The sequence below is a fragment of the Kineococcus sp. AC630 genome, from assembly GCF_979255925.1.
On the sequence record NZ_CEEDMJ010000004.1, the window covers coordinates 1 to 55868 of the forward strand.

59 protein-coding genes, 1 tRNA gene and 1 pseudogene (1 of these 61 running past the window's edge) are annotated in these 55868 nt (G+C 73.0%); 29 read left to right on the forward strand and 32 right to left on the reverse strand.

The features are described 5' to 3' along the window. Positions 1-15 precede the first annotated feature (15 nt). The gene (locus AC0I8G_RS05150) at positions 16-666 is read right to left on the reverse strand and encodes a TetR/AcrR family transcriptional regulator (RefSeq protein ID WP_471728976.1); all 651 of its coding nucleotides are present in this window, start codon (positions 664-666) and stop codon (positions 16-18) included. 99 nt (positions 667-765) lie between these two features. Between AC0I8G_RS05150 and AC0I8G_RS05155 the strand changes: the two genes are divergently transcribed. Beyond that, positions 766-3033, forward strand: coding sequence for an MFS transporter (locus tag AC0I8G_RS05155; protein ID WP_471728977.1), 2268 nt, complete (start codon positions 766-768; stop codon positions 3031-3033). Positions 3034-3073: 40 nt separating this feature from the next. Here the strand turns inward: AC0I8G_RS05155 and AC0I8G_RS05160 are convergent, their stop codons facing one another. Both AC0I8G_RS05160 and AC0I8G_RS05165 read right to left on the reverse strand, forming a co-directional pair. Next, a complete protein-coding gene (locus AC0I8G_RS05160) occupies positions 3074-5827 on the reverse strand; it encodes a molybdopterin-dependent oxidoreductase (protein WP_471728978.1) in 2754 nt (917 codons plus the stop codon). After that, on the reverse strand, positions 5824-6648 hold the full coding sequence (locus tag AC0I8G_RS05165; protein ID WP_471728979.1) for an FAD binding domain-containing protein: 825 nt from the start codon (positions 6646-6648) through the stop codon (positions 5824-5826). Before AC0I8G_RS05165 ends, AC0I8G_RS05160 begins: the two co-directional genes overlap by 4 nt. 23 nt (positions 6649-6671) lie before the next feature. On the opposite strand from AC0I8G_RS05165, the gene AC0I8G_RS05170 reads away from it, so the two are divergent. Further along, positions 6672-7892: a helix-turn-helix domain-containing protein gene (locus tag AC0I8G_RS05170; RefSeq protein WP_471728980.1), complete on the forward strand. Its 1221-nt coding sequence runs from the start codon at positions 6672-6674 to the stop codon at positions 7890-7892. 1 nt (position 7893) lies between these two features. On the opposite strand, the gene AC0I8G_RS05175 is transcribed toward AC0I8G_RS05170, so the two are convergent. The 4 genes from AC0I8G_RS05175 to uraD are packed head-to-tail and all read right to left on the reverse strand — an operon-like array spanning position 7894 to position 10091. Then, positions 7894-8388, reverse strand: coding sequence for a nucleoside deaminase (locus AC0I8G_RS05175; protein WP_471729220.1), 495 nt, complete (start codon positions 8386-8388; stop codon positions 7894-7896). Continuing rightward, complete coding sequence (gene pucL / locus AC0I8G_RS05180; protein ID WP_471728981.1) at positions 8385-9287, reverse strand: factor-independent urate hydroxylase; 903 nt, start codon at positions 9285-9287, stop codon at positions 8385-8387. Before pucL ends, AC0I8G_RS05175 begins: the two co-directional genes overlap by 4 nt. A gap of 4 nt (positions 9288-9291) precedes the next feature. Further along, complete coding sequence (gene uraH / locus AC0I8G_RS05185; RefSeq protein ID WP_471728982.1) at positions 9292-9612, reverse strand: hydroxyisourate hydrolase; 321 nt, start codon at positions 9610-9612, stop codon at positions 9292-9294. Further along, the gene (gene uraD / locus AC0I8G_RS05190) at positions 9609-10091 is read right to left on the reverse strand and encodes a 2-oxo-4-hydroxy-4-carboxy-5-ureidoimidazoline decarboxylase (RefSeq protein ID WP_471728983.1); all 483 of its coding nucleotides are present in this window, start codon (positions 10089-10091) and stop codon (positions 9609-9611) included. Before uraD ends, uraH begins: the two co-directional genes overlap by 4 nt. Before the next feature lie 176 nt (positions 10092-10267). Between uraD and AC0I8G_RS05195 the strand changes: the two genes are divergently transcribed. Together AC0I8G_RS05195 and AC0I8G_RS05200 are read left to right on the forward strand one after the other, a co-directional pair. Next, a complete protein-coding gene (locus AC0I8G_RS05195) occupies positions 10268-10828 on the forward strand; it encodes a nucleotidyltransferase family protein (RefSeq protein ID WP_471728984.1) in 561 nt (186 codons plus the stop codon). A gap of 68 nt (positions 10829-10896) precedes the next feature. Then, positions 10897-12276 carry a nucleobase:cation symporter-2 family protein gene (locus tag AC0I8G_RS05200; protein WP_471728985.1) on the forward strand — a complete coding sequence of 460 codons (1380 nt, stop codon included), beginning with the start codon at positions 10897-10899 and terminating at the stop codon, positions 12274-12276. 3 nt (positions 12277-12279) lie between these two features. Here AC0I8G_RS05200 and AC0I8G_RS05205 read toward each other — a convergent pair whose 3' ends face one another. From AC0I8G_RS05205 to AC0I8G_RS05215, 3 genes are read right to left on the reverse strand one after another with little or no spacing between them, the layout of a single operon-like run. Next, positions 12280-12999 carry a hypothetical protein gene (locus tag AC0I8G_RS05205; protein WP_471728986.1) on the reverse strand — a complete coding sequence of 240 codons (720 nt, stop codon included), beginning with the start codon at positions 12997-12999 and terminating at the stop codon, positions 12280-12282. Next, complete coding sequence (locus AC0I8G_RS05210; RefSeq protein ID WP_471728987.1) at positions 12996-13523, reverse strand: RNA polymerase sigma factor; 528 nt, start codon at positions 13521-13523, stop codon at positions 12996-12998. The genes AC0I8G_RS05205 and AC0I8G_RS05210 overlap by 4 nt, the downstream gene beginning before the upstream one ends. A gap of 44 nt (positions 13524-13567) precedes the next feature. Continuing rightward, positions 13568-14152, reverse strand: a complete 585-nt coding sequence (locus AC0I8G_RS05215) for a hypothetical protein (RefSeq protein ID WP_471728988.1) — start codon at positions 14150-14152, stop codon at positions 13568-13570. A gap of 87 nt (positions 14153-14239) precedes the next feature. On the opposite strand from AC0I8G_RS05215, the gene AC0I8G_RS05220 reads away from it, so the two are divergent. Further along, entirely contained in the window at positions 14240-14536 is a 297-nt protein-coding gene (locus AC0I8G_RS05220) for a hypothetical protein (protein ID WP_471728989.1), read from the forward strand. A 40-nt stretch (positions 14537-14576) separates the two neighbouring features. Further along, positions 14577-15143, forward strand: a complete 567-nt coding sequence (locus AC0I8G_RS05225) for a cysteine hydrolase family protein (protein ID WP_471728990.1) — start codon at positions 14577-14579, stop codon at positions 15141-15143. 1 nt (position 15144) lies between these two features. On the opposite strand, the gene AC0I8G_RS05230 is transcribed toward AC0I8G_RS05225, so the two are convergent. Beyond that, entirely contained in the window at positions 15145-15363 is a 219-nt protein-coding gene (locus AC0I8G_RS05230; protein ID WP_471728991.1) for a DUF4287 domain-containing protein, read from the reverse strand. Positions 15364-15650: 287 nt separating this feature from the next. Here AC0I8G_RS05230 and AC0I8G_RS05235 point away from each other — a divergent pair, with 287 nt between their 5' ends. Next, on the forward strand, positions 15651-16166 hold the full coding sequence (locus AC0I8G_RS05235) for a GNAT family N-acetyltransferase (protein WP_471728992.1): 516 nt from the start codon (positions 15651-15653) through the stop codon (positions 16164-16166). 2 nt (positions 16167-16168) lie between these two features. Here AC0I8G_RS05235 and AC0I8G_RS05240 read toward each other — a convergent pair whose 3' ends face one another. Further along, the gene (locus AC0I8G_RS05240; protein WP_471728993.1) at positions 16169-17209 is read right to left on the reverse strand and encodes a GGDEF domain-containing protein; all 1041 of its coding nucleotides are present in this window, start codon (positions 17207-17209) and stop codon (positions 16169-16171) included. 111 nt (positions 17210-17320) lie between these two features. On the opposite strand from AC0I8G_RS05240, the gene AC0I8G_RS05245 reads away from it, so the two are divergent. Next, entirely contained in the window at positions 17321-17695 is a 375-nt protein-coding gene (locus tag AC0I8G_RS05245) for a DUF427 domain-containing protein (protein WP_471728994.1), read from the forward strand. 45 nt (positions 17696-17740) lie between these two features. Here AC0I8G_RS05245 and AC0I8G_RS05250 read toward each other — a convergent pair whose 3' ends face one another. The 3 genes from AC0I8G_RS05250 to AC0I8G_RS05260 all read right to left on the reverse strand — a co-directional run bounded on the left by AC0I8G_RS05250 (position 17741) and on the right by AC0I8G_RS05260 (position 20609). Further along, a complete protein-coding gene (locus tag AC0I8G_RS05250; RefSeq protein WP_471728995.1) occupies positions 17741-19585 on the reverse strand; it encodes a glycoside hydrolase family 15 protein in 1845 nt (614 codons plus the stop codon). A 52-nt stretch (positions 19586-19637) separates the two neighbouring features. Further along, a complete protein-coding gene (locus AC0I8G_RS05255; protein WP_471728996.1) occupies positions 19638-19883 on the reverse strand; it encodes a hypothetical protein in 246 nt (81 codons plus the stop codon). A gap of 216 nt (positions 19884-20099) precedes the next feature. Beyond that, the gene (locus AC0I8G_RS05260) at positions 20100-20609 is read right to left on the reverse strand and encodes a GNAT family N-acetyltransferase (protein WP_471728997.1); all 510 of its coding nucleotides are present in this window, start codon (positions 20607-20609) and stop codon (positions 20100-20102) included. A gap of 84 nt (positions 20610-20693) precedes the next feature. Here AC0I8G_RS05260 and AC0I8G_RS05265 point away from each other — a divergent pair, with 84 nt between their 5' ends. Together AC0I8G_RS05265 and AC0I8G_RS05270 are read left to right on the forward strand one after the other, a co-directional pair. Beyond that, complete coding sequence (locus AC0I8G_RS05265; protein WP_471728998.1) at positions 20694-21347, forward strand: DAK2 domain-containing protein; 654 nt, start codon at positions 20694-20696, stop codon at positions 21345-21347. A gap of 78 nt (positions 21348-21425) precedes the next feature. Next, positions 21426-22034: a YceI family protein gene (locus AC0I8G_RS05270; RefSeq protein ID WP_471728999.1), complete on the forward strand. Its 609-nt coding sequence runs from the start codon at positions 21426-21428 to the stop codon at positions 22032-22034. A 3-nt stretch (positions 22035-22037) separates the two neighbouring features. On the opposite strand, the gene AC0I8G_RS05275 is transcribed toward AC0I8G_RS05270, so the two are convergent. Then, positions 22038-23168 carry a lycopene cyclase family protein gene (locus AC0I8G_RS05275; RefSeq protein ID WP_471729000.1) on the reverse strand — a complete coding sequence of 377 codons (1131 nt, stop codon included), beginning with the start codon at positions 23166-23168 and terminating at the stop codon, positions 22038-22040. Between the two features lie 47 nt (positions 23169-23215). Between AC0I8G_RS05275 and mscL the strand changes: the two genes are divergently transcribed. Further along, on the forward strand, positions 23216-23656 hold the full coding sequence (mscL, locus tag AC0I8G_RS05280; RefSeq protein WP_471729001.1) for a large conductance mechanosensitive channel protein MscL: 441 nt from the start codon (positions 23216-23218) through the stop codon (positions 23654-23656). Here the strand turns inward: mscL and AC0I8G_RS05285 are convergent. Further along, positions 23653-23937, reverse strand: coding sequence for a hypothetical protein (locus tag AC0I8G_RS05285; RefSeq protein WP_328293886.1), 285 nt, complete (start codon positions 23935-23937; stop codon positions 23653-23655). The genes mscL and AC0I8G_RS05285 overlap by 4 nt on opposite strands. Positions 23938-24088: 151 nt before the next feature. On the opposite strand from AC0I8G_RS05285, the gene AC0I8G_RS05290 reads away from it, so the two are divergent. Continuing rightward, positions 24089-24382 carry a hypothetical protein gene (locus AC0I8G_RS05290; protein WP_471729002.1) on the forward strand — a complete coding sequence of 98 codons (294 nt, stop codon included), beginning with the start codon at positions 24089-24091 and terminating at the stop codon, positions 24380-24382. On the opposite strand, the gene AC0I8G_RS05295 is transcribed toward AC0I8G_RS05290, so the two are convergent. Together AC0I8G_RS05295 and AC0I8G_RS05300 are read right to left on the reverse strand one after the other, a co-directional pair. After that, positions 24346-26553 carry a putative bifunctional diguanylate cyclase/phosphodiesterase gene (locus AC0I8G_RS05295; protein ID WP_471729003.1) on the reverse strand — a complete coding sequence of 736 codons (2208 nt, stop codon included), beginning with the start codon at positions 26551-26553 and terminating at the stop codon, positions 24346-24348. The two genes, AC0I8G_RS05290 and AC0I8G_RS05295, sit on opposite strands and share 37 nt — an antisense overlap. 92 nt (positions 26554-26645) lie before the next feature. Beyond that, a complete protein-coding gene (locus tag AC0I8G_RS05300; RefSeq protein WP_471729004.1) occupies positions 26646-28307 on the reverse strand; it encodes a P-loop domain-containing protein in 1662 nt (553 codons plus the stop codon). 66 nt (positions 28308-28373) lie between these two features. Between AC0I8G_RS05300 and AC0I8G_RS05305 the strand changes: the two genes are divergently transcribed. After that, entirely contained in the window at positions 28374-30008 is a 1635-nt protein-coding gene (locus AC0I8G_RS05305) for a diguanylate cyclase (protein WP_471729005.1), read from the forward strand. A 3-nt stretch (positions 30009-30011) separates the two neighbouring features. Here AC0I8G_RS05305 and AC0I8G_RS05310 read toward each other — a convergent pair whose 3' ends face one another. Then, complete coding sequence (locus tag AC0I8G_RS05310) at positions 30012-30842, reverse strand: SDR family oxidoreductase (protein ID WP_471729006.1); 831 nt, start codon at positions 30840-30842, stop codon at positions 30012-30014. Between the two features lie 447 nt (positions 30843-31289). Between AC0I8G_RS05310 and AC0I8G_RS05315 the strand changes: the two are divergent. Then, a pseudogene (locus tag AC0I8G_RS05315) lies at positions 31290-31508 on the forward strand (PAS domain-containing protein); the annotation flags it as partial. A gap of 15 nt (positions 31509-31523) precedes the next feature. Continuing rightward, positions 31524-32018, forward strand: coding sequence for a methyl-accepting chemotaxis protein (locus AC0I8G_RS05320; protein ID WP_471729221.1), 495 nt, complete (start codon positions 31524-31526; stop codon positions 32016-32018). A 48-nt stretch (positions 32019-32066) separates the two neighbouring features. On the opposite strand, the gene AC0I8G_RS05325 is transcribed toward AC0I8G_RS05320, so the two are convergent. The 6 genes from AC0I8G_RS05325 to AC0I8G_RS05350 all read right to left on the reverse strand — a co-directional run bounded on the left by AC0I8G_RS05325 (position 32067) and on the right by AC0I8G_RS05350 (position 35877). Beyond that, positions 32067-32312, reverse strand: coding sequence for a PspC domain-containing protein (locus AC0I8G_RS05325; protein WP_471729007.1), 246 nt, complete (start codon positions 32310-32312; stop codon positions 32067-32069). Between the two features lie 122 nt (positions 32313-32434). Beyond that, entirely contained in the window at positions 32435-33079 is a 645-nt protein-coding gene (locus tag AC0I8G_RS05330; RefSeq protein ID WP_471729008.1) for a class II aldolase/adducin family protein, read from the reverse strand. Position 33080: 1 nt separating this feature from the next. Continuing rightward, the gene (locus AC0I8G_RS05335; RefSeq protein ID WP_471729009.1) at positions 33081-34019 is read right to left on the reverse strand and encodes a carbohydrate kinase family protein; all 939 of its coding nucleotides are present in this window, start codon (positions 34017-34019) and stop codon (positions 33081-33083) included. A gap of 89 nt (positions 34020-34108) precedes the next feature. Beyond that, on the reverse strand, positions 34109-34729 hold the full coding sequence (locus tag AC0I8G_RS05340) for a CG0192-related protein (protein ID WP_471729010.1): 621 nt from the start codon (positions 34727-34729) through the stop codon (positions 34109-34111). Positions 34730-34738: 9 nt separating this feature from the next. Continuing rightward, positions 34739-35170: a PPOX class F420-dependent oxidoreductase gene (locus AC0I8G_RS05345; RefSeq protein WP_471729011.1), complete on the reverse strand. Its 432-nt coding sequence runs from the start codon at positions 35168-35170 to the stop codon at positions 34739-34741. A 56-nt stretch (positions 35171-35226) separates the two neighbouring features. Continuing rightward, entirely contained in the window at positions 35227-35877 is a 651-nt protein-coding gene (locus AC0I8G_RS05350; RefSeq protein WP_471729012.1) for a TetR/AcrR family transcriptional regulator, read from the reverse strand. 80 nt (positions 35878-35957) lie between these two features. Between AC0I8G_RS05350 and AC0I8G_RS05355 the strand changes: the two genes are divergently transcribed. Continuing rightward, the gene (locus AC0I8G_RS05355) at positions 35958-36878 is read left to right on the forward strand and encodes an SDR family oxidoreductase (protein WP_471729013.1); all 921 of its coding nucleotides are present in this window, start codon (positions 35958-35960) and stop codon (positions 36876-36878) included. 26 nt (positions 36879-36904) lie between these two features. Here AC0I8G_RS05355 and AC0I8G_RS05360 read toward each other — a convergent pair whose 3' ends face one another. After that, positions 36905-38557 carry a DNA glycosylase AlkZ-like family protein gene (locus AC0I8G_RS05360; RefSeq protein ID WP_471729014.1) on the reverse strand — a complete coding sequence of 551 codons (1653 nt, stop codon included), beginning with the start codon at positions 38555-38557 and terminating at the stop codon, positions 36905-36907. A gap of 126 nt (positions 38558-38683) precedes the next feature. After that, positions 38684-38767 (reverse strand) — tRNA-Leu (locus tag AC0I8G_RS05365). A 167-nt stretch (positions 38768-38934) separates the two neighbouring features. Between AC0I8G_RS05365 and AC0I8G_RS05370 the strand changes: the two genes are divergently transcribed. The 11 genes from AC0I8G_RS05370 to AC0I8G_RS05420 all read left to right on the forward strand — a co-directional run bounded on the left by AC0I8G_RS05370 (position 38935) and on the right by AC0I8G_RS05420 (position 49522). After that, positions 38935-39639, forward strand: a complete 705-nt coding sequence (locus AC0I8G_RS05370; protein WP_471729015.1) for an FhaA domain-containing protein — start codon at positions 38935-38937, stop codon at positions 39637-39639. Between the two features lie 28 nt (positions 39640-39667). Then, positions 39668-40150 carry an FHA domain-containing protein FhaB/FipA gene (locus tag AC0I8G_RS05375; RefSeq protein WP_328293872.1) on the forward strand — a complete coding sequence of 161 codons (483 nt, stop codon included), beginning with the start codon at positions 39668-39670 and terminating at the stop codon, positions 40148-40150. Between the two features lie 3 nt (positions 40151-40153). Further along, positions 40154-41548, forward strand: a complete 1395-nt coding sequence (locus AC0I8G_RS05380; RefSeq protein WP_471729016.1) for a PP2C family protein-serine/threonine phosphatase — start codon at positions 40154-40156, stop codon at positions 41546-41548. Then, on the forward strand, positions 41548-42921 hold the full coding sequence (locus AC0I8G_RS05385) for an FtsW/RodA/SpoVE family cell cycle protein (protein WP_380257102.1): 1374 nt from the start codon (positions 41548-41550) through the stop codon (positions 42919-42921). The genes AC0I8G_RS05380 and AC0I8G_RS05385 overlap by 1 nt, the downstream gene beginning before the upstream one ends. Next, the gene (locus tag AC0I8G_RS05390; protein ID WP_471729017.1) at positions 42918-44378 is read left to right on the forward strand and encodes a peptidoglycan D,D-transpeptidase FtsI family protein; all 1461 of its coding nucleotides are present in this window, start codon (positions 42918-42920) and stop codon (positions 44376-44378) included. Before AC0I8G_RS05385 ends, AC0I8G_RS05390 begins: the two co-directional genes overlap by 4 nt. A gap of 78 nt (positions 44379-44456) precedes the next feature. Further along, the gene (gene pknB / locus AC0I8G_RS05395; RefSeq protein ID WP_471729018.1) at positions 44457-46337 is read left to right on the forward strand and encodes a Stk1 family PASTA domain-containing Ser/Thr kinase; all 1881 of its coding nucleotides are present in this window, start codon (positions 44457-44459) and stop codon (positions 46335-46337) included. Then, positions 46334-47158, forward strand: a complete 825-nt coding sequence (locus AC0I8G_RS05400) for a metallophosphoesterase family protein (protein ID WP_471729019.1) — start codon at positions 46334-46336, stop codon at positions 47156-47158. The genes pknB and AC0I8G_RS05400 overlap by 4 nt, the downstream gene beginning before the upstream one ends. 89 nt (positions 47159-47247) lie before the next feature. Continuing rightward, a complete protein-coding gene (locus tag AC0I8G_RS05405) occupies positions 47248-47838 on the forward strand; it encodes a hypothetical protein (protein ID WP_471729020.1) in 591 nt (196 codons plus the stop codon). Positions 47839-47894: 56 nt separating this feature from the next. Then, positions 47895-48320: a PH domain-containing protein gene (locus AC0I8G_RS05410; protein WP_471729021.1), complete on the forward strand. Its 426-nt coding sequence runs from the start codon at positions 47895-47897 to the stop codon at positions 48318-48320. 77 nt (positions 48321-48397) lie between these two features. After that, positions 48398-48991 carry a class I SAM-dependent methyltransferase gene (locus AC0I8G_RS05415; protein ID WP_471729022.1) on the forward strand — a complete coding sequence of 198 codons (594 nt, stop codon included), beginning with the start codon at positions 48398-48400 and terminating at the stop codon, positions 48989-48991. A gap of 111 nt (positions 48992-49102) precedes the next feature. After that, entirely contained in the window at positions 49103-49522 is a 420-nt protein-coding gene (locus AC0I8G_RS05420; RefSeq protein ID WP_471729023.1) for a hypothetical protein, read from the forward strand. Positions 49523-49524: 2 nt separating this feature from the next. Here AC0I8G_RS05420 and AC0I8G_RS05425 read toward each other — a convergent pair whose 3' ends face one another. Together AC0I8G_RS05425 and AC0I8G_RS05430 are read right to left on the reverse strand one after the other, a co-directional pair. Further along, positions 49525-49815 (reverse strand): hypothetical protein, encoded by a 291-nt coding sequence (locus tag AC0I8G_RS05425; protein ID WP_380257087.1) that lies wholly within the window; start codon positions 49813-49815, stop codon positions 49525-49527. A gap of 156 nt (positions 49816-49971) precedes the next feature. Then, positions 49972-51534 (reverse strand): AtzH-like domain-containing protein, encoded by a 1563-nt coding sequence (locus AC0I8G_RS05430; protein WP_471729024.1) that lies wholly within the window; start codon positions 51532-51534, stop codon positions 49972-49974. A 63-nt stretch (positions 51535-51597) separates the two neighbouring features. Between AC0I8G_RS05430 and AC0I8G_RS05435 the strand changes: the two genes are divergently transcribed. After that, positions 51598-52515, forward strand: coding sequence for a threonine/serine dehydratase (locus tag AC0I8G_RS05435; RefSeq protein WP_471729025.1), 918 nt, complete (start codon positions 51598-51600; stop codon positions 52513-52515). A gap of 19 nt (positions 52516-52534) precedes the next feature. On the opposite strand, the gene AC0I8G_RS05440 is transcribed toward AC0I8G_RS05435, so the two are convergent. After that, complete coding sequence (locus AC0I8G_RS05440) at positions 52535-53620, reverse strand: excalibur calcium-binding domain-containing protein (RefSeq protein ID WP_471729026.1); 1086 nt, start codon at positions 53618-53620, stop codon at positions 52535-52537. A 55-nt stretch (positions 53621-53675) separates the two neighbouring features. Further along, positions 53676-54980 carry a glycosyltransferase gene (locus tag AC0I8G_RS05445; RefSeq protein ID WP_471729027.1) on the reverse strand — a complete coding sequence of 435 codons (1305 nt, stop codon included), beginning with the start codon at positions 54978-54980 and terminating at the stop codon, positions 53676-53678. A gap of 112 nt (positions 54981-55092) precedes the next feature. Here AC0I8G_RS05445 and AC0I8G_RS05450 point away from each other — a divergent pair, with 112 nt between their 5' ends. Further along, on the forward strand, positions 55093-55868 hold the 5' portion of the coding sequence (locus AC0I8G_RS05450) for an asparaginase (RefSeq protein WP_471729028.1). The gene runs 160 nt beyond the window's last position; 776 of the gene's 936 nt are visible here — the first part of the coding sequence; its start codon is at positions 55093-55095; its stop codon lies off the right edge, out of view.

Genomic DNA, 55868 nt, shown 5'->3' on the forward strand with positions numbered 1-55868 from the left:
CCCCCCCGCGGGGGGTCAGGCGGGGTGGGTGACCGGGGCCGTCCACAATCCGACCATCGCGTCGACGACACCGTCGGCGGTCTCGGACCAGCTCGCCCGGGGGGTGGGGCTCCCCTCGGCGAGCGCGGTCTCGCGGTCGGCGAAGACGTGCACCGAGAGCAGCCGCGACATGGCCGCGCGTTCCTCCCGGACGGGTTCCGGCAGGTCGGGCAGGCAGGCCGTGAAGCCCGCGACGGTGCGGCTCAACGCGTCGGAGCGCAGCGCGTGCTGGACGTACAGCGCGTGACGGCGGGGGTCGGCGGCGAGCTGGGCGGACAGCCGGGCCCACCAGGTCGGTGAACCGAGCGACTCCAGGTGCTCGGCCATCGGCCGGAAGAGGCAGTCCACCCAGTCCCGGATGTCTGTGGACCCCGCGACACGGTCGGCCATCGCACCCCGGAGGGCGTCGATCGGCGTGGTGTGGCGCTCGACGATGGCGGCGACGAGGTCGCCCGTCGTCCCGAAGTGGTAGCCGACAGCGGCGTTGTTGCCCTGTCCCGCCGCCGAACTGATCTGCCGGTGCGAGACACCGTCCAGACCGTGCTCGGCGAAGAGCCGTTCGGCGGCCTCGATGATCGCCGTCCGCGTGGCCTCACCCCTCGAGGCGTTCCGCACCGCTGGTCCCACCGTCTCCCCCTCTGGTCCTGCTCGCCCCTTGCGACGACCATTGTCGCCGTGCTCAACTAAGTCAAGCATCTGACTTAACTCGACGACCGAAGGACCCCGATGTCCGCAGCAGCACCCGTCGCCGCCTCCCCCGGCCACGCCGAACGCCCCGTCGGCGTGATCGTCGCGATCCTCGCCCTCGGCGGCATCTCCGTCGCCCTCATGCAGACCCTGGTCATCCCGATCGTGGGTCAGCTCCCGGTCTACCTCGGGACCTCGGCGTCCAACGCCTCCTGGGCGATCACCGCCACGCTGCTCGCCGGCGCGGTCGCCACCCCGATCGCCGGCCGCCTCGGCGACATGTTCGGCAAGCGGCCGCTGCTGCTCGCGAGCATCGCCGCGATGGTGATCGGTTCGGTCGTGTGCGCCCTCTCCGACAGCCTCACGCCGATGATCGTCGGCCGGGCCCTCCAGGGTTTCGCCGCCGGCGTCATCCCGCTCGGCATCAGCCTGATGCGCGACATCCTGCCCGCCGAGAAGCTGGGGCCGGCCACCGCGCTCATGAGCGCCTCGCTCGGTGTCGGTGGCGCCCTCGGTCTGCCGGCCGCCGCGCTCATCGCCGACAACCTCGACTGGCACTGGCTGTTCTGGGTCGCCGGCGGGCTCGGCGCGATCGTGTTCGTGCTCGTCCTGACCCTCATCCCGTCCGCGTCCGGTGCCCGCGGCGGACGGATCGACCTGCTGGGCGCGGTCGGCCTGTCCGTGACCCTCGTCGCGATCCTGCTCGGCGTCTCCAAGGGCAAGGACTGGGGCTGGGCGAGCGGCGAGACGCTCGGTTGCCTCGTCGGCGGCGCCGTCCTCGCCGTGCTCTGGGGGATCTGGGAACTGCGCAGCCGCGAACCCCTCGTCGACCTGCGCACCACCGCCCGCCCGCAGGTCCTGCTGACGAACCTCGCCTCCGTCGCCCTCGGTTTCGCCATGTTCGCGATGTCGCTGGTGATCCCGCAGATCATCCAGCTGCCGACGCAGACCGGTTACGGTCTGGGGAAGTCGATGCTCACCGCCGGCCTCGCGATGCTGCCCGGTGGCCTCGTCATGATGGTGACCGCGCCGATCTCGGCGAACGTGACCCGTCGCCACGGGCCCAAGGTCAGCCTGATGATCGGCGGTCTCGTCGTCGCGATCGGCTACGCCGTCGGCGTGTTCTTCACGGACGCGGTCTGGCAGCTCTCGATCGTGACCGGGATCATCGGCGCCGGCGTCGGTTTCGCCTACGGCTCGATGCCCGCGCTCATCATGTCCGCCGTCCCGGTGCGCGAGACGGCCTCCGCGAACAGCTTCAACACCCTGGTCCGCTCCATCGGTTCCTCCGTCGCCAGTGCGGTGTCCGGCGCGGTGCTGGCCTCCTCGGCCGTCGTCGCCGGTGGCGTGGCCATCCCGGCGGAACGGGGTTTCAAGACCATCCTGATCGTCGCGTCGGGTGCTGCGCTGCTGGCCGTGGTCATCGCGGCGCTCATCCCGCGCGCCCAGCCCGCGACGGCGGCACCGGCCGCCGTGGACACCACTCCGACGGAACCCGCGCCCCGGGAACCGTCCCCGGTTCCGCAGCAGCGGCCCACCCCGGCCCTCGCGGTGCGCGGCAACGTCACGACCGGGGGTTCCCGACCGTTGGCCGGGGCCGTCCTGACCCTCACCGACTCCGCCGGCCGCCAGGTCGCCCGCGGAACCTCCACCGAGAACGGCGCCTACGAACTCCCCGTCCCCACCGGCGGCACCTACCTCCTCATCACGGCGGCCGGGCACCTGTCCCCGCACGCGACGCTGGTCGCCGTCGGGAGTTCCGCGCTGACCCACGACGTGACCCTCGCCGGACGTTCCGCGCTCACCGGACGGGTGCTGCAGGAGAGGTCCGGGGTCCCCGGCGCCCTCGTCACCCTGACCGACGTCACCGGCCGGGTCGTGGGTTCCACCACGACCGACGCGGAGGGCGGGTACACGTTCGACGGGTTGTCCGGCGGCACCTACGTGCTCACGACCCGCTCCGGTCGGAGCCGGCCGACCGCCCGTTCCACCGAGGTCGGGGACGACGAGGCGCTCGTCGTGGACCTGCTCCTCAGCAGCGGCGGCCGGGTGACCGGGACCGTGACCGCCGGCGCGGGTTCCACCGCCCACGCCGGCGCGACCGTGACCCTCGTCGACGCGACCGGCCGGGTCGCGGAGGTCACCACCACCGACGTCGACGGCCGCTACGAGTTCAGCGACGTCGCCGGCGGGAACTACACCGTGACGGCCTCGAGCTGGGAACCCGCCACCCGCGGTGTCCGGGTCGACGACGGACTGCCCGCCGACGCCGACCTGCACCTCGGCGGGACCACCGTCCGCTCCTGATCCCCACCGACCCGTGATCGTGCTGGGAGTCCCAGCACGATCACGCGTCGGGGGTGGCTCGCCAGACGCGGTCGGCGGACATCGGGAGCTCGAACAACCGGACGCCGATCGCGTCCCGGATCGCGTTCGCCAGAGCGGGGGCGACGGGGTTGTAGGGCGCCTCGCTCATCGACTTCGCCCCGAGCGGGCCGATCGTGTCGTAGGTGTCGGCGTAGCGGACCTCGGTGTCGGGCAGGTCGTCGATCCGGGGGACGTAGTACTCCCGCAACGACACCGTCGGGCTCCGGCCGTCCGGCCCGACGCGGACCTCCTCGAACAGCGACGACCCGATGGCCTGCGCGACACCGCCCTCGACCTGACCCCGCAACTGCACCGGGTTCAGGACGGTCCCCGCGTCGACGGCGTGGACGGAGCGCAGGATCCGCACCTCGCCGGAGTCGACGTCCACCGCGACGCGGAAACCCTGGACGTTGAACGCGACGGAGCGCAGCGCCGCGTCCTCATCACCGTGGGCCTCGGGCGCTGAACCGTTGCGGCGCAGACCCTCCGCGTGCAGTTCCGGCAGGGTCACCGACCGGCCTTCGCCGCTCGCCGCCGCGGGGCCGAGCTCCACCTGCCGCACTCCCACTCCGAGCAGGTCGGCGGCGAGCGTCCGCACCTGGTCCGCGACCTGCTCGCACGCCGACAGCAGCGCCTTGCCGGCGACGACGGAACCGGCCGAGCCGAACGCGCCCGTGTCGTGCCGCGTGACGTCGGTGTCGCTCTGGCGCAGGCGGAGACGGTCGGCGGTCGTCCCGAGGGCGGAGACCGCGATCTGGTGGTGGACGGTGCTCGTCCCGTTGCCGAACTCGGCCGTGCCGACGTTCAGCTCCCAGGTCCCGTCCGCCAGCAACCGCACGCTGGTGTCGGCGAAGTGCCCCCGGGGCGGGGTGGTCGCGATCATCGACAGCGCCATCCCGGAACCCGTCCGCCACTGCGGACCCTCGGGGGCGGGTTCGCCGTCCCGGCTCATGCCCTCCTCGACCAGGTCGAGGCACTGGTCGAGTCCGTAGCTGCCGTAGCGCAGACCGTCGTCGGCCTCGGACCCGTCGGAGGGGTAGGACGTCACGACGAACGGGTCACCGGGCACCACGACGTTGCGCCGCCGCAACTCGTAGGGGTCCATCCCGAGCTCACGGGCGAGGTCGTCCATGGCCGACTCGAGGCCGAACACGACCTGCCCCAGTCCGTAACCGCGGAACGCGCCGGAGGGGACGGTGTTCGTGTAGACGGCCTGCGCGTCGACCCGCTTGTTCTCGCAGCGGTAGGTCGCCACCGTCTCGTGGCAGCCGTGGAACATCACCCCGGGCGAGTGGTTGCCGTAGGCACCGGCGTTCGACAGCACCTCCAACGCCAGGGCGGTGAGGGTTCCGTCCTGCGTGGCCCCCAACCGCACGGACACCCGGAACGGGTGGCGGGTCGGCATCGCCGAGAGGGTGTCCCCGCGGGTCGTCTCGTACTGGACGGCGCGTCCCGTCCGCAGGGTCGCCAACCCGACGAGGTCCTCGACGAGGAGTTCCTGCTTGCCGCCGAAACCCCCGCCGACCCGGGCGGCGAAGACCCGGACCCGGTCGGGCTCCAACCCGAGGATGCGGGCGAGTTCGTCGCGCACCAGGAACGGCACCTGGGTGCTGGCCCGGACGACCAGCCGGCCGTCCTCGTCCAGCCACGACACTGCCGCGTGGGTCTCGAGGGCGACGTGGGAGACGCGCTGGGTCTGCCAGGTCCCCGACACCGTCACGTCGGCCCGGGCGAGGGCCAGGTCAACGTCCCCGACCCCGCCGTGCAGTTCGGCGACGACGTTGCGCTGCGGGTCGCCGATGCGGGAGGCCGTGGCGTCCTTGTCGCCGTGGACCAGGGGTGCGCCGGGTTCCCGGGCGAGGGCCGGGTCGAACACGGCGGGGAGTTCCTCGTACTCCACGACGATGCGGCGCAACGCCTCCTCGGCGATCGTCAGGTCCTCGGCGACGACGGCCGCGACGCGTTGCCCGACGTGGCGGAGCACCGGGTCGAGGATCAGCGTGTCGTCCGGGTCGTCGAGGCGGTTCTCGTGCCGGCCCGTCGAGAACAGCGTCTGCGGGACGTTCTCGTGGGTCAGCACGAGGTGGACGCCCTCGAGGGTCTCGGCGGCCGCGGGGTCGATGCGGGTGATCCGGGCGTGCGCGTGCGGACTGCGCAGGACGGCGACGTGCAGGACGTCGCCGGGCACCTCGTCCGGGCCGCCCGGGACGTGGTCGAGGGTGTAGCGCTCCGCGCCCGTGACGACGCGGCGACCCGCGGGGGCACCGACCCGCTCCCCCACCTTCCCGCTGGTGGGCAACGGTTCCAGGTCGCCGCCGGTGATCGCCTCGCGGATCGCGCGGTACCCGGTGCACCGGCAGAGGTTCCCCTTGAGGTGCTCGGCGAGGTCGGCGCGCTGGGTGTCGTCGAACGCCGAGGCCGTCACCACCATGCCCGCGGTGCAGAAACCGCACTGGAAACCCGCGGCGTCGACGAACCGCTGCTGCACGGGGCTGAGCGCCTCCGGCGTTCCCAGTCCGGCGACGGTGGTGATCTCCCGGTCGGCCGCGCGCAGCGCGGGGTAGAGGCAGGAGTGGACCGGGCTCCCCTCGACCAGGACGGTGCAGGCGCCGCAGTCGCCGGAGTCGCACCCCTTCTTCACCTCGACGTGCGAACTCTCCCGCAGGAGCGTCCGCAGGCACTGCCCCGCCCGGGGTTGGACGTCGCGGGTCTCCCCGTTGACCACGAGCTTCACGAGAGTTCCTCCACGATCTCGGCGGCGAAGCGCAACGTCGTCGCCCGGCGCCAGTCGGGGGCGCCGTGGACGTCGTCGAACCACCCCGGTCCGGCCTGGACCCGCTCCTCGACCTCGGCGACGAGGGTCCGCGGGTCCGGGACGGAGGGGTGGGAGAACACCAGCGGGTGCGGGGTGGACGCCGTCACCGTGAGGGTGAACCTCCCGTCGAGCTCGCGCCGCCCGACGACCAGCGACGCCGAGCGTCCGAGCCGGGCCAGCGCCACCCGGCGGAACGCCGTCGTCGCGCGCAACGCGCCGGCGGGCAGGTCGATCGCCCGCAGCACCTCACCGGGTTCCAGCGCGGTGCGGTTGTCGCCGGTCACGAACTCCGCGACCGGCACCCGGCGGACCCCGCCGTCGGCCGCCCAGAGTTCCGCGACCCCGTCGAGGGCGGCGGTCAGCGACGTCATCGCCCCGGCCGGGAGGGCGGCGCAGACGTTCCCGCCGACGGTCGCGACCGAACGCACCTTGTACGAGGCCAGCAGCGCCCGGGTGCACTGGCGGAACAGGACCCGCGCGGTCCAGTCGGGCGGGACGGGGATCGACTCCAGGGCCCCGACGGGGCAGGTGGCGGCCAGCCGCAGGCCCGCGTCGGTGACGGCGAAGGGTTCCCAGTCCAACGTCGTCAGGTCGACGAGGGTCCGCAGGTGCGGCTGCGGGAGGGAGAACAACCACGTCCCACCGGCCAGGACCGACGTCGCCGGGTCGCCGTCGTGGGCGCGACGCAGCGCGTCGCGGTCGCGGACGGGGATGATGGTCTCGATCGTGTTCAGGTCCATGGGCTGCTTCCGGAGGTGCTGGCGTGCGGGTGGCCGACCTCTCCCGGGGCGACCTCGGGTTGCGCTGGCTGGGCGGGTCGCAGGCGTCCCTGGACCGCCCGGTGACCGGGACGACCACCGTCGACCTGCGCGACCCGGGCCGCTACGTCGCCGTCGGCCACCTCGTGCTGACCGGGTTGGCCTGGCGCCGCGACGCCGACGACAGCCCCGCCTTCGTGGCGTCCGTCGAAGCCGCGGGCGCGTGCGCCCTGGCCGTGGGCGAGGGACTGCTCGGCGAGGTGCCCGCGGACGTCGTCGCCGCGGCGGAGGCCGTGGGGCTGCCGGTGTTCGCGGTCCCGGCCGAGACCGCCTTCCACCAGGTGAACGCGTTCGTCGACGCCGCCGTGGGCCCGCGCGACGACACCGTGCAGCGCCTGCTCGCCGCACTGGCGGCCGGCCGTGGGCTGTCGGAGGTCGTGGGCGGGCTGCCCGGGGTGCGGGTGCTGTCCGCGACCGGCCGGCTGCTCGCGGGCGGTCCGCTCTCCGAGGACGAGGTCGACCTGCTCTTCGCCCTGGCTCCGCCGGGACGGCCGGTCGGCGACGGCCCCGCACCGTGGCGGCTGGTCGCCGACGGCCTGCCGGAGGTGACCCTCACGGCGCTGGCCGGGGTGCTGGCCCTGCACCGACGGCTCCCGGAGAACCCCGCGGCACCGTCCGGAGCGGTCCTGGGCGTCGTGGCCGAGGAACTCGACCTCGTCCTGGACGCCCTCGCGGACCGGGCGCACGTCGTCGTGGACGGCGTCGTGCTCACCGAGGACGTGGACCTCCTCGAGCGACGACTGCGCCGCACGGGTCGCCCGCTGGTCGTCGGGGTCAGCCGGGCCGTCCAGGACCGGGCCGAGGCGGTCGCCGGAGCCCGGCGGGCGCTGCGCTCCGCCCAGGGCCGACCGGGCCCCCACGTGGAGCACGACCGCGACACCGGCGGCGTCGAGGACCTGCTGCGGTCGGTGCCGGTCGAGGAGCGGCGCCTGTTCGCCCAGCGCGTCCTCGCCGGGGTGCTGGACGACCCCGACCTGCTGCTGACGTTGCGGACGCTGTTGCGGGAGGGCCGCTCGCCCACCCGCACCGCTGCGCTGCTGCACGTCCACCAGAACACCGTGCGCTACCGGCTCGGCCGTGTCGAGTCGCTGCTCGACCGCGACCTGCGCGACGTCGACGACGTGGTGGACCTGCAGGTCGCGCTGGGACTGCTGGACCGGAGCTGAGTCAGTAGTCGACACGTTCGACGCTCGCGAGCCAGGCGTCGAAGGGCGCGGGCGAGTTCCCGTCGCGCTGCTGGACGACGGGGACCGACCACTGCGAACGCGGGGTGTCGAACAACTCGTAGAACGCACGGTCGTCGAACCCCCCGCGCGCCGCGTCGTCCCGGTCGGCGGCGAAGAGCACGCGGTCCACGCGCGACCACAACGCGGACGCCAGGCACATGGGGCACGGTTCGCAGCTGGAGTACAACGTGCACCCGGCGAGGCTGAACGAGCCGAGTTCGAGGCAGGCCGCGCGGATCGCCTGGACCTCCGCGTGCGCGGTCGGGTCGTTGTCGCGGGTCACGCGGTTCTGGCCCCGCGCGAGGACGACGCCGTCGCGGACGACGACGGCCCCGAAGGGACCCCCACCGTCGGCGACGTTCCGGACGGCGAGGTCGACGGCGAGGTCGAGGAACCCCTGGTCGCCCACGCGTCGTCCCGTGCGCTGCCCCGTCACTGCTGCCACGCGAGCGGAGCGGGCGGGGCGTCGTCGCGGGCCACGACGGCCTGGATCAGGCCGTAGGGGCGGTCGTCGGCGTGGAACACCTCGCCGGAGTTCTGGACCCCGAAACGGGCCAGGTCGTAGAGGAAGTGGTGCTTGTTCGGCGCCACCAGCCGGACCTCCGCGACGGCCGGGACAGTCTCGATCGCAGCTTTGCCCATGAGCCACAACGTCTGCTGGAGGGCCTTGGAGTGCACCGTCGCGAACTGGGTGACCATGGCGGCCTTGACGGCGTCGTAGGCGGCGTCGAAGTCGAACCCCTCCTGCAGGCAGGTCGCGTCGTAGCGCCAGGTCGCGACCAGCGAGGTCGCCATCACACGGTCCTCGGTGGGTTCCAGCGTCGTGTACTCGTCGACCATGAAGTCCTTGAACGTCGACCCCGTGGACTTGAGCAGCGTGAACTCCTTGAGCCCGGCGACGACGTGGGTCTCCTGCTCGGACTCCTTGCCGGACACCGTGATCGCGGCGGTGCGGACCTCGCTGCCGGAGCGCGTCCAGCTGTGGTCGTGCTCCGCGCCGTTCACCGTGGCGCGGGTCCACAGGTAGGAGTCGACATCGATGCGGGCGCCGCTGACGGGTTCCACGTCGTCCACGAAGTGCCGGGCCAGGTCGAGGGCGTACCCCTCGACGCTGGCGATGCCCTTCTCCTTGGCGTAGGAGTACATCGTGTTCTTCTGCGTGTCCGTGGGCAGGACCTTCGTCTGGTCACCCGTGAGGTAGGCGTCGGCGAAGTCGCCGCGCAGGGTGGAGGTGACGTTGAGGTCGACGATCTCGTGGCGCGGGGTGTCGCGCTGGAACCGCACGACGCGGTTCTCCGCCTTGCCGTACTGGTGACCCGCCAGGTAGACGGCCATCGTGTCAGCTCCCTCGGTAGGTGGAGTAGGCGAACGGTGAGAGGAGCAGGGGGACGTGCAGGTGGGCGCGGTCGGCACCGACGGAGAAGGCGACGACGACCTCGGGGTAGAACGTCTCACGACCGGCGGCGGTGAACCAGGGCCCGGTCCGGAAGGTGAGCCGGTAGGTTCCCGGCGCGAGTTCCTCGGCCAGGCGGGCGCGGCCGTCGTCGTCGGTGGTCCCGCTCGCGACGAGGGTTCCGTCCGCGTCGGCCAGCACCACCGACATCCCCGCGGACGGGGTTCCGGTGACGGCGTCCAGGACGTGCGTCGAGAGGCTGGTCACGACTCCACCAGCCGGGTCAGGCGGAGCCGGGTGATCGCGGCGAGCTCCTCGCGCAGGACCTTCCGCTCGGTGTCCGGGTCGTTGTCGAGGCGGGAGTCCAGGATCGCGAGGAGTTCCTCGGCGCCCTTGCCCGCCGCGCAGACCAGGTAGACGTGCCCGAACTTCTCCTCGTAGGCCCGGTTCCCCGTCGCGAGCTCGTCCAGCACGTCGGAACCGGCGGCCAGCGCACCCGCCTGTTCACGTCGGGAGTCGGCACTCTCGGAGCGTTCCCCGATCCGGGGGTGCGCGGCCAGGGCGACGTCGACGTCGGCCTCGGAGGTCGCGGCGAGTTCCTCGTCGGCGATCTCCAGCAGGCTCGCCAGCGATCCGAAGGGGCGTCGCGCGGCCGTCCGCGCCGCCCAGGCCGGCGCGTCGCAGCAGGTGCGCAGCAACTCCTCGCAGCGCGCCGTCCCGGCGTCGTCGAGCTCACCGATGCCCACGGACCCTCCCCCTCTCCACGTTCCTGCGACCAGTGTCACCTGCGCGACGCCCGGCGCGCAGCCTCCGGGGCACCAACGTTCCCAGCCCACCGGGACACGGGTTTGGACGAACCTCCAGAACCGACCCCGACCCACCCGCGCGGGGAAACCTGACGGAAACATGGTTCGATCCGCGGGTGGGTGTCGTGGGGATCGTGCTGGCCGCGGGGGCGGGCCGGCGGATGGGTGCGCCCAAGGCCCTGCTGCATCACCCCGACGGCCGGACGTTCGCGGCGGCGACCGCCGAGCTGCTGCTGGCGGCGGAGTGCGCGTCCGTCCTGGTCACCCTGCGCACCGGGCAGGAACTGCCCGTCGGGGTCGTCGCGGTCGAGGTCCCGGACTCCTCCCGCGGGCCCGGGGCCGGGTTGGCCCGGGCGTTGCGGCACCCGCTGGCCCGACAGGCCGAGGCGGTGCTGGTCACCCTGGTCGACCTGCCCGGGATCGACGTCGCGGGGGTGCGGGCCGTGCTCGCGCACGCCTCGCCGACGGTGCTGGCGCGGGGGGTCGAGCGCGGACGTCCCGGTCACCCGGTGCTGGTCGGCCGCGCGCACGTGACCCGCGCCCTGGAACTCGCGGACACCGGGTCCGGTCTGAACGCGCTCTTCGGTGAGATCCCGTGGACGGCCGTCGAGGTTCCGGGGGCGGCTGCGGACGTCGACCACCCCGAGGACCTCCCCCCCGGAACGCGGTCCGCGTAACACACTCTTCACACGCGAGTTCCGCGCAGCCTGTTCCGCCGCCGGTGTTCGCGTGCCAGCGTGCTGTGATGGTGAGCGAACTGCGGCTTCAGCACGGCGTCCACCCGGTCGACGAGGTCCCGCCCCTGCGGCGGCTCGCTCCTCTCGGGTTGCAGCACGTCCTCGCGATGTACGCCGGCGCCGTCGCGGTGCCGCTCATCGTCGGCGGGGCGATGATCTCGGCCGGGCGGATGTCGCCCGACGACCTCGCCCACCTCATCGTGGCGGACCTGTTCGTGGCCGGGATCGCGACCATCGTCCAGTCGGTGGGTTTCTGGCGGTTCGGGGTCCGGCTGCCCCTGATGCAGGGCTGCACCTTCGCCGCCGTCGGCCCGATGATCACCATCGGCACCCAGCACGGGGTCGCCGCGATCTACGGTTCGGTCATCGCCTGCGGCGTGTTCATGGTGGTGCTCGCCCCGGTGTTCTCGAAGCTCCTGCGGTTCTTCCCGCCGCTGGTCACCGGCACCGTCATCCTGCTCATCGGGTTGTCGCTCATGAGCGTCGCCGCCGGCTGGGCCGGTGGCGGAACGGGCACCGCCGACTTCGGCGCCCCGTCGAACCTGCTGCTCGCGCTGTTCACCCTGGTCGCGATCCTGCTCGTCGAACGTCTCGCACCGCCTGCCGTCGCCCGCGTCGCGATCCTGCTGGGGATCGTCGTCGGAACCGTCGTCGCCGCGGTGGCCGGCAAGGTCGACGTGACCGGGGTCGGTGACCAGGCGTGGTTCGGGATCTCGACGCCGTTCGCGTTCGGCGCCCCCTCGTTCCAGGTGGGTTCCGTCATCGCGATGTGCGTCGTCGCGCTGGTCATCATGACCGAGACGACGGGCGACGTGCTGGCCATCGGTGAGATCGTCGACCAGCGCCTCGAACCCCGCGACATCGCCGACGGACTGCGCGCCGACGGGTTGTCCACCGTCCTCGGCGGGGTCTTCAACACGTTCCCCTACACGGCGTTCGCGCAGAACGTCGGGCTGGTGAGCCTGTCCGGGGTCCGTTCCCGCTACGTCGCGACGTTCGCGGGCGGGATCCTCGTCGTCCTGGGCCTGGTGCCGAAGCTCGGCGCCGTCGTGGGTTCCGTTCCCGTCGCCGTCCTCGGCGGGGCCGGGGTGGCGTTGTTCGGGATGGTCGCGGCGAGCGGCATCCGAACGCTCGCGTCCTGCACGCTGGACAGCCGGGCCCTGCTGATGATCGCCGTGGCCCTCGGCGTCGGTTTGCTGCCGACGGTCAACTCCGGCATCTACGCCCGGACCCCCGACTGGTTCCAGACGATCTTCGACTCCGGCATCTCCTCGGGGGCCATCGTCGCGATCGTGCTGCACCGGATCCTCTGCACGAGCACGCACACCCCCGAGGAGCAGGCCCGCGCCGCGGCCGAGGTGGCCGGGGTCGCGACGCGGAGCCACTGAACCTCAGTTCGTCGCGGTTCTCGACAGACGACCCTGGTGGACGAGCCGTCCCTGCCGATCGAACGCCGCCCAGGTGCTCTCGTCGAGATCGGTCGCCTTCGCGACGGGCACCGGCGTCCACCAGTACCGGTCGATGAACGCGGCCTCGAACTCCCGGCCGTCCGGGGTCGACACCACGACGCGGGCGTCGTCGGTTCCGCGGAGTCCCAAGACCGAGGCCGTGGCGGGGTCGGACTCCCCGACACCGACCCAGCTCACGTCGGCCTGGTCGTCGGGTCGATCGTCCGAGATCAGCACGCCGACGCGGCCTCCGACGCTGCCGGCGTCCAGGGAGGCGCAGAACCACGTCCCGCCACCCGCGACCTGGTAGAGCACACCTCGACCGTCGACGCTGGTCGCGCCCGCGAGCGCAGTGACGACCGCGAGCTGAGGGCTGTTGCGCGGACACTTCTCGGCGAGGGAGGTCAGGGTCGACGGGTCCACCACCTGCGCCCGGACCGGGCCGGCCGGCTGCACGGACAGGGGGTTCGCGGCAGGGTTCCACGTCACCGCGATGACGACGGCGGCCGCGGCCGCGAGACCGGCGGCGACACCACCCCCGATCCGGCGCCGACGACGGCGAGCGCCGACGAGTTCCCGGTTGCGCGCCCACTGGTCCTCGGACGCGGACCCGTGCGGGGCGGCGACCGCGTCGAGGCGCTGCTGGAGTTCTTCTGCGTTCACGAGCGGTCCTCCAGCAGGTTCGCGAGCGCCGCCTGGGCGCGGGAGATCGTGGACTTGGCGGTGCCGACGGGCACGTCGAGCGCGTCGGCGACCTCGGCGACGGGGAGGTCGAGCCAGTAGCGCAGGACGAGGGCCTCGCGGTGGCGGGCGGACAGCTTCCCCAGCGCGGTGCGGAGTTCGTCGACCTGTTCGGCGGCGACGACGGTCTCCTCGGCGGAGGCCGCGGTGCGGGGCACCTCGCCGGGGGTGCGACGGACGACGCGCAGGTGGCGGAGCCGGGAGGTGGCGAGGTTCGCGGTCGTGCGCCGGACGTGGGCGAGGGCAGCGGCGGGGTCGCGCAGTCGCCGTCGGTGTTCGTGGAGGCGGACGAACGCCTCCTGGGCGACGTCCTCGGCGTCGTCGGCGCCCAGCAGCTGCGCGAGCCGGACGGTCGCGCGGAAGTGCCGGCGGAAGAGGTCCTGGTACCGGGCCTCGGGGTCCCGCTCGACGGTCGCCTCTGCGGGGGCGTCGCTGACTGCTCTCACACCCTCAGGACGCTTCAGGAGGACGAACGTTCCACACCAGCGCTTCAGTAGTCGGTGGAGACGCGCCCCTGGCCGACGAGGCGGCCGTAGCGGTCGTAGGCCGTCCACCGGCTGTCGTCGAGGAGGGACTGGTCCGCGACGTGCACGGGGGTCCACCAGTACCGGTCGAGGAAGATCGCCTGGTACTGCTGGCCGTCGGGGGTGGAGACGACGACCCGGGCGTAGCCGGCCTTCCGGGGTCCGAACAGCGAGGCGTCGAAGGAGCCGTCCTGGTTCTTCACCCACCCCCAGAGGACCTGCCGGCCCAGGGAGTCGACCTCGACGCGGTTGTCGACGCTGCCCGCGGCGAAGGCCACGCAGAAGTGCGTCTCGCCGTCGGCGAACCGGTAGAGGGCGGACGTCGCGAGGGAGCCTTCCCCGCCGGCGAGGACGGAGTAGGGGTCCGCCCGCTGCAGTTCCCAGACGCACTGCCCGGCCGTCGTCCGCAGGGTCGCGGGCTTGGCGACCTCGGCCTGGGGCGCTCGCGTCGCCTCGGCGGGGAACGCGTTCCCGAGCGGCGACCACACGGCGACGGCGGCGGCGATCGGGACCACGGCGGCGCTCACCACCCCACCCAGCCGTCGCTTCACCCGGCAACGGTTCCACACCGGCTCAGGTTCTGGCGCGTCGATGCCGACACCGGGGACGACTCACCCGTTCGGCCCAGAGGAGCAGCCATGAGCCAGACCACGACGCTCGCCGTGATCGGCGGCGCCGCCGCGCTCGCCTCCGCCGTCCTCGGCCTGGTCCAGCACCACGACACGGCTCCCGCGCATGCCGCTCCGCGACCGGTGGCGCCGGTCGTCCTGCACCTGGAGCACCCGCTGTACCTACCGGCGCTCCCCGAGCAGGGCATCCTCGGTCCCAGCGACACCCCCGGTTCCGGCGACGTCCTCGGGCCGTGGAACGTCGTCCCCCCGACGGGCGCTGCGCCCTTCGTCGTCGCCCCGCACGCGGTGATCCGTCCGCTCTGAGGGGTTCCGCCCGCCCCGCGGGGAGTCCTAACGTCGTGCCGTGACGACCCTGCCGGACCGCTCCGAGACCGCCCTGCTCGTCATCGACGTCCAGCAGGGGGTGATGAGCGCGAGCGTGGACACCGAGAACGTCGTCGCGAACATCTCGCGCCTGCTCGACCGCGCCCGCACCGACGGTGTGCCCGTCGTGTGGGTGCAGCACTCCAGCGAGGAACTCCCACTGGGGTCGGAACAGTGGCAGTTCGTGTCCGAGCTCGTCCCCGACCCGGCCGAACCCGTGGTGCACAAGCGCTACGGCGACGCCTTCGAGGACACCGACCTCGAGGCCGTGCTGGCGCGACGCTCCGTCGGCCGGTTGATCGTTACGGGGGCGCAGTCCGACGCCTGCATCCGCTCGACGCTGCACGGCGGTTTCACCCGCGGCTACGACGTGACCCTCGTGGGCGACGCCCACACCACCGAGGACCTCGGCGAGTGGGGCGCGCCCCCGCCGGAGCAGGTCATCGCGCACACGAACCTCTACTGGAGCTTCCAGAGCGCCCCCGGCCGCACGGCCGGCACGGTGTCGACCGCGGACGTGGAGTTCGGCGCGCCCCTCGCCGTCTGACTCAGGCGTCCTCGGCCGGGGTGGCGGCCACCAGCGCGTTCGCGTGGCCGTGGCCCATGCCGTGCTCGGTCTTCAGCCAGGCGACGAGTTCCATGTGCTTGACCCCCGGCTGCTCGGCCCTGCGCTCACGCAGCGCCTGCTGCCAGTGCGCGACGGGGTGGCCGTACTTCGCCTCGATGGCGGGGAAGTAGGACGGGGGGCCCTTGACGGGTTCGGGCACGGTCGGCTCCTGTCGGTTCGTGGTCTCTGCGCTGTGCAGACTCGTCGCCGCACCAGGACTCATCGCCGATGATGCCGTGCGCGTCACGCGGGCGTGGTTGCACCTGTGGGTGTGACGAAGGGGTCGCCCCGGCACCGGATGCATCTCACCCACACCTCACTCCACGTGGTGACACCGATGGGTGCGCCCTCCGCGGGACGGGACCGCACGCCGCGGGTCCGCCCCGCGGTCGCCCGTGGAACGGAAACTCCTCGACGGGTCAGTACCCGGTCTGCTCGAATCTCCGCGTGCTCATCAGATCCGAGGAACGCCGGGACCACGACGCCGTCCGCGACGTCCACCTCGCCGCGTTCGGCGACCACGGCGTGAAGGTCGCCGAGCTGACCGACGCGCTGCGCGCCGGGAACCCGGTCTCGCTCGTCGCGGAGGTGGACGGCGCGGTGGTGGGTCACGTGATGGTCGGTCGCAACCTGCTCGACGCGCCACCGCGCCTGGTCGACGTCGGGGTCCTCAGCCCGCTCGGCGTGCTGCCGCAGCACCAGCGCCAGGGGGTCGGGAAGGCCCTGGTGGCGGCGGCGATCGAGGCGACCACGTTCCCGTTGCTCTTCCTCGAGGGGGATCCCCGGTACTACTCGCGGCTGGGGTTCCGCGCGGGTGCGGACCTCGGTTTCCGGCGGCCGTCGCTGCGGATCCCACCGGCCGCGTTCCAGGTCGTGCTGCTGGAGGGCCACGAGGAGTGGATGACGGGGACCCTCGTCTACGACGCGGTGTTCTGGCGCCTGGACGCCGTCGGGCTGCGCTGAGCTCAGGCGGCGCGGGCGAGGCGGTCGCGGCCGGCCCGCTTCGCCTCGTACAGCGCGGAGTCGGCACGGGCGTAGAGGTCCTCGGCGCGGGTCACCCCGAGGGTCATCGACGACAGCCCGGCGCTGATGGAGAGCGGCACGACGACCCCGCCGGGCAGCTGGAGGGGCGTGCGGCGGACGACGTCGACGAACGCCTGGGCGCGACGGGCGGCGGTCTCGGCCGTGCAGTCCAGCATCAGGACGGCGAGCTCGTCCCCGCCCATCCTGGCCACGACGTCGCCGTCGCGGCAGCAGCCGGTCAGCAGGTTCGCGACGTGGGCGAGCGCCGCGTCCCCGCCGAGGTGGCCGAAGGTGTCGTTGACGGCCTTGAACCGGTCGAGGTCGATGACGACGAGGGCGGTGTTCCCGGTGGCGCGGACGGCGGCCTCGGTGGCGGAGTCCAGGACCCGGCGGGTGACGAGTCCGGTGAGGGAGTCGACGCCGGCCTGGAGCCGCAACTGCTCGACGAGCCGTTCCTGGGTGGCCCCTGCCCGGGTGAGGACACCACCGACGAGCAGCAGCAGGACGGTCAGGTAGGCGTAGTCGGTGACGGCCTGGTCGACGGGCAGGAACGTGAACACGACGACCGCCTCGCCCGTGAGGGTGGCGACCATGACGACGAGCGCGCCCGCGAACCGGAGCTGCGCGGCCGCCCAGACGACCGGGACGACGAAGAAGACCTGGCCGGTGACCCCCGCGTCGTGGCTGAGCACGTCGAGCCACACGACCGCCCCCACCCCGGCGAGGGGAGCGAGGACGACCAGCGGCGCCGTCCGTTCGACCGGCAGGCTCAGCAGCACCGCCGACAGCGCGCCCAGGCCGAGCAGGGCGATGATCTTGGCGGAGTGCAGTCCGCCCATGGTGGTGGCACCGGAGACCAGGCAGGTCACGATCGTGGTCATGAGCGCGACGGCCGCCCACAGGCGGGCCGAGCGCGGGTTCCGGGCACTCAGCGACCACAGCAGGGCACCCTTCCGACCGACGGTGCGGGGAGTTGAGTCCACGTTCCGGTATCGGGCACCGGGTCCGACGTCTCAACCCCCGGTGACGAACTTCGTCCTTCCGGAGCAGTGGCGCGGCGGAAGAGGGCGGCTCGCCCGGGAGTTGCCCTGGACATGAGCACCCGCCAGCAGAAGGTCCCCGGACCCGACCACCCCATCACCGTGACCCCGACGTCCGGGCGCGTCGTCGCGCGCGTGGGCGACACCGTGGTCGCCACCTCGACGTCGGCGCAGACGCTGCAGGAGTCGACCTACCCTGCCGTGCAGTACCTGCCGCTGTCCGACGTCGACCCGGCCCTCCTGCGCAAGACCGCCACCACGTCGTGGTGCCCCTACAAGGGTGAGGCGTCGTACTACTCGCTGATCGTGGGCGGTGCGGAGCTCACCGACGTGGTCTGGACCTACGAGGACGCCTCCCCCGCGGTGGCCCCGATCACCGGCCACGTGGCGTTCTACCCGGACCGCGTCTCGGTCACCGTCGAGGACTGATCCACGGGCCCCTCGGCTCACCCGAGCGGAGGGGCCCGCAGCTCGTCAGGACTGGGCGGGGACCTCGCCGCCGAGGGTCTCCTCGACCCCGTCGGACACGTCGTCGCTCACCTCGTCGCTGCGTCCGCCGCCGTCACCGCTGGTGAGGTGGTGGGCGGCGACGACGAGCGGGAAGTGGCTGAAGGCCTGCGGGAAGTTGCCGAGCTGACGCTTGGAGACGGGGTCGTACTCCTCGGCCAGCAGCCCGACGTCGTTGCGCAGCGACAGCAGGCGGTTGAACAGCGCCCGCGCCTCCTCGGTCCGGCCGATGCCGTGCAGGGCGTCGACGAGCCAGAACGAACAGGCCAGGAAGACCCCTTCGGTACCGGGGAGCCCGTCGCCGGACTCCTCCGTGCGGTAACGCATCACGAGCCCGTCCTGGGTGAGGTCGCGCTGGATCGCGTCGACCGTCGCCACGACGCGCGGGTCGTCGAAGGGCAGGAAACCGACGCGCGGGATGAGCAGCAGGCTCGCGTCGAGGTTGTCGGAACCGTAGGACTGGGTGAACGTCCCCGTCGTCGGGGAGACCCCGTTGGCGAGGACGTCGGCGCGGATCTCGTCCCGCACGCGACGCCAGCGCTGCACCGGTCCGGGTAGGCCGAACTCCTCGACGCTGCGCACCATCCGGTCCGCCGCGACCCAGGCCATGACCTTGGAGTGGGTGAAGTGGCGGCGGTCGCCGCGCATCTCCCACAGACCGTTGTCGGCCTCCTGCCACCGCGCCTCGAGGTGGTGCATGAGGGCCTTCTGCAGGTTCCACGAGTCGTCCTCGCGTTCCAGGCCGGCCTGGCGGGCGAGGAAGAGGCTGTCCAGCACCTCTCCCCACACGTCGAGCTGCAGCTGGCCGGCGGCCTCGTTGCCGATGCGGACCGGGGAGGAGCCCTCGTAGCCCTTGAGCCACGGCAGTTCCATCTCGGGCAGGCGCCGGGTGCCGTCGAGGCCGTACATGATCTGCAGGTCGCCGGGGTCGCCCGCGACCGTCCGCAGCAGCCAGTCGCGCCAGGCCCCGGCCTCCTCGACGTGGCCGGAGAGCAGCATGGCCTGCAGGGTGTAGGTGGCGTCGCGCAGCCAGCAGTACCGGTAGTCCCAGTTGCGGGTGCCCCCGATCTCCTCGGGCAGCGACGTCGTGACCGCGGCCACTATTCCCCCCGTGGGGGCGTAGGTCATCGCCTTGAGCACCACCAGCGACCGCGTGACGGCCTCTTCCCAGTGCCCCTCGACGGTCTCCGCCTGGTTCCAGTCCCCCCAGAAGTCGAGGGTGTCCTGCAGTGCGTGGAAGGGGTCCGGGCGGTGCGGCATCTTCTCGTGGCTCTTGCCCCACGTCAGGACGAACGGGACGCGCTCACCCTCGGTGATGACGAAGTCGGAGACGGACGTGAGGTCGCGTCCCTGGATGTCGGTGGTGCTCCAGAACCAGACCGAGTCCGGGCCGGCGACGGCCTCGAGCTCGTCGCCGCGCCGGCGGACCCACGGCACGATCGACCCGTAGTCGAAGCGGAGGGCGAGCTCGGAACTCATGCGGACCTCGCCCTCGAGGCCCTCGACGATGCGGATGACGTCGGGGTGGTTGCCGCGCGGCGGCATGAAGTCGGTGACGCGGACGGTGCCGTCCGGGGTGTCCCACTCCGTCTCCAGGATCAGCGAGCTGCCGCGGTAGCGGCGGCGGCTGCACGTGGCCCCACCGACGGGTCCCAAGCGCCAGCGTCCCGCGTCCGGGGTGTCGAGCAACGCGGCGAAGCAGGCCGGGGAGTCGAACCTCGGGAAGCAGAGCCAGTCGATCGATCCGGTGCGGTCGATCAGCGCGGCGGTGTGGAGATCACCGATGAGCGCGTAGTCCTCGATCCTGGCCATTGGTCCATCCTCCCCCGAGCGGAGCACCCGGATGGACACAGGGCCCGGCGTGTCAGCGCAGGTGACCTGCGGTGACGGAGCGGAGGTGGCCGTCGGCGACGGAGCGGAGGTGGCCGTCGGTGGTCGCGGTGACCTTCGCGGCGGTCTTGACGGTGGTGGTGACGGTGGTGACGGTGCGCAGGTGACCAGTGGTGCCGGTGGGGTTCCCGGCGGCCGACGCGGCGGGCGCCAGGGCTGCGCCACCGGCGAGGAGAGCACCGGAGACGAGGACGGCGGCGAGCGTGCGGGGCATGGTCACGTCGAGCTCCAGTCAGTCAGGGCCGGGACTGAGTGTCACCGACAACCCGAGCATCGGCGGGTTCCTGAGCACGCTTGAGCACTGAGAGGTTGTTCTTGGGACTACTCTCCGTGACCTCCTGGAGTCTGCGACGTCCTGGCCGGGACGATCAGGTCCCGGAGTGCTCCAGCACCACCTCGAGGGGAACCTCGGAACCCGGGAACGCACGCCGGGGAGTCAGCGACCGGGTTCGGCGAACTCCAGGCGCATCTCCACCTCGTCCTGCGTCGGGTCGAGGTCGTAGGGGACCCGGACACCGGTGTCGCGGAAACCCCAGCGACGGTAGAAGCCCTGCGCCCTCGGGTTGTCCTCGTGGACGTGCAACGTCATGCGGGTGGCCCCGGGGCGACTGCGCGCCCAGCGCAGGACCTCGGCGAGCAACCGGTCCGCGAGCCCTGCACCCCGGTGGGCGGGATCGACGAAGACGGAGACGAGGAACAGTCCCTCCTGCGGGTGGGTGAAGGCGCTCATGGTGCCCACCCAGCGTTCGCCGGCCTGGGCGACGACGGTGGAACTCCCCGGTTCGCGGGTGCGGCGGACGCGGAAGCGCCACTCGGCCTCGTCGTGGTGGCGGGCCGTCTCGAGGGTCTCGGTGAAGGCCAGCGGGGTGTCCTCGAGCATGCGCAGACGGAGGTCGCGCCAGCGCCGCCAGTCGGCCTCCTCGACCCCCCTCAGCACCACGTCCACGCTGCCACACTAGAGGTGGCGATCCGTCGCACCGCGTGCCACGCTCGTTCGGAGCGTGATCCTCGGCGTTGAGGAAGGTGCACCGTGAAGGAACGACAGACGACCCGCGTGGCGACGGACGTCGCCACCCCGGTGGAGAACGTCCTGGAACTGCGCGAGGACGGACGCAGGGTCGCAGCGGTCGCGGGGACGCGGGTGGCCGACCTGGACGTGCGACGCGTGCTGGCCTGGTGGCGAGGTTTCGAGGAGCAGGTGTCCTCCCGGGGGGAGGAACTGCGCGGCCTCGGCCCGGAACTCGAGGAGGCGGCCCGCGCCGCCGACGCGATCCTGGCGAAGACGCCGCCGGTCCTGGCCGCGGACGTGTTCGACGCCGTCGCGGTCGGGTTCGCCTCCGTCCCCGGCATCCCCACCCTGCTCGGGCCGTGGTTCGCGGAGTTCGCGCGGTCCTGCGGTCGCGAGGCCGGCACCCACGAACTGGCCGACGCGGCCTGGGCCGGGATGTTCGCCGTCCAGCGCGCCGGAGCACCCGCACCGGGTGCCGGGTCGCTCGTCGACGCGATGGCGCCGGCCGCCGACGCCCTCGCCGGGGCCGACGTCGCGGACGTCCCGGCGGTAGCCGCTCTGCACGCCGCCTACCGCGCCGCGGCCGACGGGACCCGGCACACCGTCGTCGACGGGGTCGTGGACCCGGGAGCCCTCGTGGTGACCTGGTTCTTCGAACGGGGCACCGTCGTCTGAAGTAGTTGACGCTTGAACGACCGCCGTGTACCGTCGGGGTTGAGCAGTTGAAGCTGCAAACACCTAGCGGAGGTCACCATGGGCTGGTTCGGCGGAAAGACCAAGGACGCGGAGTCCACCACCACGACGACGACGGGCGCACTGCCCGCCGTCCCCGGCTACCTGGCCGGGACGTGGACCATCGACGCCTCGCACTCCGAGGTGTCCTTCACGGTGCGCCACATGGCCGTCAGCAAGGTGCGCGGTCGCCTGGGCTCGGTGTCCGGCGAGATCGTCACCAGCCAGGACCCGGCCGGCTCGGCCGTCACCGCCGAGGTCGACGTCACCACCGTGACGACGTTCAACGAGCAGCGCGACGGCCACATCAAGAGCGGCGACTTCTTCGAGATCGAGAACCACCCCACCGCCTCGTTCCGCTCCACCTCGCTGACCCACGACGGCGACGACTTCGTCCTCACCGGCGACCTGACCCTCAAGGGCGTCACCCGGCCCATCACCCTCGGCCTCGAGGTCTCCGGCTTCGGCCCCGACGCCTACGGCGGCACCCGCGCCGGGTTCTCGGCCAAGGGCACCATCAACCGTCGCGACTTCGGCCTCTCCTTCGACGCGAAGCTCGACAACGGTGGCCTCGTCGTCTCCGACAAGGTCGACCTCGAGCTCGACATCGAAGCCGTCCTCAACGCCTGACCCTCACCTCCCACCCGTGATCTTGCTGGGAATCCCAGCAAGATCACGGTCGAGGAGGGTGCGGAGCATGGCGGAGCGGGGGGACGTCGCCATCAGGCGGAGGTCCTCGACGGGGTTCGTGGAACCGTCGAGGAAACCCAGCACGCGGTGGACCGGGTTGCGCCGGAACAGGTCCACGAAGAACCGGGCACCGTCCACCCGGCCGGTGGCCATCGCCTGCAGGACGAGGGAGTCCATGAGCAGGTGCCGCGGCCGGTGCGCCGGCGGCAACCGCAACTCCTTCCCCCGCACCGCCTGCCGGGCGAGATCGTCCGCCTGGTGCTGCAGGGCCGTGAACGAGTAGCCCGTCGAGGGACGGACCGAACCGGAGTTCGCCCCCCAGCGCAGCACCCGCGGGTCCCCCGACGTCGGGAACCGCGCGTCGGTCATCGGGATGACCCCGCGCTCCTCCCCCAGCACCTCGTGCGCCCCGATCGCCGCGCGCTCCAGGTACGAACCCAGCCGGTCCCGGTACTGCTCGTCGGTGAGCAGGTCGAAGGAGAACTCGGTGTACTCGACGAGCGCCTCCGTCGGCGACGTCGGCAGGACGTAGCCGAACGCGACCCCGCCCGCGGGCTGCGGCGTGCGGAAGTCCATCAACGTGACCGTGCGCGGGTCGAAGACCGGGCGGGCGGTGCGGATCCGGTGGCCCAGGAAGTGCTGCCACAGCAGCGTGCGACCCGTGCGCGGCACCGGAACGGGCCGGGTGTCGACGACCCGGCCCGCCAGCGACGCGGGGTCGTCGACGACCTGTTCGAGGATCGGGACGCCGTGAGCGGCGAGGCGCTCGCGGACGGCCCGGTCGAGGTCGGTGGAGTGCAGCATCCGGTAGCGCCACGAGCCGAGGTCGGCCGTGACGGCCGCGTCCTCCCCCACGACGCGGACCCGGGGCCAGGACGCGGCGACGAGGTGACCGAACGGCCCCGGACCGCTCGCCCCCCAGGTGCTCCAGGTGCGGTCCTGGGTCCGCTGGGTCGCCCCTCGGGGGGCCTCGACCACGTCGAAGGGGACGGCGGTGCCGGCCAGGCGCCAGGCCAGGCTCGAGCCCGCCGCCCCGAGGCCGACGATCGTGAGTCTGGTGCGCGTGTGATCCACGCCCCTAGGGTCGGTCACGGACCACTGAGCTCGAGAAGGGGACTCCCGTGAACATCGTCAACGGTTTCAAGGACTTCATCCTGCGGGGCAACGTCATCGACCTGGCGGTCGCGGTCGTCATCGGTGCGGCGTTCTCGGGGATCATCAAGTCCGTCGTCGATGGGCTCATCAACCCGATCATCGCCGCGATCGGCGGCGCGCCCGACCTGAACGGGACGTGGGTCATCAAGCTCCGCGTGATCGACGGGCAGATCGTCGGCATCCAGGTCGGGACCATCGTCGGCGCGGTCATCAACTTCCTGATCATCGCGGCCGCCGTCTACTTCCTGATCGTCGTCCCGATCAACCGCCTGCTCGCCCTCCGCAAGCGGGGCGAGGTCGCGGAGCCCAAGTCCCCGTCCGAGGACATCCTGCTGCTCACCGAGATCCGCGACCTGCTCGCGCGTCAGTCCGGCGGGACCACGCCGACCCTGGACACCAGGGACTAGCGGGTGCCGGTGGGCCCGTCGTCGCCGGGGACGGCCTCGGCGAGGTCCTCCGCGGAGATCTGCACCCCGGCCGTCGGGTCACCCGCGCCGGTCCCGTCCGCGACGTCGTCCTCGAGCCCGAACGGGTCCTGGGGGTCGCGGGCGGGGCTGGGGATCGGGCCGGAGTCGGAGGAGCGGGCGTTCTCGCGGCTCCCGCCCTCCTCGACGGCGTGGACCTCGGCGTTGTCGAAGACGTCGACCTGATCGGTGCTCTCGTTGCTGTCGGTGCTCTCGGTGCTCATCCGCCCACCCTGCGGGGTGCGGCGTGCCCCCGCACGCGGGAGTTCCCACCTCGTCCTGACCCCGTCCTGGGCGAGATCACAGGATCGGTGCCGACCGTCGGGAGGAAACCGCCCGCTGTGGGCGGTGGGCACCGCGTTCGAGGAGTCCCCTGTGAGTGAGCCGTTCACCCAGCCGATCGCCGGCCCCGCCGCGCCGGGCCGGTCGCCGTGGTGGCAGAAGCCGGTCGTCGCGATCGCGACGGTCGTCGTCGTCACCGGCCTGACCGGCGGGGTCGCATACGCCGCGACCCGCGGTGACGCCGCCGGCGGCACCACCCAGGAGCAGTCCGGGTTCCCGGGCGGCGGCCAGTTCGGCCGCCACCCGACGGGCGGCCGGCCCGGCCAGGTGCCGGGCGGCACCCAGCAGGGTCAGACCTGGCGCGGCGCGGGCGCCCCCACGACCTGATCCCGCCGCGCTCCGGCCGCCAGCCAGGCCGCGAACTCCGCCGGCGGCAACGGCCGCGCGTGCAGGTAGCCCTGCGACTCGTCGACGTCGAGGCCCCGCAGGACCGTCAGGGTCGCCTCGTCCTCGACCCCCTCCGCGACGACGCGCAGCCCCAGCCGGTGCGCGAGCGCCACGGTGGCCTCGACGATCTCGGCGGTGCGGGGTTCGGTGAGCACGCGCATCGTGAAGGCGCGGTCCAGCTTGAGCTCCGTCGCGGGCAGGTCGGTCAGGTAGGCCAGCGAGGAGTAGCCCGTCCCGTAGTCGTCGATGCTCAGCTGGACCCCGCGGCGGGTCAGCTCGTGGGTGACGGCGAGGGCCAGGTCGGGGTCGGCCATGAGGGTCGTCTCGGTCACCTCGAGGACGAGGCGGCCCGGGGCGAGGCCGGTCTGCTCGAGGACGCGGTCGACCAGGCACAGCAGGCCCGGGTGCGTCAGCGACGACGCGGACAGGTTCACCGAGATGCGCAGCGGCACGCCGCCGTCGCTCCAGGGCCTCGACTCCTCGACCGCCCGCTGGAGCAGGTGCACGGTCAGGGCGTCCATCAGACCGTGCTCCTCGACGAGGTCGAGGAAGGTCAACGGGGGCAGCAGTCCGCGCGTGGGGTGCTGCCAGCGGACGAGCGCCTCGACCCCGACCACCCGACGGGTCACCACGTCGAGCTGCGGTTGGTAGTGCACGGCGATCTCGCGCCGCATCTGCTGCTCCCCGGCGCCGACGAGGGCCTTCAGGTCGGCCACCAGCGCGGCCCGGTCGCGCAGCCGGGCGTCGACCTCACAGTCGTAGAGGCTGACGCCCCCGCCGGAGGTCTTCGCGGTGTACATCGCGGCGTCGGCCTGGCGCAGCAACCGGTCGGGGTCGAAACCTCCGGCGGGCAGCGACCGCACCCCGATGCTGAGCCCGATCTCGACCTGCGCGGCGACGGCCCGGTGCACCGTGGCGGCGATCTCGACGGCCTGGTCCTCGTCCCGGCCCGGCATGACGACGGCGAACTCGTCACCGCCGATGCGGGTGAGCACGGCGTCGGCGGGCAGGGCCCGCCGCACGCTCACCGCGACGCGACGCAGCAGGTCGTCGCCGGCGTGGTGGCCCTGCCGGTCGTTGACCTCCTTGAAGTGGTCGACGTCGAGCAGCAGCATCGCCGCGGGCAGACCCCGCCCGACGAGGTCCTCGAGTTCGCGGACCAGCGCGCGCCGGTTGCCGACCCCGGTGAGCTCGTCGGTGAGGGCCTGGTGGCGTGACTCGGCCAGCTGGGCGAGCTCGCGGACCAGGTGCACGACGCGGAAGGTGATGCCGAGGATGGCGGCCGAGGCGTAGGCCGTCGCGTGCCAGCCGTCGGCCCGTCCGTCGGCGACGAGCACCACCACGGCGAGAGCGAGCACGATGAGCGCGCCGACCGCCGGGGCCTGGCTCGTCGCGGCTACGGGAACCGGTCGCCCGCGACGGGTGGAGGCGTAGGCGATGACCAGGAACGCGAGCGTCCACGCGGCCTGGCCGTGGACGGCGTCACCGGGGTGCCCGCGCAGGGTCGAGCTGACGAGTCCGACGCCGACGAGCGCCGCCACGATCAGCCACGTGCGGGGGTCCCGGGAGAGGCCGCCGACGCCGGCGACCGTCAGGGCGGTCCCGAGCAGGATGACCAGCGACCCCGCGACCAGCAGCCAGAGCTGCACCTTCCAGTCGGGCCACCCGGGCGGCAGGAGGTGGAAGCGCTGCTCGGCGACGATCCCGGCGCCGGCGCAGGCCAGCACCGCGCTGAGGCCGTTGAGGAAGTCACCGGGGTCGGAGGTGTAGGTGCGGAAGCGGTTCCAGCGCACCAGCCCCTGGTAGGCGAGGGGGATCGCCGCGAGGACGCACCCACCGAGGAGCCCGAGGCTCCGCTCGCCCGTGACGAGGGCCAGCACCGGCGGGACGCCCACGACCACCGACGCGGCCGCGAACCAGCGCCAGACGACGTCGTCGGTGCGGCGCTGCGCCCCGCGGGCGAGGACCAGGACGGCCACCAGGTGGGCGCCCGCGAGCAGCGCGGACGACACGGGCCGGCCCACCGGGAGGAGCAGGGCCGCGCCCACGGCGACGCAGGCCAGGGCGACGACCGTCACCCTGGCGTCCGGCCGGGTCGCGCTGTTCGTCACTGCTAGGGGATCGACGGGGTGGTCCCGGTTCTGGCTGGGCCGATCGGTGGGTTCGGGACCTGGTCCCGGTCAGCGCCCGGTCCGCGTCCCGGTCAGCGCTCCGGTTGCGGCAGCCGGCGGACCCGGAGGACGCGGAGCCGGTTGAGGGCGGCGGCCACCTCGTGCCGGCGGGGAACGGCGACGTCGGCCGGTGAACCGTCGACCCAGTCCGCGACCGGACCGGCGAGGTCGGCGTCGAGGAGGTCGAGGACCTGCGCCAGCGTGCGCCGGCCGTCGAGGTGACCGGCCGCGACGGCGTGGTCGAGGGCCAACCCCGCCCCGGTGACCTGGCCGGCGTCGGTGAACTGACGGACGGCGCGGACGTCCACGTCCTGCTCGCCGAAGCGGAGGGTGTCGGTGCCGACGGCCGAGATCCGCCGCCTCCCCTTCACGGTCGGGTCGACGCTGCCCGGTTCCGGGACGCGGGGGCGGACGGGCGGGAACCGGCCCGCCTCCACGACCCGGCCGGTCGGGCGGGCGGCGACCTCACGGGCCCGGGCGGTGATGTCGGTGCAGCGGTAGGAGTCCATCAGCAGCACCCGGTCGGCGACGTCGAGGTAGTCCCCCGAGGCGCCGACGACGAGGACGGTCGAGACGCCGTGGTCCTCGCCGAGCGAGCGGACGAGGTCGACGAAGGGGTTCAGCGGTTCCGAGGTCTTGGCGACGAGTTCCTGCATGCGCGCGTCGCGGACCATGAGGTTGCTCGCCGCGGTGTCCTCGTCGATCAGCAGCAGCCGCGACCCGGCCTCGAGCGCCTCCAGGGTCGCCGCGGCCTGCGACGTCGACCCCGAGGCGTCGGCGGTGGAGAAGTCACGGGGGTCCAGCCCGCCCGGCAGGCCGGTGACGAAGGCGCCGACGTCGACGCGGGTGACGTTGCGGCCGTCCTCCGCCCGGATCGCGACGGCGTCGCCGGTGGTGACGACCAGGTCGCGACCGTCGCCCGGCACGTGGTCGTGGACACCGGCCTCCAGAGCCCGCAGCAGCGTCGACTTGCCGTGGAAGCCGCCGCCGACGATCACGGTCACGCCCGTGGGGATCCCCAGGCCCGTGGTCGCACCCCGGTGCGGCAGGTCGACGCTCACCCGCAGCGACTCCGGGGAGGCGAAGGGAACGGCGTCACGGGCGGGTCGGTCGTCGACGCCGCTGGCCCGCGGCAGCACCGCACCGTCGGCGACGAAGGCGACGAGCCCCCTCCCGGGGAGGGCGCGGCGCAGGTGGTCGGCGTCCTCGACGGCGTCGACGAACGCGCGGGCCTGCTCGAGGTCGACGCCGAGGACGTGGTCCGCGAGCAGGTCGGGGAGCTCCCGGGTGAGGTCGGCCGCGGCCGTGCGGCCGTCGATCCGTCGTCGCGGACCCGGCAGGTGGTAGCCGAGGCGCAGCAGCGCACTCCCGTCGGCCGAGACCTCGAAACTGCTGCGCTGCAGCACCTCCTGGCCGCCGGCGTCGATCCGGAAGGCGGACCGCGGGGTGGCGGCCGAGCGGGCCAGGAACCCCGCGAGGGCCCGACGCCGGACGGCAGGACGCAGGTCGAGCGCCGCGAACGGGGTGTCGGCGAGACGCACCTCCCACCGCGACGGTGGCGCGAACGGGTCGGCCTGGGTGTGCGTCAGCGTCGCCGTGACCCCGGGTGCCAGCGGCCAGGGCCGACCGGTCAGCGAGCGGTACCGGGCGTACGGGCCCCCGTCGAGTCGCTCCAGGGTCTCGTGCAGATCCACGCGGGCCAATGATCCTTCCGGGTGGGGCACTGTCAAGGTGAGCCGCCCGTGGTCGATGCTGTCAGGGTGCTGACGGAGCGTGCCCAGGGCGACGCGACAGCGACCGACGACACGTCGGACCTGCTGGCGCGCTCCGAGGCTGCCCGCACCCGGGGCGACTACCGCGGCGGCCGATTGCTGGCCGAGCAGGCGGTGGCGATCGCCGCCGCCGCCGGGGACGACACCGCACTGGCCCTGGCCCTGCGGCTCGTCTGCAACCAGGCCCTGCGCCTGGGCGACGTCGAGGACGCCGCCCGCGCCGGCAACGAGGCCGTGCTGGTCGCCGAACGGCTCGGCGACCGGGGCGGACAGGTCGACGCGCTGAACCTGCTGTCCTTCGCCTACCTGAACCTCGCCCTCTACGACGAGGCGCTGGAGTCGATCGAGCGCAGCATCGAACGCGCCCTCACCCTCGACGACCCGGAGCTGCGCTCGGGCACGTTCAACCGGGCCGGGACGATCCGGTCCGCGATGGGCGACTTCGCCGAGGCCGCACAACTCTTCGACCGCGCGTCCGAGGAGATCGCCGGCGGCGGGGTGTCGAGCGAGACGGTGTTCTGCCTCCTGACGAACACGGCCGACCTCGTGGTGCAGGAGGCGCACTCCGGACGCGAGGTCGACACCGACCGGCTGCACCGCGGGGTCGACCTCTCCCAGCGCGCGCTCGTCCTCGCCCACGAGGTCGGGAACCCCTACCGGCAGGCGTTGTCGCTGCTGAACTCCGGAACCCTGTCGGCGTACCTGGGTGACGCCGAGGTCGCCGAGACGACCCTGGCCACCGCCATGGCCCTCACCCGTGAGCACGGGTACCGCGGACTGGAGGTCGGGGTGCTGGAGACCCTGGCGATGGACGCGCAACGCCGCCGCGCGTTCGCCGAGGCGGTCGAACGGTTCGACGACGTCGTCGCCCTGGCCACGGAGGTCCACGACGCGAGCGTGCTCGCCCGGGCGTTCCACAACACCGCCCAGTGCCACGAGGAACTCGGGCAGTTCCGCGAGGCCCTCGCCGCCTACCGCCGCTTCCACGACCTCGAGTCGACGCAGCGGACCCAGACGGCCGAGGTGCGGGCCCGGCTCCTCGGGCAGACGGTGGAACTCAGCGAGCTGCGCCACGAGGCGGCGTCGCTGGGTCGCCAGGCCCACGAGGACCCGCTGACCGGTCTGGACAACCGCCGGTCCTTCGACGTCGCCCTGCCGGAACTCCTGGCGGGTGCCTGCGAGCGCGACCTCGTCTGCGTCGCCCTGCTCGACGTCGACCACTTCAAACGGGTCAACGACACGTTCGGCCACGCCGTGGGCGACGAGGTCCTGCGACGGCTGGGGGTGATCATGCGCGAGGAGGTCCGCCGTCGTGACGTGCTCGCCCGCATCGGGGGTGAGGAGTTCGCCCTGGTCTGCCTGCTGCCCGGCCCCGAACGCGTCGACCACCTCGCCGACGGGATGCAGTTGCGGCTGGACCGCTTGCGCCGCAAGGTGTCCGAGACCTGCTGGGACGAGGTGGTCCCGGGCTTGCACGTCACCGTCTCGATCGGGGCGGTCCTCACCGGCGTGGGCGGTGCGCGCAGCGCGGACGACCTGCTGCGCGCGGCCGACGAGTTGCTGTACGCGGCGAAGGCCGCCGGACGCGACCGCGTGCTGACGCGGCACCTCACCGTCCGCTGATCCTCACCGCCCGGCGAGGACGTCCTCGAGGCTGCGCGCGGGATGGCCCGTGACGGATTCCACGTCGTCCGAGACGACGTCGAGCTCGCCCTTCGCGATGGCCGTGTAGGTGCTGACCCACCCCTCCACCATCCAGTCGGGCGCGCCGAAACCCGCCCGCGCGTCGTAGGCCTCCTCCAGCGTCTCCTCGACGTAGGTGACCTCCCGACCCTGGACGCGGGAGATCGTCGCGGCGATCTCGGAGAACGTCAGCGCCTGCGGACCCGTCAGGTCGTAGCTGCGGCCGGCGTGGGCGTCGTCGAGGAGGGCGGCGACCGCGACCTCGGCGACGTCGGCGCGGGCGACCGCACCCACCCGGCCCGCTCCGCCCGGACCGCGCAGCGCTCCCTCGACGACGAACTCCGGGAGGATGTCGGAGTAGAAGGAGTCGCGCAGGAACGTCGTCCCGAACTTCCCCGCGCTCAGCATCTCCTCGGTGGCGAAGTGGTCGCGACCGAAGGTGAACGTGCAGTCCGCGGCGGCGTTGAGGAACGACGTGTAGACGACCCGCTGCACCCCCGCCGCGGCCGCGGCCTCCACGACCGAGCGGTGCTGGTCGAGGCGGTGCTCGTCCTCGGCCGCGGAGGCGAAGAACAGCGTGTGGACCCCGTGGAACGCGTGCTTCAGCGCCTTCGCGTCGCCGTAGCCCGCGGTCCGCACCCCGGCCCCCGGCAGGTCCGGGGCGCGGGAGGCGTCACGCACGACGAGTCGCTGCTGGACACCGGCCGAGGACAGCGCCCGGGCGATCCGGCCGCCGACCGCTCCGGTGGCGCCGGTGACTGCGATGAGGTCCATGGCTCCAGACTGCCATCGCCGGGCCGCGCACGGTCACCCCACGACCGCGTGGCGCCCGTCGTCCGAGTCACCGGACGGCGTCGCGACGCACGCTCCCTCAAGGGACGGTCACACCTGCCGATACCGCAGGGGCGAGGCTTCGTCCGGAGCCCCTGACGACCGTCGGCCGGCTAGATGGATGTGGTCCCCTTGTGGAGCAAGAAGACGAAGCAGGCCGTGGAAACCGACCGGTTGCGGACGGCGGCCTCGACCTCGGCGGAGCACGACCACGAGGTCACGGCGCTCCGCGCGCAGCTGGAGGAGCTCCAGCACGCGAACGGCGCCAGCGCTGAGCGCTACGACCTGATGGTGCAGGCCGCCGGCATCGGCCTGTGGGACATGGACGTCGTCGCCCACGACCCCGTCAACCCCCGGAACCGGTTCAACTGGTCCCCGCAGTTCCGCCACATGCTGGGCTTCCGGGACGAGCGGGACTTCCCCGACGTCCTCGACAGCTGGGGCTCGCGGTTGCACCCGGAGGACGCACCGGCCACGGTCGCCGCGTTCCTCGCTCACCTCACCGACCGCACCGGCCGCACCCCCTACGACATCGAGTACCGCCTCAAGCTCAAGGACGGCAGCTACCGCTGGTTCGTCGCCACGGGCGCGACCAAGCGCAGCCCCGACGGCACGCCCCTGCGGGTGGCCGGAGCGCTGCGCGACATCCACCAGGAGAAGAGCCTGCAGGACGTCGCCGAGCAGCAGGTCGGCCAGCTCACGGATTCCACGTCCCGCCTCGCGGGCGTCAGCGCCGACCTGTCGATGGCCGTGGCCGCCGCCGTCACCCGGGCCACCGAGGCCGCTCGTGCCGTCGGCGAGCTGGACGCGAGCAGCGCGCAGATCGGGACCGTCGTCAAGCTCATCACCGCGATCGCCTCCCAGACCAACCTCCTGGCGCTGAACGCCACCATCGAGGCCGCCCGCGCCGGGGAGGCCGGACGCGGTTTCGCGGTCGTGGCCAGCGAGGTCAAGGAGCTGGCCACCGAGACGGGCCGGGCCACGGAGAACATCTCCCAGCAGATCCAGGACATCCGCGCCCAGACGAGCGCGGCGGTGTCCAGCATCCGCGACATCGAGGCCACGATCCAGGCGCTCGCCGTGACCCAGCAGGCGATCGACGAGCTGGTCCAGGGCTGACCTCCACCGCGCGGGGAGCACCACCCTGCCGCGACGGACTCCGGAGGATCAGCCGGCGGGGTGGGTGGTCGCGGCGGCCGCGGCACCCCGCGACGGCATGAGCACCCACAGCACCGGGTAGATCAGCACCTGGCTGCCGGGGACCACGACGAGGGTCGCGATGAAGACGGCGCGCATCACCCAGGGGTCCAGCCCGAAGCGTTCGGCGAGGCCGGCGCAGACCCCGCCGAGGAGACGGCGGTCCTGCGGGCGGGACAGTCCCTGGCGGGCGAAGCCGGTGTGGATGGCGTTCACGGTGGTGCTCCTTCGTCGTGGCGTTCCGCACCGTGCGGTGCCGATGGCTCAACTGTGCCGCCACCGGGTCACCCCGACATCGGGGACGAACCCTGAACGATCCCCGAGTCGACCCTGGCTCCCTACCCCCGGGCCGGCGGGGGCTGGCCGTAGTCGGCGAACTTCGCCACGACGCGTTCGATCTCGTCGGCCGGGAGTGCCGCGGGTTCCGCGACGGCGGCCGCGCGCAGGTAGACGTCGCACAACCACTCCAGCTGCCGCGCCCGGTCGTAGGCACCCCGCAGGTCCCCGCCCGTCGTGAGGGTCCCGTGGTGCTTCAGGATCACCGCGCTCCGACCCTCCAGGGACCGGGAGGCGTTGTCGCGCAACTCGTCCGTGCCGAACGTGGCGTACGGGGCGACGAGGACGGAACCGCCGAACATCGCGATCTGGTAGTGCACGGGCGGGAGTTCCTCGCGCAGCAACGACAGCGCCGTCGCGGCCGGGGAGTGGGTGTGCACGACCGCCCCGGCCCCGTGCTCGCGGTAGGCCACGAGGTGCAGCGGGAGTTCCGAGGTGGGTCTCAGCGAACCCGCCACGACCTTCCCGGCGAGGTCGACGACGACGACGTCCGAGACCGTCATCGACCCGTAGTCCGTTCCACTCGGGGTGACGGCGACGAGGTCCCCCGCGCGCACCGACACGTTCCCCGACGTGCCCACCACGAGCCCGTCGGAGACCATCCGCCGGGCGAACTCCACGACCTCTTCCCGTTCACGCTCCAGCACGTCAGCCCCGCCCCGTCCGGCGGAACTCCTCGACCTGGGCGAGGTCGACGATGCCGGCGTCGGAGCCGAGCCCGGTGGCGACGAGGCTGCCGCAGGCCAGGCCGCGGTCGGCGGCGGCGATCAGGTCGAGCCCTTCCAGCAACCCGGAGACGAAACCCGACGTGAACGCGTCCCCGCAGCCCGTGGTGTCCACGACGTCGACGTCGAACGCGGGGACGACGGTCTCGGCCTCACCGTTGCGGGCGACGCTGACGCCGTCGCCGCCGAGGGTGAGGACGGTGCAGCCGACCCCCTTGGCGTGCAACCAGGTGATGATCTCGGCGCGGTCCTCGGTGCCGACGAGCCACCCGGCCTCCTCGATGTTCGGCATGAGGTAGTCGACGTGCGGCAGGACGGGTTCGAGGAGTTCCGCGGCGTCGGGGCGCGGGCTCATGAGGAAGTCGACGGTGGTGGTCAGTCCGAGCTCCTTGGCCTTCTGCAGGATCCGGCCGGCGGGTTCGCCGTCGATGCCCGGCAGGACGAACAACCCGCCGAGGTGGAAGACCTGCGCCTGCGCGACGACGTCCCACGGGACGTCCTCCTCCCGCAGCCCCGCGTTCGCGCCGATGACGTGCAGCGCCGGCCGGGAACCGTCGGCGCGGATCGGCAGCAGGCTCGCCGAGGTCTGCCGGTCGGGGTCGGTGAGCAGGTGGTCGACGTTCACGCCGTAGCCGGTCATGGTGGTGCGGACGAAGTCACCGATGGTGTCCGCACCGACCCGGCCGACGCTGGCCACGTCGACGCCGAGCTTCGCGAGGTTCACCGACGGTGCGGCCGCGGTCCCGGCGACGGTGAACCGGATCTGCTCCAGCGGGGCGAGCTGCTGTCCCGGCGGGACGGCCGTGAACGGCCACCCCAGCGCGTCGGCGATGTGCGCTCCGAAGGAGACGACCTGCGGCATCGAACGTCCTCTCGTCGGGACGGTCGACGTCGATCCGCCCTCGTGATCTTCCGCGCCAGTCTCGGAGCATCCCCTCCCACCCGCAAGGCTCAGGAGGTGGCGACGGCGAGCACGGCGGACCGGTCCTCTCCCCAGGAGGCGGTGAGGGTCTCACCGGCGGGCACGTCGCCGCCGAGCACGCGCTGCACGACGAGGTCACCTGCGGCGGTCGTGATCGTGGTGACCGCGCCGGCCGTCGTGACCTGGACCGATGTGATCGTCGGGGCGTCCGACGCCGATCCGCTGCCCCGGGCCGTGGCGTGCTTGGGGCCGGGTTCGAAGCGCCCGTCGACGGCGACCTGGATGTCCGCCTCGGTGCCACCGGTGACGATCGCGCGGTGCAGGACGTCGGCGTAGACGGGATCGCCGACCGCGTCGTAGACCCAGCGCGGTCCGAGGACGGAGTGGTCCATCGTCGTGACCAGGAACTCCTCCGCCCCCTCCAGCGGAGCCGCGCGGTAGGTCAGCGGCGCCTGCAGCACCGGTCCCTCACCGACCCGGACGAGCATCGTCTCGACCCCGACCTCACCGGCGGGGTCGTCGAAGCGGAACCGGCCGACCTGGAGCAGTTCCGCGCCGGCCGCGACCCCGCTCCAGGGTTGCCGCGGCAACCAGTCGGACAGCGCCTCGAGCTTGGTGGGCGTGAGCTGCGCCCGGTGGATGACGGCCATGCGCCGAAGCTACTGCGGCGGCTGCCCGTAGACGTGCCCGACGGGCAGCCGGACGACACGCCGCCGGTCGGCGACCATCGCGCGGCGGTAGTCGTCCCAGTCCGGGTGCTCACCCGCGAGCGCCCGGTAGAGGTCGACGAGTTCCTCGACGGCCTCGTCGTCCTCGCGCTCGGCGACGGCGGAGAGGGTGGCGTCGCCCTCGACGACGACCCAGCTCCAGAAGTCGGGGGAGGTGACGTGCAGGCTGGCGCGCGGGTCGCGTTCGAGGTTCTTGGACTTGGCGCGGCCGGCGGTGACGGAGATGCGGATCAGGCCGGTGGCCCGGTCGAAGTGGTGGCTGACGTTGGACAGCTGCGGTCGCCCGTCGCGCTTCAGCGTCACGAGGACGCTGTTGCGGGTGGAGGCGACGAGGTCGAGCAGGTCGTTCTGCGGGTCCGTCATGGGGGAGGAAGTCCGGGGCGGGCGCCGTTCTTCCCCGTGGTCCGGTGGAGCGACCCTCAGAGCCGCGGTTCCCGCACGGAGAGTCCGGCGAGGAAGGTCGCGACGAGTTCGCGGACGCCGGTGGTGAAGTCGATGCGGAAGACGGCGAGTTCGGGGTTCTCCCGGTAGGCCTGGAGCATCCCCTCCGACGGGCGGCACATCGACCACAGCCCGGCGATGGTCACCAGGACGACACCGGTGACCGCCATGGCGCGGGGGCCGTCGTCCGGCCCGACGAGGCGGGCGAGGCGGCGCGCGAGGTGCAGCGACGCCCGCTTGTGGGTGGCGGCGACCTCGGCGGAGACGTTGTGCTCGAGGATCCCGGTCGAGGCGGAGACGAGTTCGCAGAACCGGGGGCGGGCGGCGGCGGTCTCGGCGATGGCGAGGGCCAGGACCTCGGGGTCCTGGTCGCCGTCGAGGCGCTGCTCGAGGGCGTCCAGCCACTCCGCGTGGGCGCGGTCGAGGAGTTCCAGCAGCACGGCCTCGCGGGACTCGAAGTAGCGCAGCAGGTTCGACTTGGCCAGGCCGACGCGGCGGGCGAGTTCGTTGAGGCCGAGGTCGGCGACCCGCACCTCGTCGAGGTACTCCCCCGCGGTCGTGAGGATCGCTTCGCGGCGCGCGGCGCGCTGGTCGTCGGTGCGCGCACGGACGAAGGACTGCTGGGACATGACTTCCTTAGAGACCGTCGGTCTGTTACCTTTCCAACAGACCACCGGTCTGATGGTCCCACGAATCCCCAGGAGTCACCGTGTACGCAGTCCCCGACCAGTCCGGGCGCCGCATCGTCGTCACCGGCGCCAACAGCGGCACCGGCAAGGAGGCCGCGAAGCGCCTCGCCGGCGCGGGGGCCTCCGTCGTCCTCGCCGTCCGCACGCCCGCCAAGGGCGAGGCCGCCGCCCGGGAGATCGCCGAGGCGGTGCCCGGCGCGGACCTCACCGTCCGGCGCCTGGACCTGGCCGACCTCGCGAGCGTCCGCGAGTTCGCCGACGGGATCCGCGCCGACGGCCGCCTCGACACCCTCGTCAACAACGCCGGCGTGATGATCCCGCCGCAGCGGATCCTCACCGCCGACGGTTTCGAGCTGCAGTTCGGGACGAACTTCCTCGGGCCGTTCGCCCTGACCGTGCACCTGCTGCCGCTGCTGCTGGAAGGCCCCGCGCCGCGGGTCGCGACCATGTCGAGCGCGGCCGCCGGGTTCGGGCGGCTGCACGTCCGCGACCTCAACTGGGCCGCGCGCTACCGCCCGGCACTGGCCTACGCGCAGTCGAAGCTCGCGGACACGCTCCTGGGGCTGCGGCTGGCCGAACTGTCCCGGGACAACGGCTGGGGTCTGCTCAGCACGATCGCCCACCCCGGTTACACCCGCACGAACCTGCAGACCGCCGGCCGCAACCTCGGCCGCACCGTGGACCTCCCGCCCGTGCGGCACACCGTGATCCCCTCGCAGGAACCGTGGCAGGGCGCCGAACCGCTGCTGTTCGCCGCCGCGGACCCGGCGGCCGAGCAGGGCGGTTTCTACGGACCCTCCCGCCTCGGACTGGTGGGTCCGAGCAAGCAGGTGGCGATCCCGCGCAGCGCCAGGGGGCAGGACCTGCCGCGGGTCGCGTGGGCGATCGGGGAGCACCTGACGGGCGTCCGGTCGAGCACCGCCGTGGGCTCCCTGACCTGAGGTGGAGTCGTCCGGGGCCGGGCCGGTCAGGAGGGGAGCTCGTAGCGCGAGGTCCTGCGCTCTCCGACCAGGGCCAGTGTCCCCCGGTCCGTCAGCGCCTTGAGCAGTCGACGCGCCTCGACGGGCGTCACCTGACACAGGTCTGCGGCCTGGGCACGGGTGATCGAGCCGTAGGACCGGACGTACCCGAGTACCATCTGCTCCTGCTGGAGCGGATCCATCCCTCGAACCCTCACGTAGGCGTTGCGGTCCTGTGCCAGGTCGTAGAACCTCGCCGTGAGGTGGAACCTCCTGTTGCGACCGCTGCCCCTCGCCTCGAGCACGCCGCGTTCGAGGAGGTGAGTGGTCGTGGCTCTCACCGACGCGACGGTCCGCATGAGGGACTCCGAGAGTTCCGCGTTCGTGGCGGAGCCCTGAGCCTTGACGTCGTGGAGGACACGGAGTTCGTCGAGCCCCAGCGACTGCTGGTGATCGTTCTCGAAGGAGACGAGGAAGCGGACGAGGTCGAGGTCAGCTGTCGCCAACGGGACCGAGACGTCCACCGACGAGGTGGTGGAACCCGAGTAGTCCGGGACCTCGCGTCCCGCTCGCAACTGGGACTCGAACATCTCGTTGACGCCCTTGCCCTTGCGCTCCACCAGCCCGGCACGCTTGAAGGCGTCCGCGAGGATCGGACTCCGAGGGCGGCTCTGCTCCAGGAGGTTGAACACGGTGATCCCGGGCGGGAAGCCTCCTGGACTGTTCACGGAGAAGTGCGTCGAACTGAGCCGGACCGCCGTCGGACCGACCTCGGCGTAGTCCCGGTGCACGAGGGCGTTGGCGACCGATTCGCGCCGGGTCTGCTCTGCGAGGAGAGGAACATCGATGCGCAGCAATCCGCTCATCAGCTCCGTACTGGTGTTCCGGACGTCCAGGTGCCTGGCGACCTCTGCTGCGGCGAACAGCAGCGGAGCGACGAACCGGACGCTGATGGAGGAGTCCACCCTCGCGTCCTGGAAGAGGACCTCTGCGGTGGGAAGCCAGCGCTGCACAGCGGGCACGGTGCCGAAGAGCAGCACCGCTCCCAGGCCCAGCACGTCGTCCGGTCCGAGCACCCCCAACGCAGAACAGATGTCGCGATCGGACAGGCGCGCGATCTCCGCGTCTCCCGATCGTGAGCACAGTCGTCGGAAGCGGTCGAACTCCCGCGAGTCCAGATCGTCGAACGTGGCGCCACGAGCGGGGGTGGCGGCGTAGTCGATCCCGCGCGTGACCAGTCCGAGACTGACGACCTCGTGCGGCGTCATGGGACGGCACTCGGGCCGTCCCTTGCTGTTGAGCGCCCGCCGGACGAAGAGTCCCTTCTTCGTGGCGATCGGACCGGGCTGGGCGCGTGGAACCTCGATGACGACGACGTCACCACCGCTCCGGGGCACGACGGTGACGTCGACGGGGTGGGCCGGCTCGGTCTTGTTCTGCACCAGGCCAGCCACCTGCGCCGGGTCGGTGCGCGAGCCGTGCCGTGGGGCGGCGCCGCTCACACTGCCGTCGTCCTCGACCCCCAGGAGGAGAACCCCACCGTCGCCGTTGGCCAGGCAGGTGACGGCCTCGACGAGATCGCTGTCCGAGATGGAACCGCGCTCGAACTCGACGGTGAACGTCTCGCCCCCCTCGAGGAGAGCATCGATGTCGGAGACCACGAATCATTGTTATGCAAAGTTATGGTGTCGATCAAGGGGTCACCGGCGGAGATCAAAGATGTTGAACGGCATGACGCCCGGGAACGACGAAGGCCCCGGTCTCTCGACCGGGGCCTTCACCATCTGTGCGCGAGGGGGGAGTTGAACCCCCACGCCCTTTCGGGCACACGGACCTGAACCGTGCGCGTCTGCCTATTCCGCCACTCGCGCAGACCTCTAAACCGTACCAGCCCCCGGACGGTCCGGAGGACACGGGCAGGACGGCTCATCACGACAGCTCCACCGGCGTGCACCGCGTCCACACCGGCAGGAGGGGGCGTCCCGGCTACCATGCCGAGGGCTGGACCATCGGTGACGATCTTGGGAGGAGGCTCGACGTGGGAGTCCTGGACCGCTTCGAACGCGGCGTGGAACGCGCCGTCAACGGCGTCTTCGCGCGGGCCTTCCGCAGCGAGGTGCAGCCCGTCGAGGTCGCGAGCGCCCTGCGCCGTGAGCTGGACGACCGGGCGGCCGTGCTGTCCCGCGGGCGCACGCTCGTCCCGAACAGCTTCATCGTCGAGCTCGGCCCCGCCGACCACGAGAAGATCGCCTCCTGGCAGGACACCCTCGCCGACGAGCTCGTCGCGGCGGTGACCCAGCACGCCGAGAAGCAGCGCTACTCCTTCGTGGGCCCGGTCCGCGTCGACTTCCACGAGGCCGACGACCTGGAGACGGGCGTCTTCCGCGTCCTCTCCTCCACCGTCAAGGGCCGGGTCGCCCCGTCCACCCCGAAGACCGCCGACGCGGGCCGGCCGCGGCTCGAGGTCGACGGGCGCGGCTACGTGCTGGCGGAGTCGGTGACGGTCATCGGCCGCGGTTCCGACGCGGACGTCGTCGTCGACGACCCGGGCGTCTCGCGCCGCCACGCCGAGATCCGCGTCGTGGGCCAGGGAGCACGGCTGTCCGACCTCAGCTCCACCAACGGCACCTTCGTCGACGGCGAACGGGTCTCCTCGATGGACCTCTTCGACGGCACGACGATCACCGTGGGGCGCACCAGGCTGGTGTTCCACTCCGCGCGCCGGGACGAGGGCTGGACGTGACCCCGGGCGCGGCGAGGGGAACGGCTCCGTGAGCGAACTGACCCTCACCGTCCTGCGACTGGGGCTGTTGATCGTCATCTGGCTCTTCGTCCTCGCGATCGTCAGCGTCCTGCGCGCCGACCTGCTGGGCACGAGGGTCACCACCCGCCGGACGGAACGGGCGAGGGCGAAGCCGCCGCGCGAGGCCGCCCAACCCCCGGAACCGGTGCGCCCCAAGCGGGCGACCCTCGTCGTCACCGAGGGTTCGCTGCGCGGGACGACGCTCAGCCTCGGCCAGGCCGCCGTCCTCATCGGCCGCGGCGCCGACTGCACGCTCGTCCTCGACGACGAGTACGCCTCGACCAAGCACGTGCGGATCACCGCGAACCCCGCCGGTGACGGCTGGGTCGTGGAGGACCTGCAGTCCACGAACGGAACCGTCCTCGGTCGCGAGAAGCTGACCACCCCCGCCCCCTTCGAGCCCGGCACGCCGTTGCGCATCGGCAAGACCGTGCTCGAACTCCGGAGGTAGCCCGTGGCCATCGCGCTGAACTACGCCGCGCGCTCCGACGTCGGACTCGGACGCAGCAACAACCAGGACTCCGGCTACGCCGGGCCGCACCTGCTCGTGATCGCCGACGGGATGGGCGGTCACGCCGGTGGTGACGTCGCGAGCTCGCTCGCCGTCGGGGAGCTCTCCGTCCTCGACGGGGAGTCGCACGGCAGCGACGACGCCGCCCAGCACCTGCACACCGCCCTCGACGCCGCCAACGGGCAGTTGCGCCGCCGGGTCGAGGACGAACCCGACCTGTCCGGGATGGGCACCACGGTCACCGCGATCCTGCGGGCGGGCAGCCGACTCGTCCTCGCCCACATCGGCGACTCGCGCGGCTACCTGCTGCGCGAGGGTCAGCTCACGCAGCTGACGAAGGACCACAGCTACGTGCAGAGCCTCATCGACGAGGGCCGGATCAGCCCCGAGGAGGCCGAACGCCACCCGCAACGTTCGGTGATCATGCGCGTCCTCACCGGTCGCGACGACGACGAGGCCGACGTCTCGGTCCGCGAGGCGAAGCCGGGCGACCGCTACCTGCTCTGCAGCGACGGGCTGTCCGGCGTCGTCAGCCACGAGACCCTCACCGAGACGCTCGCCGCGGGGATGGACCCCGACGCGACGTGCCAGCGCCTCGTGGAACTGGCGCTGCGCGGTGGGGGTCCGGACAACATCTCCTGCATCGTCGCCGACGTCGTCGAACTCGGGGGCGGGCCACCGCCCTCCACCACCCCGCAGGTCGTGGGCGCCGCGGCGTTCCACCGTCCCCGCCGCTCCTCCGCCGCCGGCACCCCGGCGGCCCGCGCCGCCGCCCTGCGCGCGCGGCTGGAGGACTCCGGCGACGACTCGGAGGACGACGATCAGCCGCCCCTGACCGAGCGCGAACGCCGACGGCGTCGCCGCCGCTGGATCGCCGGGCCCGTGCTGCTGGTCCTGCTGCTCGTCGCCGGCGGTTTCGGCGGCTGGCGGTGGAGCCAGCAGCAGTACTTCGTCGGGGTCGACGGGAAGACCGTCGCGGTCTACCAGGGCCTCACCCAGGACATCGGCCCGTTGTCCACGTCGCACGTGCTGGAGTCGACCGACATCTCCGTCTCCGACCTGCCCACCTACTGGTCGACCCGCGTCGAGGCGAGGATCTCGGCGCGCGACCTCGCCGGGGCCCACGACACGGTGCAGAACCTCGAGGACCTCGCCGCCGCCTGCCGCGCGGCCACCGCACCCTCTCCCGCGACACCCGCGAGCGTGCCGACGGTGCCCACGCCCGCGTCCACGGACGCACCCACGGGGTCTCCCAGCGCGACCCCGAGCGCGACCGCGACCCCGAGCGCGAGCCCCACGCAGACGTTGACCCCCGAGGACTGCGGAGGTGCCGGCTGATGGCGACCGTGCTGCCCGTCTACCCCACCACCCGCCGCAACGTGGAACTGCTGCTCGTGCTGCTCGCCGTCGTCATCGCCGGCGGCGCCTGGGCCGTCGTCGGGCTGACCATCGACGGGGCGCTGCCCCCGAACCTCTTCGCCTACGCCGGCGGTCTGGGGGGTCTCGCGGTCCTGCTGCACCTGGTCCTGCGCTGGCGCGCGAAGCACGCCGACCCGCTGCTGCTGCCCGTCGCGACCCTGCTCAACGGCATCGGGCTGGTGATGATCCACCGCCTCGACGAGGCGCTGGACACCTCCTCGGCGTCCCGGCAGTTCCTCTGGTCGGCGCTGGGGATCATCGCGGCCGGAGTCGTGCTGGTGTTCGTGCGCGACCACCGCATCCTGCGTCGCTACACCTGGACGGCGGCCGTCGCCGGTCTCGTCCTGCTGCTGCTGCCGATGGTCCCCGGCCTGGGCCGCACCGTGAACGGCGCCCGGATCTGGATCGGTCTCGCCGGGTTCACCTTCCAGCCCGGGGAACTCGCGAAGATCTGCCTGGCGATCTTCTTCGCCGGCTACCTCGTCGTGCACCGGGACGCGTTGAGCCTCACCGGCCGCAAGGTGCTGTTCCTGCAGCTGCCGCGCGCCCGCGACCTCGGCCCGATCCTGCTGGCGTGGGTCGCGAGCATCGGGATCCTGGTGCTGCAGCGCGACCTCGGGACGTCCCTGCTGTTCTTCGGGTTGTTCGTCGCGGTGCTCTACGTCTCGACCGAGCGGGTCAGCTGGATCGTGCTCGGGCTGCTGATGTTCTCCGCCGCCGCGGTGTTCGCGGCGCGGACGATGGGCCACGTCGAGGCCCGCGTCGACATCTGGCTGCACCCCTTCACGGCCGAGAACCGCACCGGTTCCAGCTTCCAGCTCGTGCAGGGGTTGTACGGCATGGCCAACGGGGGCCTGCTCGGCACCGGCCTCGGTGAGGGCCGCCCGCAGACCGTCCCGTACGCCAACTCCGACTTCATCTACTCCTCCCTCGGGGAGGAGCTCGGCCTCGTCGGGCTGTTCGCCGTCCTGATCCTCTACGTGGTGCTCGTCGAGCGGGGCATGCGCACCGCGATCGGCGTCCGCGACGGGTTCGGGAAGCTGCTCGCCGCCGGTCTGGCGTTCTCGGTGACCCTGCAGGTGTTCGTCGTCGTCGGCGGCGTCACCCGCGTCATCCCGCTGACCGGTCTGACGATGCCGTTCCTCGCCGCCGGCGGGTCCTCGCTGGTGTCGAACTGGATCGTCGTGGCCCTGCTGCTGCGGGTCTCCGACCTCGCCCGTCGTCCCGCCGCGGAGGTCCGCAACGGCCCCGACGGCGACACGGGCGTGACCCAGGCGGTGAGGATCCCGTGAACCGGCCCCTGCGACGCCTGTCCCTCGTCGTCGCCTTCCTGTTCTTCGCGCTGTTCGCCTCGACGACGTGGATCCAGTTCCTGCGCGCCGACCAGCTCAACGCGATGCCGGGGAACTCGCGGCAGCTCTACGCGGAGTTCGGCCGGGAACGCGGCGCGATCCTCGTCGACGGCGGGGCCGCGATCGCGTCCAGCGTGCCCTCCGACGACCAGTACGACCGGCTGCGCACCTACGCCGCGGGCCAGTTGTACGCGCCCGTGACGGGCTACTACTCGCTGCGCTACGGCACCTCGGGCATCGAGCGGGCCGAGAACGACGTCCTCGCCGGGTCCGCCGACGAGCTGTTCTACCGCAACCTCTCCAGCCTGCTCACGGGCGAACAGCCCAAGGGCGCCTCCGTCACGCTGACGCTGCGGCCCAAGGTCCAGCAGGCCGCGTGGGACGCCCTCGACGGGCGCAAGGGAGCCGTCGTCGCGCTCGACCCGGACACCGGCGACGTCCTCGCGATGGTCTCCAGCCCGACCTACGACCCGAACACCCTGGCCACCCACGACGGGGACGCCGAGGCGCAGTCCTGGAAGTCGCTGAACGCCGACGAGGACGACCCGCTCGTCAACCGGGCCACCGGCTCGCTCTACCCGCCGGGGTCGACGTTCAAGCTCGTGACCGCCGCCGCGGCGTTGGAGAGCGGCGACTACGCCGCCGACACCCAGCTCGACGGACCGCAGGAACTCGCGCTGCCGCAGACCAGCAACACCCTGAAGAACGACGAGGGCACCGCCTGCGGCCCGGGCGACAAGGTGTCGCTGGCCGACGCCCTGAAGATCTCCTGCAACACCGCGTTCGGTTCGCTCGGCCTGAAGCTCGGCGCCGACACCATCGAGTCGCAGGCGGCGAAGTTCGGGTTCGGGCAGTCGCTGTCCATCCCGACCTCCGTCGCGACCAGCCGCTACCCCACGGGTGACGCCGTCGCCGGGCCGCTGCTGGCCTACTCCGCGATCGGCCAAGGCAGCGACGTCGCGACGCCGTTGCAGGTCGCGATGCTCTCGGCCGGCATCGCCAACGACGGGGTCGTCATGAAGCCCAACCTCATCGCCAACGTGCGCGACTCCGACTCCGCCGACGTCATCGAGGAACCGGCGCCGGAAGAACTCGGCCGCGCCGTCAGTTCCGGCACGGCGAAGACGTTGCAGCAGATGATGGAGCTCGTCGTCTCCTCCGGCACCGGCACCCGGGCCCAGATCGACGGCGCCACGGTCGGGGGGAAGACGGGGACCGCGCAGCACGGGGCAGGCCTGCCGCCCTACGCCTGGTTCACCTCCTTCGCGGAGAAGGGCGGCAAGAAGGTCGCCGTCGCCGTCGTGATCGAGGACGGCGGGTCGACCGAGAGCGCCTACGGTGGACGGTTGTCCGCGCCGGTGGCCAAGACGGTGATGGAGGCGGCGCTCGATGGGTGAGACGGACGCTCGCCGGGCAGGATCAACAGGAGAAGCGGGACGGGGAGAGCTGTGACGGACACGACGACTGGCCAGGGGGTGCCGGCACCGCGCGTGCTCGGCGGCCGGTACGAGGTCGGCTCACTGCTCGGCCGCGGCGGGATGGCCGAGGTCCACGTCGCCCGCGACACCCGCCTCGGGCGGATGGTCGCGGTGAAGCTGCTGCGCTCCGACCTGGCCCGGGACCCCTCGTTCCAGGCGCGGTTCCGCCGGGAGGCGCAGGCCGCGGCCGGGCTGAACCACCCCTCGATCGTCGCCGTCTACGACACCGGCGCCGACACCACGGTGGAGCCCGGCGGTGGGCGGGTCGAGCTCCCGTGGATCGTCATGGAGTACGTCGAGGGCCGCACGCTGCGCGACATGCTGCGCACCGACCACCCGCTCGCCATCGAGGAGTGCCTCTCGATCACCGAGGGCATCCTCAACGGGCTGGAGTACTCCCACCGGATGGGGATCGTCCACCGCGACATCAAACCCGCCAACGTGATGATCACGCCGGCGGGCGAGATCAAGGTGATGGACTTCGGCATCGCGCGGGCCGTCAGCGACTCCTCGGCGACATTGACGCAGACCTCCGCCGTGATGGGCACCGCCCAGTACCTCTCCCCGGAGCAGGCGCGCGGGGAGCAGGTCGACTCCCGCAGCGACCTCTACTCCACCGGCTGCCTGCTCTACGAGATCCTCACCGGCCGCCCGCCCTTCACCGGCGACGCACCGGTCGCCGTCGCGTACCAGCACGTCTCCGAGCAGCCGCGGCCGCCGTCGGCGCTGGCCCCGCAGATCCCGCCGGCCGTCGACCACGTCGTCCTCATGGCGTTGTCGAAGGACCGGGAGCACCGCTACCAGTCGGCCGCCGACTTCGCCGACGACCTGCGCCGGGCCGTGGAGGGTCGTCCGCTGCGCGGGGCGAGCTTCGCCACCCAGGCGTTCGCGGCCGCTCCCCCGACCGCCGCGACCACCGTGACCCCGCCCGTGGCGGTCCCGGTCCCGGTGAGCCCGCCGACGGGCGCGTTGCCGCGCGTCAGCGACGGCGACCCGCCCTACGAGGAGGAGCCCGCCCGCAGGCGCTGGCCGTGGGTGCTGCTCATCGTCGCGCTGGTGCTGGGCATCGGCGGGGTCGGCGCGGCACTGCTGAACAACGACGGCGGCAGCAGCGGCGGCGAGCAGACGTCCTCCGCGCCGGCGACGGTCGCGATGCCCGACGTCGTGGGCTCGGCGCAGGCCGACGCCGAGTCCCAGCTCACCCGACTCGGGCTGACGACGACCGTGACCCAGCAGGCCGACGACACCGTCGCCGAGGGGGACGTCATCAGCACCGACCCGGAGGCGGGTGCGCAGCTGACCGTCGGCACGAGCGTGACCCTCGTCGTCTCGACCGGGTCGAACGCCGCCGTCGTCCCCGACGTGTCCGGGAAGACGCAGGAGGAGGCCCGCGCGGCCCTCACCGCGGTCGGCCTCAGCGTCGGCGACGTCACCACCGGGGACAGCCCGACCGTGGACAAGGGCGAGGTCATCTCCACCGACCCCGCCGCCCAGGCGTCCGTCCCCAAGGGCAGCGCCGTCGCGCTGACCATCGCCAGCGGCAAGGTGACGGTGCCGGACGTGACCGGGAAGCCGCTCGCCGACGCCGTGAAGCAGTTGCGCGACCTGGGTCTCAGCACGAACTCCACGGAGACGACGGTCCCGACCGACGCCGACCCCGGCACGGTCGTGACCCAGGACGTGTCGCCGGACTCCAGCGTCGACGTCCGGACCCTGGTGAACCTGACGGTCGCGCCGGAGCGGACCGCCACGGAGTCGCCGACGTCGTCGCCGACCGGCTCCCCCACCTCCAGCGGGTCACCGTCGAGCAGTCCGACGTCCTCGGGTTCGCAGACGGGTGCGGTCGGCACCCCCACGGGGGACGGGAACGGCCAGTGACCCGGATCCTGCACCTGTCCGACACCCACCTGATGGCGGGCGGGGCCCTGCACCAGGGGCTCGTCGACACCACGGCGGCGCTCGGACACGTCCTGGAGTCGTTGCACGGCACCGGTCCCCTCGACGCCGTCGTCGTCTCCGGGGACGTCTCCGACGACGGGTCGCCGGCCTCCTACGAGACGGCCCGCAACCTCGTCGGTCGGTTCGCGTCCGACCACGGCGCCGTCGCGGTGTTCGCGATGGGCAACCACGACCTGCCCGGTCCGTTCACCGCCGTCCTGGGGCCGACGCGCGCCGTGCACGTCGTCGACGGTCTGCGGATCGTCGTCCTCGACTCCTCGGTACCGCAGCGGGGGTACGGCGAGCTCTCCGCGGAACAGCTGTCCTGGTTGGGCGCCGAGCTGTCGACGCCCGCCGCGCGGGGTTCCGTCGTCGTCGTGCACCACTCCCCGCTGCCGGCGCCGACGGTCCTGCACGAGGCCCTGCGGCTGCAGGACCCCGCGGGGCTGCTGGCCGTGCTCGAGGGCTCCGACGTCCGGGCGGTGCTGTCCGGGCACTACCACCACCCCTTCGCGGCGACCTACCCCTCGGGACTGGCCGCGTTCGTCGCGCCCGGCGTCGCGAACCGCACCGACGTCCTGGTCGCCGCCGGGCGGGAACGGGCCGTGCGCGGCAGCGGGGCCCTGCTCGTCGAGCTCGACGACGACGGCGTCCGCGCGACCGTCCTGACGGTGACCACCCCCGGGGACGGTCAGGAACTCTTCGTGCTCGACGAGGCGACCGTGACCCGGATCGCCGTGGAGGCGGGCGTCCCCGCCTGACCCCGATCCGTGATCTTGCGGGGATTCCCTGCATGATCACGGTGGTGGGAGAAGGCGGGTGACCCAGGGTGCTCCGCTAGCGTGCAGGCGTGCCGAACACCGCGCCCCCTCCTCGCGCCCTGGCCCACGGGATCGCGGGCGGGCTGGTCCTGATGGCGGTCTTCACCGCCTGGTGGGCCAGTGACTCGCTCTACGCCGGCCACCGGCCCGCAGCCGTCGCCTTCACCGCGCTGGGTGCGGCGGCGGCGGTGGTGTTCCTGGTGCAGGCCGTCCGGTTGGTCCGGGCCGGGCGCTCGATGCCCCGGGACCTCGACGCCGTCGACCAGGAGCACCGGCGTCGCAGCGGCCGCACCTTCGGGATCGTCTTCGCCGCCGAGGGGTTGCTGATCGGCGTCGCCGCGGGGGTGCTGAACGGCACCGGGCACGCGGAGTACGTGCTCCCGGTCATCGCGCTGATCGTCGGGCTGCACTTCTACCCGATGGCGTGGGTGTTCCGACGCCGACTGGACCTGTGGCTGGCGACGTGGGTGACCCTCGTCGGCGTCGCAGGCGTCCTCGCGCTGAGCGCGGCCTCGCGCGACCAGGTGTGGGCCTGGGTGGGTGTCGCCACGGCGCTGGCGACCGCGAGCTACGGGACGTACATGGTTCGCTACGGAAACCGGTTGCTGCGCAGCGTTTGAGGGGCGTCGCCCGGTCGGCGGGGTCTCCACGAGGTCCGCGCTGGCAGGGTGGGGCCGTGTCACGCCCCGACCTCACCGGACTGCAGCCGGTCTACCGCGTCCACCTGGGGCGAGCGCTGCGGTGGGTGTTCACCGGAGCCGTCGCCCTGATGGCACCGAGCGTGGTCTACCGGTTGCTGGACCACCCCGGCGGCTGGGACGTCGGGCTCGCGGTGGGACAGGTGGTCGTCTTCGGCTCACTGCTCCTCCTGCAGTGGCGCCGACCGGACACCGTGTTCGTCCTCGAGGACGGTCTGGTGTGGCAGCAGTCCTTCCGGCGCCGGACGGCGGTCCCGTGGCACGACGTCCGTGAGGTCCGGCCGGGCAGCCGGTGGAAGGGCTACAGCTCCGCCGTCCTCGCGAACGGCCGGAGGCTCCCACTGGTCGCGATGCCCCTCCCCGACGCACGGCGTCTGGCGGACGCCCTGACCGCCTCCCGCTGAGCAGGTCGTCGGCGGCGAGGGGCCACAGGAACCGCTGCACCGCGTCCGCGGTGGGGAGCGGGTGCCAGGATCGCGGGGTGAGCGCCGAGACGCAGGAGTTCTGGGACGAGCAGGCCGCGGACTTCGACGACGAGGCCGACCACGGTCTGCGGGACCCGGCGGTCCGGGCTGCCTGGGCGGAACTCCTGCTGCCGTTGCTGCCTCCTGCCCCGTCCCGCGTCGCCGACCTCGGCTGCGGCACCGGGAGCCTGTCGGTCCTGGTGGCCGGCGCCGGCCACGACGTCCTCGGGGTGGACCTGTCTCCCGCGATGATCGCGCTGGCCCGCGCCAAGGCAGCCGCGGCCGGCCTCGCGGTGGGTTTCGCCGTCGGGGACGCCGCCCGTCCTCCGCTCGCGCCCGGCTCGCTCGACGTCGTCGTGGCCCGCCACGTGCTGTGGGCCGTCGACGACCCGGCCGCCGCCCTGGCGAGGTGGGTGGACCTGCTCGCGCCCGGCGGTCGGCTGCTGCTGGTCGAGGGCCGCTGGTCGACGGGGGCGGGGATCTCCGCCGAGGACTGCCGACGACTCGTCCTCGGAGTGCGCGAACAGGCCGACGTGCGGTCGTTGCCCGACGCGGCGCTCTGGGGGAAGGAGATCACCGACGACCGGTACCTGGTGAGCAGCTCGCGCTGACGGAGTCAGCGACGCCATCGCGGTGTCCACAGGCCGGTGTCGTCCCCACCCTGGGGATCCGTCTGTGGACGGGGACGGGGGCCGGTGCGGGGCTCGCCCAGGCTGGTCGGCATGTCGATCTCGCACCCCACCGACCTACCGCCCGTGGTGACCCCCGCGGACCTCACCGACCGCTGGCGCCTCATCGCCGCGGACCTCCTGCCGAGCTCGGAGACCGCCACGGACCTGTGGGTCCAGGTCCTCGACGCGGACGGGCGGCAGCGGCCCCCGTTCGTCGTCGTCGAGGAGGTCCCGGTCCTCCCGGACCGGTCCTTCGCCGACAACCTCGCCGGGGTGCTGACGCACCTGCTGGAGGAGGAGACCGCCGGGATCGGGACGGTCGCCTTCGCCGTCGTCCGCGACGCCCCCGCCGGCGTGCACGCCGCCGACCTGTCCTGGTCGGCCGAGCTCACGGCGGCCGCCGCACGCGGAGGGGTGCGCGTGCTGGGGGTCCACCTCCTGGTGGGTGAGGAGCTCACCCGGATCTCGTGAGCTCAGGCGGGTTGGGGCACCGGTGCGCCACGACGTGGCGGCCGGCGGACGGCCTCCTCCAGGGTGATCGCGCTGATCGCGTCGCAGAGTTCCGGCAGCGACTCGAGCACCTGCTCGGCCACCTCCAGCGGAACGGCCTGCGGCGACAGGATCGTCACGGTCACCTTGCCCTTGGTGCTGGGTCCCTGGGACACGAAGCACCCGGGAACGCGCTCGGAGATCCCCGAGACGAACCCGTTGAGGTCGCGGGTGCCGATCGGACGGATCGTCTCGATGGCCAGAACTGTCTTCATCGTGCTCCTCGGCGCCTCGTGCGGGTGGCCGCGGCCCACCGCCGGTCGGCGGGCCACCTGACACCCATCGGCACGCGTCACCCTCGGCCACACGTCGACGGGCACAGATCACACCAGATGGCCCACGCCGTCACCCTCCCGGACCGGCGACCACGCTCAGCGACGTGCGGGCGCGACCTCGGCCAGCAGCGCGAGCAGCGACCGGTCGCTCCCGGGCGGGGCGAGCAGGCAGAGCCCGACGGGGAGCTCCCCCACGCGCCCCCACGGCAGTCCGAGGGCGGGGACACCGGTCTGGGAGGCCAGCGTGGAGAGTTGCAGCGTGCCGGCGCGGGCGGCCTCGAACTCCTCGGGCGTCGCGTCGAGCGCCGGGGCGGGGGTGGCTGTGCTGGGCAGGCCGAGGAACCCCCCGGCCAGTACCGCGTCCAGCCTCGCCCGGGTCCCCTCGACGACCTGCCGGGCGGCACGCACCTGCTCCGCGCCCACGTCGGCACCGGCGCGGAACCGGGACTCGACCGGCGGCGAGAGCGCGCCGGGGTTGGCGGTGACGAAGGCGCCGTCGTTCGCCCACGCCTCGGCGGCCTGCACGGTGCGGAAGGCCGCCGTCCACGCCGACACCTCCGTCGGGGTGAAGTCGTCGGCGAGGTCCACGACGGGCAGACCGGTCTGGACGGCGAGCGCCGTGAGCGCCGCCTCCACGGCGAGGCGGGTGGGCTCGTCGGCGAGACCCAGCAGGGTCGCGCTGCGCAGCAACGCCTGCGGGCGCTGCACGGCGGCCGGGGGCAGCAGCACGTCGGCGGCGTCGGCGAGCAGGGCGGCGTCGCGGGCGAGCAGGCCGACGGTGTCGAAGGACTGCGCGAGCGGCAGGACGCCGCTGGTGTCGACGAGTCCGTGGGTGGGGCGCCAGGCGTAGAGGGCGCTGAAGGAGGCCGGTACGCGCAGGGAGCCGGCGGTGTCGGTGCCGAGCCCGAGTCCCGCGGCGCCGGCGGCGACGGCGGCCGCGGAGCCGGAGGAGGACCCGCCGGGGACCCGGCCGGGGGCGGCGACGTTGCGGGGGGTGCCGTAGTGGGCGTTGGTACCCATGAGCGAGAACGCGAGCTCGTCGGTGTGGGCGATGCCGGCGACGACGGCGCCGGCGTCGAGGAGGCGCTGCAGGGCGGGGGCGTTGGCGTCCTCGACGGGCGCGAGGTCGAGCCAGCGCGGCACGCCCCCGCCGATCTGCTGCCCGGCGACGGCGACGAGGTCCTTCACCGCGATCCTCACCCCGGCGAGGGGTCCGCTGCCGCTGCCGCGGACGAGGGGTTCGCCGTCGCCGCCGGTGCGCCAGCGGGCCGGGTCGTCCTCGGGGTGGACGGGTGGGGTCGTGGGCGCACCGGAGACGTGGGCGGCGGCCACCTGCCACCCCTGCTCGCCGAGGTGCCAGAGCTGGGTCTGGAGGCCGCGGCCGCCGTCGAGGCGGTCGGTCTCGGAGACGGTGAGGGCGTCGGTGGGCGAGCTCCAGCGGACGTGGACGCGGCGCAGCCACCGGGTGGGTGCACCGCCCCGGCGGGCGCGGAACGCCGAGATGGCGACGTGTCCCACGACGGCGACACCGCCCTCGGCGCGCAGGGTGGGGTGGCCGGGGGCGAAGAGCCGGTCGAGTTCCTCGAGGTCGTCCTCGCGCAGGGCCTTCTCGTAGGCCGCCGCGGCTGCGAGCAGCCCCGCCTCGTCGAACTCGCTCACGCGTCCTCCGTCGCTCGGTACCTGCCGGAACTGTCCCACGGAGCAGCGGGCAGGATCGGTGGGGTGGACACCATCACCGCCCAGGACGTGCACGACGCCGCGACCCGCATCACCGGCCGGATCCGCCGGACCCCCGTCCTGGGGATCGGCCCCGGACGGTGGCTGAAGCTGGAGCAGCTGCAGCACACCGGGTCCTTCAAGGCGCGGGGGGCGTTCAACCGGCAGCTCGCGGCCCGCGAACGGGGTGAGCTGGACCCCTCCCGGGGGATCGTCGCCGCCTCGGGCGGCAACGCGGGCCTGGCCCACGCCTACGCAGCGGCGCAGCTCGGGGTCCCGGCGACGGTGTTCGTGCCGGAGACGGCACCGGCGGTGAAGGTGGCGCGGTTGGGTGCGCTCGGCGCGGACGTGCGGCTGGTGGGCAGCGAGTACGCCGTGGCCTACGAGGCGGCGGTCGAGTTCGCGGCGGCGAAGGGGGCGGTGTTCTGCCACGCCTACGACCAGCCGGAGATCGCGGCCGGAGCGGGGACGCTGGCGCTGGAACTGCTCGAGGACGTGCCGGACGTCGACACCGTCGTGGTGGCCGTCGGGGGTGGCGGGTTGTTCGCCGGTGTCGCCGCCGCGCTGGAGGGGCGGGTGCGGGTGGTGGCCGTCGAACCGGTCGGCGCCCCGACGTTGCACCGGGCGCTGGCGGCGGGTGGGCCGGTGGACGTCGCGGTGTCCGGGGTCGCCGCCGACTCCCTCGGCGCGCGCAGCGTCGGTGCCCTCGCGTTCGACCTGGCGCAGCGGAGCAACCCCGTGAGCCTGCTCGTCGACGACGCGGCGATCACCGCCGCCCGCTCGGACCTGTGGTCGCGGTTCCGCGTCGTCGCCGAGCACGGGGCGGCCGCGGCGTGGGCCGGGGTGAGCGCCTACGGACCCGCCGAGGGCGAACGGGTGGTGGTCGTGGTGTGCGGGGCGAACACCGACCCCTCGACCCTCTGAGTCCCGCCCCGCGCCGCGGTCACTCGCAGGCGACGCCGTCGTGGTCGCGGTCCAGACCCGACCGGTAGCCGGGCTGGTAGGAGTAGAGCGGTGCCGCGCCGGCCGCCCGGACCGCGTCGCAGTTCGCGTAGTAGACACCCGTGGGCGGCGTGCTCGGCGGCGGGGTGGGTGGTGGCGTGCTCGGCGGCGGGGTCGTGACCACCGGCACGGCGGGACCGGTCACCCGCGCGCCGGTCGAGGGGGACCACTCGACGTACCCGTGCTGGAAGTCCACCCGGCGCCCGCCGGCGATGCCGTACTCCTCGCTCGTCGGGTACCCGAGGAACCCGTTCTCGTACCCCGTCGCCCCGTAGGCGCGGAGCAGGTCCCCGCAGAGCGCGTGCGCGCCCGAGGACGGTGACCAGTAGGCGACGCCGCCCTGGAACTGCTGGTAGACACCGCCGTCGCGGGACGGGAGTTCCTGCGAGGTCGGGTAGCCCAGGCAGCCGTTCTCGTAGCCGAGGGTTCCGTAGAGGTCGCGGAAGGAACCCGACACGGTGTGCGCACCGGACGTGGGCGACCAGTAGGCCACGCCGCCCTGGAACACCTGGAAGACCCCGCCGTCGCGGACCGGGACCTCCTGGCTCGTGGGGAAGCCGAGGAACCCGCTCTCGTAGCCCAGGGAGCCGTACAACGCCAGGAACGCACCCGACACCGAGTGCGCGGCGCTCGCGGGAGACCAGTAGAGGGTCCCGCCCTGGTAGTTCTGGAACACGCCGCCACCGCGCGTCCCCACCTCACCGGAGACCGGGTAGTGCAGGGGACCGTTCTCGAAACCCGTCGAGGCCCACAGGTCGCGGAAGGAACCCGAGACGTCCCACGCTCCCGAGGCCTGGCTGTAGTAGATGGCGCCACGCTGGAAGGTGGAGAACCGGCCCCGGCCGTCGGCAGTCGGCAGTTCGCACCCGGTCACGGCCCCGAGGGCACCGGGTGTGCCGCCGAGTGCGGCGTAGCGGTCCGCGACGGGACCCGTCAGGCAGTCCGTCGCCGAGGCCGGAGCCACTCCCTGGACGAGCGAACCCGTCAGCGCCAGCAACCCCATCGTCGCCGCCAGTACCTCGCGCACGCGGTGCACTCCCTCACACATGACGCTGAGCGGTCTCTCAGCTACTCACCGCACTCTAGAACTCCGTGGTCGCGGTGTCCGGCGAACGGGCCGAGGAGGAACGGACGAGTTCGTCGACGGCGTCGAGACCGCCGGCGACGGCGATCTCGTCCCGCAGGCGGGCGGCGGCCCGGCGGAACCCGGGTTCTCCGAGGACGCGGCCGACGGCGTCGTCGATCCGCCGCGGCGACGGGTGGTCGGTGCGCAGGTCGATCCCGGCGCCGGACCAGGCGACCCGCGCGGCGACCTCGGCCTTGTCCTCGGTGCGCCCCGCGACGACGAGCGGCACCCCGTGCGCGAGGGCCTGGGTGACCGTCCCGTAGCCGCCGTTGGTGACCAACGCCGACACCCTCGGCAGGAACGTCGAGTAGTCGAGGAAACCCGCCGTCCGGACGTTGTCCGGCACGTCGCCCAGCGCCTGCCGCAGTTCCGCCTCCGGTCGTCCGCCCGCGGTGAGGACGACGAGCACGGGCCGGTCGGCGAGGGCCCGCACCGCCGGGACGAGGAGGCGGGAGAAGTCCGCGTTCGCCACCGTCCCCTGGGTCACGTGCACGACGGGGCGGCCGCCGTCGAGGTCGTCCCACCACTCCGGCAGGGGCAGGTGCGCGGCGGGGGTCGGCAACGGACCGACGAACCGCACGGTCAGGGGCAGGCCGGGGCGCGGGTACTCCAAGCCGGGCGGGCACAGCTGCAGGACGGCGTCCATCGTCAACGGCGCGTCGAACATCGACGTCGCCGGGACGCGGCCGGTGAGCCGGCGGAACTCCGCCACGAGCAGCCGCTGCGGTCTCGCGAAGACCCACCGGTCGATGAGCTGCTTCAGCACCGCGTTGCGCACCCGGACCAGCGGTCCGCGCCCGGGCGCCAGACCCAGCCCGTAGGGCGCGGTGCCGCCGCCCTCGACGGGCAGCGGGCTGATCCCCAGCAGCAGGATGCGCGGACGGTCCTCGCGCACGATCAGCGGGTAGGCGCCCATGAACAGCAGTTCGGTGATGAGCACGTCGGCGGGTTCGTCGGCGAGCGCGGCCTCGACCGCTGCGAACTGCGGGCCGATGTAGCGCACGAACAACGTCTCGAGGTCGTGGCCGACGGCCTGCGGACCACTGCTGCCGGGACGCCGGTCGGGGTGGTCGAGGTCGCCCGCGTAGGCGTGCGCGGGCAGTTCCACGAAACCGGCGCCGGCGCGTTCGACCCGGTCGCGGTGGGCCGCCCCCGTGAGGACCCGGACCCGGTGGCCGCGGCGCACGAGGTCCGCCGCGACGGCCACGACCGGCCCCAGGTGACCCTGGACGGGAAGGCTGGTCAGCAGGACGGAGGCCACCCGAGGAGCCTTCCCACCCGGGGAGGTCGGGTCAAGGGCCGGGACGTGGAAGAGTCCCCGGGTCCATCGTCGGCGAACGTCGGCGAACGTCAGGCAGTACCCGAGGAGCACCGTGCCGGACCGATCCCCCCTCGTCGTCGTGATCACCACCGGCGGGACCATCGCCAGCACCGTCGACGAGGACGGCGTGAGCAGCCCCACTCTGGGCGGAGCCGACCTGCTGGGTCCGGCGGCGGCGGACCTCGGGGTCCGGGTGCGGCTCGTCGAGGCGCTGCGCGTGGACTCCTCCACGATCACGCTCGCCCAGGCGTGGACGATCCGCACGCGGGTGGTGGAGGCCCTGGCCGACCCCGCCGTCGACGGCGTCGTGGTGCTGCACGGCACCGACTCCCTGGAGGAGACCGCGTACCTGCTGGACCTGCACCACGACGACCCGCGTCCGGTCGTCCTCACCGGCTCGCAGCGCACCGCCGACCACCCCGAACCCGACGCCCCCGCCAACGTGCGCGAGGCGCTGCGCCTCGCGGTCGACGCGCGGGCCCGAGGCGGGGGGGTGCTCGTCGCGTTCGGCGGGCGGGTGCACGCCGCGGCGGGCCTCGCCAAGCGCCACACCACCGACCTCGACGCGTTCTGGGTCCCCGACGGGCCCCTCCCCCGGGCGCTCCTCGCGCCCGGCTCCGGCGACTGGCCCCGGGTCGACGTCGTGGCCGTCTCCCCCGGCACGGACGGTGCGCTGGTCGACGCCGTCCGCGGGCTGGGTGGGCGCGGGATCGTGCTGCAGGGGCTGGGGTCCGGCAACGCGACGACGGACGTCGTGGCGGCGGTGGCACGGGCGGTCGCGCGCGAGGTGGCCGTGGTCGTGACGACCCGCGTCCCGACCGGCCCGGT

Bases quoted from the DNA above. Each gene is read 5' to 3' on its own strand.
- AC0I8G_RS05270 (WP_471728999.1), top strand. From the start codon at position 21,426: ATGGGCTGGTTCGGCGGAAAGACCAAGGACGCGGAGTCCACCACCACG.
- AC0I8G_RS05165 (WP_471728979.1), bottom strand. From the start codon at position 6,648: ATGGACCTGAACACGATCGAGACCATCATCCCCGTCCGCGACCGCGAC.
- AC0I8G_RS05250 (WP_471728995.1), bottom strand. From the start codon at position 19,585: ATGGCCAGGATCGAGGACTACGCGCTCATCGGTGATCTCCACACCGCC.
- AC0I8G_RS05285 (WP_328293886.1), bottom strand. From the start codon at position 23,937: ATGAGCACCGAGAGCACCGACAGCAACGAGAGCACCGATCAGGTCGAC.
- AC0I8G_RS05200 (WP_471728985.1), top strand. From the start codon at position 10,897: ATGGTGAGCGAACTGCGGCTTCAGCACGGCGTCCACCCGGTCGACGAG.
- AC0I8G_RS05310 (WP_471729006.1), bottom strand. From the start codon at position 30,842: ATGGACCTCATCGCAGTCACCGGCGCCACCGGAGCGGTCGGCGGCCGG.
- AC0I8G_RS05340 (WP_471729010.1), bottom strand. From the start codon at position 34,729: ATGGCCGTCATCCACCGGGCGCAGCTCACGCCCACCAAGCTCGAGGCG.
- AC0I8G_RS05345 (WP_471729011.1), bottom strand. From the start codon at position 35,170: ATGACGGACCCGCAGAACGACCTGCTCGACCTCGTCGCCTCCACCCGC.
- AC0I8G_RS05385 (WP_380257102.1), top strand. From the start codon at position 41,548: ATGGCGACCGTGCTGCCCGTCTACCCCACCACCCGCCGCAACGTGGAA.
- AC0I8G_RS05245 (WP_471728994.1), top strand. From the start codon at position 17,321: ATGAGCACCCGCCAGCAGAAGGTCCCCGGACCCGACCACCCCATCACC.
- AC0I8G_RS05335 (WP_471729009.1), bottom strand. From the start codon at position 34,019: ATGCCGCAGGTCGTCTCCTTCGGAGCGCACATCGCCGACGCGCTGGGG.
- AC0I8G_RS05350 (WP_471729012.1), bottom strand. From the start codon at position 35,877: ATGTCCCAGCAGTCCTTCGTCCGTGCGCGCACCGACGACCAGCGCGCC.
- AC0I8G_RS05420 (WP_471729023.1), top strand. From the start codon at position 49,103: ATGTCGATCTCGCACCCCACCGACCTACCGCCCGTGGTGACCCCCGCG.
- AC0I8G_RS05425 (WP_380257087.1), bottom strand. From the start codon at position 49,815: ATGAAGACAGTTCTGGCCATCGAGACGATCCGTCCGATCGGCACCCGC.
- AC0I8G_RS05220 (WP_471728989.1), top strand. From the start codon at position 14,240: ATGAGCCAGACCACGACGCTCGCCGTGATCGGCGGCGCCGCCGCGCTC.
- pucL (WP_471728981.1), bottom strand. From the start codon at position 9,287: ATGGCCGTCTACCTGGCGGGTCACCAGTACGGCAAGGCGGAGAACCGC.
- AC0I8G_RS05155 (WP_471728977.1), top strand. From the start codon at position 766: ATGTCCGCAGCAGCACCCGTCGCCGCCTCCCCCGGCCACGCCGAACGC.